A 55,447-nucleotide genomic window follows, 5' to 3' on the forward strand; every position below is an offset into this window, starting at 1 on the left:
CATTCGTGTGTCACGACTCGCCCGAATCAGCGCGCTTCACCGGTGGATCCAGGCTCAATGAAAGTGGTCCCGGGCGCGGCTTGTGACCTGGGTGGGGCCAGTTTCATTGAGACCACGGCTGTGCGGGCGTCTCAAAGTAGGTGGTCCCTGTGGAAGTCCGGCGGAGTCGAATCCCGCGCAGTCGCTGTTCGTAGCGGTGGCTTTCGGACCAGTCGGTCAGGGGGTGACGCTTCGGCGGGGAGAAGCCGTAGTGCTGCTCGGCGAGGGTGGCGAGGCGTCGGTGGATCTCAGTGTGGGCGGGGTGCGTTGCTCCCGAGGTTTGGGGCTGCCAGTGAGGCGAGGCGATGACGCCGGCGATGGTGATGATCTCGGGATAGCAGACCGCGTGTGCCAGCGGCTCATGCTGCGAGACCTCGACGGTGCCGGGGCGCAGGACGTGCGCCCGTTGCCATTGGTAGGGCCGGAGGAATCGCGGGGCGTTCAGGTAGTTCCAGATCTCGACGGCGACGCGGACGGCGTGGCTGGTGGCGTGCTCGCCGTAGCGGCGGAGCAGCCGGTGGTGTCGGCGTTGCGCCGCCCGGATCACGGGGAGCGCGCCGACGTCTATGAGGTCCGCGGTCGCGGCGTGGCGAGGGAGCCGGGGCCCAGTGATCCCAGCCAGAGGCTGTGCCGGACGCAGACCTGCTGGTGGGCGGGGGAGCAGAGGGTCACTGGACCGCCGCAGTGACGACGGGTGCAGCGAGGGCAGGCCCGAAGGGTGCGGCGGCGTTGGAGCTGATCGGAATCGAGGCGAAGTTCGGGGAGTGCTCGGACGAGTTTGTCGCTGCGCTGTCCGGTGACGCAGGCGAGATTGTCGCAGTTGAAGGTGCGTCTGACCGTGCCCGACACCGTCGTGCGGGTGGCTGCGACGGCGTCGGCGAGGGTATCGAGGCTGAGGTAGTTGACCGTGGCCAACCGCTGGAGGAAGGAGCCGAGGGTCTCGTTGTGGACCGGCGCCAGCGTGATCGGCAACCGCCGCAGCGGCCCGGGCCGCAGCGGGCCGCCCCCGCTGGTCTGGATCATGGCGCGTCTGTCTCAGGCAACGCCGGAACGCCGCGTGGAGCGCTTCTGCTTGGGTCCGGCGGCGGGGGTGGTCTCGGCGGCGTGGTCGAGCCGGATCGCCTCGAGATGCGCTTTGGTGATCTTCTCGGTGCCGTCGAGGATGGCGTCGATCGCGGCCCCGCGGACGAGGTGGGACAGACTGCCGATCATGCCGTGAGTGCGCTGGTAGAGGTATTCGCCGTGCCGGGCCAGTGTGCCGGGGCGGTGCTGGTGCAGCCGCAGCGCCTGTTCGAGCGTGGCGACCAGAGCGCGCCAGGTGTCGCGCTGCGCTGGGGTGCCGTAGGCGAACGGGCGCGTGGCGACGGTGGTGAAGCGGCTGGCGAGCTGTTGGCCCCGAATGCCGGTGAACAGGTTGGCGCGTTCGACGTTGATCCCGGCATAGACGAAGGTCGCCGGGATGCGTTCGGAGAAGTATTTGAGCTGGTCAGAGACCTCGGCGCCGGCGCGGGTGGCGAGGTTGAGGTTGTGGATCTCGTCGACCAGGACCAGCTCGCAGCCGACGTCGCAGAGCACCGCGCAGACGGCGTTGGTGACGTCAGCCAGATTGTGCCGGGTGGTGAGGGGCAGCCCGAGGAAGCGGGCGAACTCGACCGCGACCATCCGTGGGGTCGCTGCGGGCGGGACGGTGATGTAGGTGACCGGGATCCGCTGCCCAGGACCGGGGTGGCGCAGCGCGACCCCGAGTTCGTGCGCGCGGCCGAGCTGTGTGATCGCCGTGGTCTTCCCGGTGCCGGCACCCCCGGTGACGATCAGCCCGCGGCGGGCGGAGATCTGACGGCGGTTGAGCACCAGCAGCCGCCGGACGGTGGTGATCACCTCGCGGATGGTCGGGGTGTTCACCACGATCAGGTCGCTGTGATAGTCGAGGCGGCGGTCGTCGTAGGCCGCCCGAGCGGCCGCAGGCAGCGCCCTCCAGCCAGGATCCAGCTCGGGTGGGCTGCTGGTGTGGTTCGCCCAGCGCGCCCAGCCCTCCTTGGTGGTCAGCGGCTCATCCGCAGACACCGACCCCGTGGCGTGCCAGCTCGTCGCGGGAGGGGTCACGGCCATCGCCGGGCCTCGGCGTGCGCGTCGAACACCCCAAACGGGATCACGGTGGCCAGCTCCTCGTCCTTGACGTTGTCCTCGTGCCCGTCGGTGAGCTCGAGAGTCTGCTCGTCGTCAGGGTCGTCGTCGAGACCGTCGTCAGCTGTCTCCGCCAGCGGGACCGGCGGACGTGCTTCGGCTGCGGCGCGGGTCCGTGCCGCCACTCGTCGATCATCGGCGTCCGCTGGGGCCTCTGTGGGGCCTTGGCCGGCTCGGGTGAGTAGCTCGTCGAGGGTGCGGGCGATGGCGGTCTCGTCGACCCGTCCGATGGTGGGGTCAGCGGCGGCGCGCCGGCGGGCGTGGCGCCAGGTGAAGTCCGCGAACGGGGCGGACACCATCGGCAGGTGCGTCCAGACCGCCCGGATGAACTCACCCCGCTGCTTGTCATCCTCGGCTCGGCTGGCGTGCAGGTCGTGGTGGTTGCGTATCCAGACCTGGGACAGGTCGTAGGGGTCGTAGCGGATCTCCCACTTCCCGTTCTGGGCGTGGACTCCGGAGTGCTGGCGGCGCAGCGGGTTGAGGGCTTGGGCGTCGTAGGTGCGCCGCTCGATCCGGACGCCGTAGTCGTTGATCGTGCGCCAGGTCGCGGGCAGCAGCTCGATGTAATCGGTGCCGGTGAGCATCACCGGGACGTAACCGGCCGCGGCGACCAGCACCGCGAACATCTCGTTCGGCGAGAGCGGGCGGCCGGTGTCGGGGCCGGTGAGCTCGCTGTGCGGGCGGGTCTGCCAGCCCGCGATCACCCACTCCTCGAGCAGCTCCTGCAGCTGCGCCAGCGACCAGCACGCCTCGGCCTCGACGTCGCGGCCGCGGTGCGAGGCCGCGCGGCCGGTGTAGCCGGCGACGTGCTGACAAAACAGCGTGTTCACCGACTGCAGGGTGCGCTCGATGATCCCCTTGTCGGTCGGGGTGTCCGGTCGGGCCGGCTGCAGCGAGATCCCCAGCAGCTCACACGAGCGTCGGAACGTCGCCGACTCATAGATCGCGCCGCGGTCGACGGTGATCGACTCAGGGACGATGACCGGCTTGGCCGCGGCGTGTTCCATGCGGGCGTCGATGTCGGCCAGGCGCCGGTGCGGCAGCAGCGACCGCGACATCGCCATGGTCTCGGCCCAGCCGGGCCGCATCGGCTCCGGGACCAGCATCCGCGCCAGCAGCAGCGACGCATCCACCGCCTTGGTGCTGGTCGGGGTGAGGATGACCGCGCAGAGGGTGCGGGTGGCGACATCGACGGCCGCGGTCAGCTCGACCCGCCGCGCGTGGCCGTCGTCGAAGACCGCCATCACGTCCAGCGGGGTGGAATCGATCTGCACCTGCTGGCCCGGCCTGGCCGCCCAGGTCGCGGTGAACGGGCCCTCGGGCCGGTTCGCCGCCGACCGGCGGGTCGTGGCCGCCCCCAGAGTGTGTTTGCCCGCCGAGAGGCTGTTGACCAGCCGATAGAACGTCGTCCGGGACGGCATCGTCACCTCACCCGCCCCGTGCCGCTCGGCCAGGATCGCCTCCACCCGCCGATGCAGCCGCTCCGCGGTGCCAGTCGACCGCGACGTCTCCGCCCCCAGCGCTTCCCGCAGCGCGGCAATCACGCGTTCGTCGGTGCGGCCGTGCCGAGACACCGGTCGGCGGGTGCGACCGTCGACCAGCCCGCGCAGGCCCTGGGCCCGATAACGCTCCCGCATCCGTTTCACGGTCCTGCTGCTGATCGGGTCACCTGTGAGGCTCAGCTCGGCTGCTTTGGCGGCTTCACGTTGTCGGACGGTGCGCAGCTGCGGGTCAAACTCTGGGCGAGGCCGGGTGCCGGGTTCCGCGCCCGGTGGTAGGCCGGTCTCGACCTCCACCACATGGCGTTCCCATTCCCGCGCCCGCGCCGCGACCTCACTGGGCATGTCATCGAGCAGGAGGTCGGCGAGCGTCCGTGTCCCCGCGTTGGGAGCCGACCCGGCTGCGTCGAGGATCATGAACCCCTCGGAACCGACCAGGTGGGTTAGCAACACCACGCTGGGTGTCCCGTCCTCGGCGACCAACCGGACCCGTGGGCCGGTGAGGGCGACGACCTGGTGCTCGACCTCGTCGAACAACACGCGGTCCCCGACACTGAGCAGCCGCCTCACCCGCTCACCCCCGTCACCCGCGGCACCGCCACCAGTGAGGTCGACTCCAGCCGTGCCGTCATGTCCGTGGCCAGCCGACCTGACCACAGCAGATGGAACAGCGTCGGCAGCACCGCGATCGGGTCCCCGACGCGCGCCGCGCCCTCCACCAGCGGGCGAGCCGTGGCGAAGACGTCCAGCAGCGGCGCGACCAGCAGATCCCGGTAGCACCGTCGATGCCGGTAGCCGGCCAGCCACCGCAGGTTGGTCAGCCAGACCGGGTCATGCCCGGTGACCAGCCGGTACTGCCAGCCGACCTCGGCGCAGGCCCGCTCGGTCGCGGCGAACGCCTCGGCATCCCGTGGCCGCACCCGCGGCGCGGGGCGGCAGTCCACCACCACCCCGGTGCCCGCGGCGGTGCGGGCGAAGAAGTCCGGGGCATGCGAGCGCGCCCGGTCGGTGCCCGCCCAGGTCAGCCAGAACGGCTGCGCGGCGAACCCGACCACCTCGGGCTCGAAGTCCAACGCCATCGCCGTGTCGCGCTCGAGCCAGGACTCGAACACCACGTGCGCGTCGAGGGTGGCCGCGTAGTAGAAGCCCGGGTAGTTGCGCTGTCCCTGGTACGACGGGAACGACCGCACCGGCGCGACCCGCTCGAACGGCACCAACCCAGCAGCTTCATCCAGGGGCAGCCGGGCCTCACCATCCACGCCACGGAAGCCGACCTCGAAGCCGACCACCCGGCCGGTCCGTCCTCCGTGCAGCACCCGCACGTCGCTCCCCACCAACCCGCCCCGTCACCCATTCGAGTACGGGGCGATCTTGGCAGCCGGGGCCAGATCCACTGAGACCGGGGCCACTTACCGGAGACGCGGGGCCACTTACACAGCCCCGGGGCCACTTCCGCTGAGACCGGACAACTTTTTCGGTGCGCCCGGGCCATCGACCCCCCGTCCAACCCGGGAGAAGAGGTGTTCTCCCGGGTCGAGTAGCCTCTGAACTACAGACATGTAGTTCTCATAATCTAATTCGAACTACGTAATTCCAGGAGGAACCGGGTGGACGAAGTGGCGACGGCGCTGCGACCTGCGGAAACGGCTGCGGAGAGCGCCGGGGCGACCGCGGGGGAACCGCGCCGGTGCGCGTTCCGGCGGTGCCGGGAGCCGCTGCCGGTGCTCGCCGGGCGGGGCAACCGGCCGCGCTACTGCCAGGACGGCCGGACCTGGGGGACGAAGGGACTGAGCTGCAAGGACGCCGAGGCGGCGTTCGTGGCGGTCGAGTCCCTGCGGGAGGAGGGGGACACGGCCGGGGCCGTCACGGCGGTCGACGACCTCGGGGCCCGGCTCGCCGCCGCGGCCGGCCCCTTGGCTGCGGTGCTCGAGGGCGTCGCGGTGCTGCGCACGCAGCTCGACGACGAGGTCCGCGAGGCGCTGGCCGCCCGGGACGCGGCGCTGGCCAGGGCTGCGGAGGACCACGGCGCGCGGCTGGCGGCGGAGGAGCGCGCGGCACGGGCCGAGGCGGGAGCGGCCGACGCGACCGCGCGGGCCGCGGAGGCGGTGGAGCTGCGCGCCGAGGCCGACCGGGCACGCACGCGGGCGGAACAGGCGGCGGCCACGGCCGAGCGGGAGCAGGTGCGGGCGGAGGGCCGGTCCGTGGCGCTGGAGGACCGGGCCGTGCGGGCCGAGGAGCTGGCCGAGGCGGCCGCGGCACAGACCGCGCAGCTGCGCGACGAGCTCGCCGCACTCCGGGCCACGCTCACCGCCCGCGACGCCGAGCTCGAGGCCGAACGGCGTCGCGCCCGCGAGGCGGCGGAGGCCCACCGGACCGAGCTCGAGGCCGAACGGGGGCGGGCCCGAGAGGCATCCGAAGCGCACCGCGCAGAGCTCGACGCCGAGCGCCAGCGGGCCCGGGACGCCGCGGTCGCCCACCGCGCCGAGCGGGACACCGCGCTGGCCGGGCTACGCGAGGAGCACGCCGCCCAGGTGGAGACCCTCCGGGCCGACGCCTCGGAGGAGCAGCAGCGGCTGCGGGCGGAGCACACCGCCGCGGTGGACCGGCGGACCGCCGACCACGCACAGGAGGTCGCCGACCTGCACCGGCGACTCGGTGCGGCCGAGCACGAGCTGGGGCTGCTCCGCTGCGGTCGTGGTGACGACGCCGTCGCCGGCGGCCGAGGCAACGGTCCGGGTGCCGGCCGCTCGGGTACCGGCGGTGGGGATGCGAGTGCCGGCGGTGCAGGTGCCGGCGGTGCGGATGCGGGTGCCGGCGGCGCCGGTGCTGGCAGTGCGGGTGCCGGTGGTGCGGGTGCCGGTGGTGCGGATGCAGGTGCCGGTGGTGCGGCGTCGGGAGGCTGATGCGCGCCCCACGGTGGACGGCGTACCGCCTGGCGCTACGCCCCGCGGTGGACGGTGTGCCCCCGGCGGGGTTACCGCTCGAGCCCGCCGGTCCGCACTCCCGCCCGCAGCGCCTTCTTGTCGATCTTGCCGACGGCCGTCGTCGGCAGGGCGTCGACCAGGTGGACGGACTTCGGCGTCTGCACCGCGCCCTTGAGCGCCCGCACGTGCGCGGCGAGCTCCTCGGCGGTCACCGACGCGCCGGGCCGCAGCACGACCGCAGCGGTCACGGCCTCGCCCCACTTCTCGTCCGGCAGCCCGAACACCGCGGCCATCGCGACGGCGTCGTGGCTGGTCAGTGCGTCCTCCACCTCGCGCGGGAACACGTTGAAGCCACCACTGATGATCATGTCCTTGGTGCGGTCGACGATCGTGAGGTAGCCCCGGTCGTCGGAACGGGCGACGTCGCCGGTGTGCAGCCAGCCGTGTGCGAAGGCCTGCGCGGTGAGGTCGGGCTTGCGCCAGTACTCCTCCATCGTCCCGGGGCCCCGCACGCAGATCTCCCCGGGCTCGCCGGGCTCGACCGGGTTGCCCTCCGGGTCGAGGAGCCTGACGTCGACGGTGCTGATCGGCACCCCGCACGAGCCCTCGAGCGTCGGGTCGGCGTGCTCGGCCCGGCGCAGGACGCTGATCGGGTAGCACTCGGTCTGCCCGTAGAGCTGCGAGAACACCGGCCCGATCCGCTCCAGGCCCTCCCCGAGCCGCGTCGGCGACATGGGGGAGGCGCCGTAGAGCAGCAGCTCCAGCGAGCTCAGGTCGGTGCGGTCGAGGGCGGGGTGGTCGAGCAGCGCGTAGATCATCGTCGGGACGGCGAGGGTCATCGTGATCCGCTCGCGTTCGATCGTCTCCAGGACGCGGCCGGGGTCGAAGCCGTCCTGCAGGTGCACGGTCCCGCCGCGCTGCAGCACCGGGACGACCTTCGTGCCGGCGACGTGCGTGATCGGCGCGACGGCGAGGTACCGGGCGTCGAACGGGATCTCGAAGTCGGTGAGGGTGCCGACCGACATGATGTGCGTGACGGCGGGGTGGCGGCGCATCACGCCCTTGGGCCGGCCCGTGGTGCCGCCGGTGTAGTTGACCAGGGCGATGTCGCCGACACGCGCGACGTCGTGCGCGGTCGCGGCGCCGCCCGTCGTCGCCTCGGCGAGCAGGTCCGGGCCGAAGTCCGACGGGCCGAGGCCGAGCACCGGGACGTCGCCGGAGCCCGCGGCCAGCTCCGCGCCGCGGGCCCCGTGTCGGTGGGCGTCGACGAGGCACGCCGCCGCGCGGAGGTCGGCGAGCTGGTACAGCTGGTCCTCCACCGAGCCCAGCGGGTGCAGCCACGAGGTGGCCATGCCCGCGGCCTGCATCGCGATGCCCGCACACCAGGCCTCGGGACTGTTGCCGGCCAGCAGCCCGATCCGGTCGCCCCGGCGGAACCCGCGCTCGGCCAGCACCCGCTGGATCCGCCCGACGAGATCGGTGACGGCGGCGTAGGTGAGCGTCCCGGTGTCGGACGCGAACGCGACCCGGTCCGGGTACCGGCGCAACGCGCGGAGCACCAGCGTTCCGACGGTCGTGCCCGCCCACAGCGGCGGCGAGCCGGTGGGGGAAGCGGGGCTGCTGGTCTCCGTGCTCATGGGTGCTCCCTCGGTGCGATGCTGGACGTCTGGGGCCCTGCCAGTCCGCCGGTGGGCCTCGCGGGCGGTGATGACATCGACCTGCGACAGGGGTCTACGACGGGGCGGCGGCCCGGTCCGGTCTGTCGGCGGCCTCGTACTCGCGAGCCAGCCGATCGACGAGCTCGCCGGCGGTCGGGATCTCTCGGACCCCGGAGACGGAGTGACCGGCGCTCCAGACCTCGGTCCACCGGCGGGGGCCGAGACCGCCGTGGCCGTAGAGGGCGTCGGCGTCGGCCGGGGTGACGGTCTCGTCGAGCGCGGCCGGATCGAGGCCCGCGGCGCGGATGGCCGGGCCGAGCATGCTGCTGGGCAGACCGGTGAACGCCCTGGTGAGGACGACGTCGTCGAGCGTGCTGTCGACGCACATGCGCTTGTACTCGGGGGCCGCCATGCTCTCCTGCGTGGCGAGGAAGGCCGTGCCCAGGTAGCCGAGGTCGGCGCCGAGGGTGCGGGCGGCGGCGAGTGCGGTCCCGTCGCCGATACCGCCGGCGAGCACGACCGGGCCGTCGAAGAAGCCCCGCACGGCCCGCACGAACGCGAACGGGTTCATCCAGCCGGTCTGCCCGCCGGCGCCCGCGGTGAGCAGGACCAGCCCGTCCGCCCCGGCCGCGACGGCCCGTTCGGCGTGGCGCAGCGTGGCGACGTCGGCCAGCACGAGCGCGCCCACGTCGTGGAGGGGCCCGAGGATCGGTGCGGGCGACCCGACGCTCGCGATCACCAGCTCGACCCGGTGCCGCACGAGCACCGCCAGGTCCTCGGCGAGGCGCGGGGAACGCATGATCAGGTTCGGGGCCCAGGGCGCGGCGGCCGGTCCGGTCCGCGCGCCGATCTCGGCCAGCCAGCGGTCGAGCTCCTCGGCGCTGCGGGCGTTGGCGGTGGGGAACCCGCCCACGACGCCCGCCTCGCACGCGGCCACCACCAGGTCCGGGCCGGAGACCCGCAGCATCGGCGCGGCGATCACGGGCAGGCGCAGCCGGTCCGTGATCCGTGCGGGTAGCCCGGTCCGTTCCGGCACGCATCCTCCTGGTCCTCGACGACGGGTCCGCCCGCGATTATCGAGCGTTCGACGGGGCGAACCGAGGGGCCGACGGGGTGACGCGCATCCTCAGGCGCCCCAGGGGTCGTCGGCCGGATAGTCGGGTTCCGGCGGCTCCTCCGACGGCCACTCCTCCTCGGCCGGGTTCGCCGCCGGGGGAGCGGAGCCGGCAGAGGCAGCCGCGGGGCCCCCGTCGTCGCCCGCGACCGCCGCCAGTACGCCGGCCCCGTACTTCGCGAGCTTGTTCTCGCCCACCCCGCTGACCGTGCCGAGGGCTGTGGGGGAGGAGGGGGCGAGCGTGGCGATCGCGCGCAGCGTGGCGTCGTGGAAGATCACGTAGGCGGGGACGCCCTGTTCCTTGGCGGTGGCGGCACGCCAGGCCCGGAGCCGCTCGAACACCGGGGCCGCGCCGGCCGGGAGGTCCGCCGCGGGAGCCGTCGACCGGGAGGAACGCCGGGTCCGCGTGCGCTCGGGGTCCTTGCGCAGCATGACCTGGCGGTCGCCCTTGAGCACCGCGGAGCTGCCCTCCGTGAGCTGCAGTGTGTTGTAGGCCCCGCCCACCTCGACCAGCCCGCGCGCCAGCAGCTGCCGGACGACGCCGCGCCACTCCTGCTCGGACAGCTCGGTGCCGATGCCGAAGGTGGACAGCCGGTCGTGCCGGGACTGCTCGACCTTCGCCGTGCGCTTGCCGACGAGGATGTCGACGACCTGCCCGGCCCCGAAGCTCTGGTTCCGCTCCCGCTTGAGCCGCCACACCGTGGACAGCAGCTTCTGGGCCGGCACCGTGCCGTCCCACGACTCGGCCGGGGTGAGGCAGGTGTCGCAGTTGCCGCACGGCTCGGCCTTCTCCGAGAAGTAGGCCAGCAGCTGCACCCGCCGGCACTCGACGGTCTCGCACAGCGCGAGCATCGCGTCGAGGTGCTGGGCCAGCCGGCGCTTGTGCGCCTGGTCGCCCTCGGAGTCGTCGATCATCTTGCGCTGCTGGACGACGTCGGCCAGCCCGTAGGCGAGCCAGGCCGTGGAGGGCAGCCCGTCGCGGCCCGCGCGGCCGGTCTCCTGGTAGTAGCCCTCGACGGACTTGGGCAGGTCGAGATGGGCGACGAACCGGACGTCCGGCTTGTCGATGCCCATCCCGAACGCGATGGTCGCGCACATGACCAGGCCCTCCTCGCGGAGGAACCGGGCCTGGTGCTCGCGGCGGACCTCGGCGTCGAGCCCCGCGTGGTAGGGCAGCGCCGGGATGCCCTGTGCCGCAAGGAACTCCGCGGTCTGCTCCACCGACTTGCGGGACAGGCAGTAGACGATCCCGGAGTCGCCGGCGTGCTCGGTGCGGAGGAGATCGAGCAGCTGCCGGCGCGGTTCGGCCTTCGGCACGATCCGGTACTGGATGTTGGGCCGGTCGAAGCTCGCGACGACCTGCTTGGCCCCGGTGAGGTCGAGCCGTTCGGCGATCTCCGCGCGGGTGTGCTCGGTGGCCGTGGCGGTGAGCGCGATCCGCGGCACGGCGGGCCAGCGCCGGTGCAGCTCGGAGAGCATGAGGTAGTCCGGCCGGAAGTCGTGGCCCCACTGCGCCACGCAGTGCGCCTCGTCGATCGCGAACAGCGCGACCCCGCCCTGGCCCTCGAGCCGGTCCAGCAGGTCGACCGTCGAGCCGACGCGCAGCCGCTCGGGGGCGAGGTAGAGCAGGTCGAGCTCGCCGGCGAGCAGGGCCTGCTCGGTGTCGCGGCGCTCCTGCGGCCCCTGCGTGGAGTTGAGGAACCCGGCCCTGACGCCCAGGGTGCGCAAGGCGTCGACCTGGTCCTGCATGAGGGCGATCAACGGCGAGATCACCACGCCGGTGCCCGGCCGGACCAGCGCCGGGACCTGGTAGCAGAGCGACTTGCCGCCGCCGGTGGGCATCAGGACCAGCGCGTCGCCCCCCGCGCAGACGTGCTCGACGACCTCCTGCTGCGGCCCCCGGAACGCCTCGTAGCCGAAGACGCGGTGGAGCACCTCGAGCGCGGGGGCGGGGGGAGCGGTCACGGCGCGATCGTAAAGGCCGGCACCGACGGTCCGGGACCGGCACGCGACCCGGCCGCGACGACGAGCGGGAGCCGGCGCACCGTGCCAGAGTCGGGACATGAGCGATCCGCGCGGCGCCGACCTCCTCACCGGTGACTTCTTCGGCTACGGCTCCCTGCTCACCGACGACGAGCAGAAGATCATCGGGCGCGTCCGCGAGTTCTGCCGGACCGAGATCGCCCCGATCGCCCAGGACGCCTGGAGCCGGGCCGAGTTCCCGCAGGACATCGTCGCGAAGTTCGCGGACCTCGACATCGCCGCGCTGCCCTACGACGGGCTCGACGGCCCCGCCGCGCGCCGGCTGCTGATCGGGTTCGTCTCGCTCGAGCTGGCGCACACCGACGCCTCGCTGAACAGCTTCTTCGGCATCCACAACGGCCTGGCGATGGGCAGCATCGACCTCTGCGGCTCCGACGAGCAGCGCGAGCGCTGGCTCCCCGCGATGGCACGCATGGAGCAGATCGGTGCCTTCGGCCTCACCGAGCCGCACGGCGGGTCGGACGTCGCGCAGGGCCTGGAGACGACCGCCCGCCGGGAAGGCGACACCTGGGTCCTCAACGGCGAGAAGCGCTGGATCGGCAACGCCACCTTCGCCGATCTCGTCGTCGTCTGGGCCCGGGACGAGGCCGACGGCGCGGTGAAGGGCTTCGTCGTGCACCAGGAAAACCCGGGCATGGACGCGACGAAGATCGAGAACAAGATCGCCCTGCGCACCGTGCAGAACGCCGACATCGTGCTGACCGACTGCCGGGTCCCCGAGGAGGACCGGCTCCAGCGCGCGAACTCGTTCAAGGACACCAACGGCGTGCTGCGCCGCACGCGCGGCGGTGTGGCCTGGGGCGCCACCGGCACGATGATCGGCGCGTACGAGGCCGCGCTCGCCTACAGCAAGGAGCGCGAGCAGTTCGGCCGCCCGATCGCCGGGTTCCAGCTGGTGCAGGACTTGCTGGTGCGGATGCTGGGCAACATCACCGCGTCACTGGGCATGTGCGTGCGGCTCGCCGAGATGCAGGACGCCGGCGAGGCACGCGACGAACACGCCGCCCTGGCCAAGGAGTACACGACCACGGCGATGCGCGAGACCGTGGCGCTGGCGCGGCAGGTGGTGGGCGGCAACGGCGTGGTGCTCGACTACGGCGTGGCCAAGTTCTTCGCCGACGCCGAGGCCCTCTACTCCTTCGAGGGCACCCGCGAGATCAACACCCTCGTCGTCGGACGGGCGATCACGGGCCACTCCGCCTTCGTCCGCTGAGCGCGCACTATGGAGCCACAACGCGAATTTCGACAGCTCCGGAGCGCGTATGGAACGGAACCATAACGCGAATTCGGGCGGCTCCCGAACGCGTTATGGTTCCATAACGCGGCGTCAGCGGAGGCTCTCCTGCCAGGCCGCGTGGAGGTCGGCGAAGTCCCCGCCCGACTCCAGGAGCTCGGCGGGGGTGCCGTCCTGGACGATCCGGCCCCCGCCCATCACCAGCACCCGGTCGGCGATCGCGACGGTCGAGAGCCGGTGGGCGATGACAGTGCCGTGCGGTCCGCCAGGACCGTCTCGAGGGCCGCCTGCACCGCCCGCTCCGAAGGGATGTCGAGGCTGGAGGTGGCCTCGTCGAGCAGCACCACCCCCGGGTCGGCCAGCACCACCCGGGCCAGCGAGACCAGCTGCCGCTGCCCGGCCGAGAGCCGGCCGCCACGCTTGCGCACGTCCGTGTCGAGGCCCTCGGGCAGATCGTGCACGAAGTCCGCCCCGACGGCGTCGACCGCCGCGGCGATCTCCGTGCGCGAGGCGCCGGGCCGGCCCATGGCGACGTTGTCCGCCACCGAGCCGGAGAAGAGGAACGGCTCCTGCGTGACCATGACGAGCGCCCGCCGCAGGTCGGCGTCGGTCAGGTCGCGCAGGTCCACGCCGTCGAGCAGCACGGCGCCGGTCAGCGGGTCGTGGAACCGCGCGGCGAGCTTGGCCAGGGTGGTCTTTCCGGCCCCGGTCTCGCCCACCAGCGCGATCGTCTGCCCGGCCGGCACGGTCAGCGAGAACTCGGGCAGGACGATCCGCTCGGGCGCCCGCGGGTAGGCGAAGGTGACCCGGTCGAAGGTCAGCTCGCCCCGCACCGGGCGGGTAGCGCACGCGGGTGGGCCGGCTCCGGGACGCCGATCGGCGTCTCCAGCACCGACGCCAGCTTCTCCAGCGCCGCGGCCGCCGACTGGTAGGCGTTCATGAACTGGGCCAGCTGGTCGAGCGGGTCGTAGAAGCGCCGCAGGTAGAGCAGGAACGCGGTCAGCGCACCCAGCTCCAGCGCCCCCGAGGTGACCCGCAGCGCGCCGAGCAGCAGCACGAGCGCGAGGGTCAGGTTGCCGACGGCCCGCACGCAGGCCACGAACCAGGAGAGTGTGAGCAGGGCGTCGGCGTTGGCGTCCCGGTAGCGGTGGTTGAGCTGCGCCATGATCGACTGGTTGCGGGCCTCGCGGCGGTAGGCCTGCACCGCGCGGATGCCGTTCATGGACTCGACGAACTGGACGATCACCCGCGCCACCCAGATGCGGGTGAGCCGGTAGCTCGCCCGCGAGCGGCGCTGGAACCAGCGGGTCAGCAGGGCCAGCGGCACGAACCCGGCGAGCACCACGCCCGCGAGCACCGGGTCGATCAGCAGGAGCAGTACGGTGATCCCGGCCAGCGAGAGCAGCGCGCCGAGCAGGCCGTCGAGCCCCTGCTGCAGCAGGTCGTCGATCGACTCCAGGTCGCTCGTCAGGCGGGAGATCAGCCGGCCCGAGGTGTACGACTCGTGCCATTCGAGGGCGAGTCGCTGCACGTGCCGGAACACTCGCCGCCGCAGTTCCAGCAGCACGTCCTGGCCGAGCCGGCCAGAGAGCAGCAGGAACGCCGCCCGCAGCCCTGCCGAGGCCAGCCCGCACGCCGCGTACCCGGCGACGGACCAGGCCAGCGGGCCCGGGTGGCCGTCGAGCGCGGCGGGGACGCCGGTGTCCACGGCCAGCGCGACGAGCAACGGCCCGGTCAGCATCACCGCGTTCTCGACGACCAGGATCAGCAGGGCGAGCGCCACGGCGAGCCGATGGGGCCGCAGCAGGTCGGCGACCAGGCGGCGGGCGCTGCGGGCCAGCCGCAGCCCGGCGGCCCGGGTGATCTCCTCGCTCTCGTCGCCGACGCCGCGCCAGTCCAGGTCGACGTCCGTCGTCACGGTGCTCATGCCGCTCCCACCCGTTCCGCGTCGGGACTGCTCAGCAGGTCCCGGTAGACCGCGTTGGCGGCCAGCAGCTCGCGGTGCGTGCCGACCGCGGTCACCCGGCCGCCCTCCAGCAGCGCGACCCGGTCGGCCAGCTGCAGGGTCGACGGGCGATGGGCCACCACCAGCGCCGTCACCCCGCCGAGCACGCTGCGCAGCGCGGCCTCCACCTCGGCCTCGGTGTGCACGTCGAGGGCGGAGAGGGGGTCGTCGAGCACCAGGACCGGCGGCCGGCCGAGGACTGCGCGGGCCAGGGCGAGGCGCTGGCGCTGCCCGCCGGACAGGGACAGCCCCCGCTCGCCGATCCGCGTCGCCAGACCCCGGGGCAGCGCCTCGACGAACCCGGCGGCGCCCGCGACCCGCAGGGCCTCCCACACGTCGTCGTCGCTCGCGTCGGGCAGGCCGAGGGCCACGTTCTCGCGCACGCTCGCCGAGATCAGCACCGGGTCCTCGAAGGCGGTGGCGACTGCCGTGCGGAGGTCCGCGAGCCGCAGCCGCCGGACGTCGACGCCGTCGAGCAGCACCGCCCCGCCGGTCACGTCGGCCAGCCGGCCGACCAGCGAGGTCAGCACGGTCTTGCCCGAGCCGGTGGCGCCGACCAGGGCCATCGTCTCGCCGGGCTCGACGACGAGGTCGACGCCGCGCAGCACCTCGGCCTCGGCCCCCTCGTGCCGGAACCGGACGGCGCGGAACTCGACCCGGCCGCACACGGGGCCGAGGGCGACGGGGTCCGGCGGATCCACGATCGCCGGGGCGACGTCGCGGACCTCCCAGTACCGGCGGGTCGCGGCCGCGGCGTTCCCGGCCTCGGTGAGCAGCCACCCGAGCGAGGCGATCGGCCAGTACAGGTACGTCATGATCGTCACGGCGGCGACCAGCGTGCCGACGGTCAGCGCGCCCGTCGCCACACCCCACGCGCTGATCGCCAGGATGATCGCGATCGCGGCTTCGGGCAGCAGCACGAGCACGCACCACAGCGCGGCCTGCAGCCGCACCTTGCGCAGCTCCGTGCGGCGCAGGCCGCGGGCGCCGGCGACGAACCGCTCCGTGATCTGGCGGCCCCGGCCGAGCGCGCGCAGGACCCGGACGCCGAGCGCGGACTCCTCGACCACCGTCGCGAGGTCGCCGTCCTGGTCCTGCGCCAGCCGCGCGACCACGGAGTAGCGACGCTCGAGCCGCAGGGTCAGGGCCACCAGCGGCACCGCGACGACCAGTACCGCCACCCCGAGCAGCCAGGACAGCGCGCCGAGGATCGCGATGCCGACGAGCGCGGTGATCGTGTTGACCACGAGGAACACCCCGGCGAACGCCAGGAACCGGCGGATCGTGGAGAGGTCCTGCACCGCGCGCGACAGCAGCTGGCCGGAGGGCCAGCGGTCGTGGAAGGCGATCGGCAGCCGCTGCAGGTGGGCATAGAGGTCCGCGCCGGGTCCCTGTGTCGATCACCACCCGACCGTGCGACCTGCACCGCGGTCGAGGTCATGTGGCCCGGGTGTCGGCGGTCGCCCGGTGTAGTAGACCTGTGCGCAGGAGGGGTGACCCCAGCGGAAGGACCAGCGTGGACCTGAAGATCGGTTACAAGGCCTCGGCGGAGCAGTTCGGGCCCCGTGACCTGGTGGAGTACGCCGTGCGGGCCGAGGAGGTGGGCCTGGACAGCGTGTGGGTGTCGGACCACTTCCTGCCGTGGCGGCACGAGGGCGGCCACGCCCCGTCGGCGCTGACCTGGATGGCGGCGGTGGGTGAGCGCACCCGGCGGGTGCAGATCGGCACGAGCGTGACCACGCCGACGTTCCGCTACAACCCGGCGGTGATGGCGCAGACGTTCGCCACCATGGCGCTGCTCTACGACAACCGGATCATCCTCGGCGCGGGCACCGGCGAGGCGCTCAACGAGATCGCGGTGTCGGGTAGGGAGTGGCCGGAGTTCAAGGAGCGCTTCGCCCGGCTGCGCGAGGCCGTGCGGCTGATGCGCGCGCTGTGGACCGAGGACAACGTGAACTTCGAGGGCGACTACTACACGCTCGTCAACGCGAAGATCTACGACCGGCCCGAGAAGCCGGTGCCGGTCTACATCGCCGCCGGCGGCCCGGTGGTGGCGCGCTACGCGGGCCGGTCCGGCGAGGGCTTCATCTGCACCTCGGGCAAGGGCATGGACCTCTACACCGAGAAGCTGATCCCGGCGGTCAAGGAGGGCGCGGAGAAGGAGTCGCGGTCCTTCGACGACATCGACCGGACGATCGAGATCAAGCTCTCCTACGACCGCGACGCCGACGCCGCGCTGGAGAACACCCGCTTCTGGGCGCCGCTGTCGCTGACCGCCGAGCAGAAGCACACGGTGGACTCGGCGGAGGAGATGGAGCGCCTCGCCGACGAGCTGCCGATCGAGCAGGTCGCCAAGCGCTGGATCGTGGCGAGCGACCCGGACGAGGCGGTCGCGCAGATCAAGCCGTACCTCGACGCCGGGCTCAACCACCTCGTCGTCCACGGCCCGGGCCACGACCAGGAGCGGTTCCTCACCCAGTTCGCCGAGGACGTCGTCCCGAAGCTGCGCGCGCTCGCCTGAGGTCGGTGTCGGCCGCCTCACCCGGGACGATCGTTCCCTCCGGTCAGCGCTGACCGTTAGTCTGCCCCGTCGACGGGGACACGCCCCGGGTGAGGAGCGGTGGGATGAGCGGTGCGAGCGGGAGCCCGGTGGTGGCGCAGGACGGACGGGTGCTGCGCTGCCGGGTGACGGCCGGCAAGGCGGGCGCGCTCGACGGCCCGGCGATGGCCGAGGTCGCCGAGGCGCTGCGCGGGCTCGGCACCGCCGAGGAGGCGGCCGAGCGGGGCATCGGTGCCGTGCAGCTCGCCCACGACGGCGGCAACTTCTGCGCGGGCGGCGACGTGCGGTCGTTCGCGGCCGCGGAGGACCGCGGCGCGTTCGTCCGCGAGGTCGCCGACCTCTTCCACGAGATGCTCGAGGCGTACGTCCGCTGCGCCGTCCCGACCGTGGCCGGCGTGCAGGGCTGGGCCGCCGGCGCGGGGATGAGCCTGGTGCTCGCGACGGACGTGGTCGTCGTCGGCACCTCCACGCGGATCCGGCCCGCCTATCCGGCGATCGGGTTCTCGCCCGACGGCGGCATGAGCTGGACGCTGCCGCGGATCGTCGGGCTCGGCCGCGCCCGGCACATCCTGCTGACCGACCAGGCGCTCTCGGCCGAGGACATGCTGTCGCTGGGCGTCGCGTCCGTGCTGGTCGACGACACCGAACTGGCCGCCGAGGCCGAGGCCACCGCGTACCGCCTGGCCCAGGGCCCCACGGCCGCACTCGGCCGGATCAAGCGGCTCCTCGCCGGGACCTTCGACCACGACCTGCGGACCCACCTCGACGCGGAGGCCGCGTCGATCTCGGCCAGCGCCGCGGGGCCGGAGGGCGCCGAGGGCCTCACCGCGTTCGGGGAGAAGCGGGCGCCCCGCTTCCACGGCTGACCCCGGTCCGGCCACCCGGCGCGTGTCCCTGTTTGCCGGGAGCGTCCTCGGGGGATACCAGGCACGGCGACCGGACCCGGTGCGCCACACCGTCGATCTCCCCGGGGGCACTCCGCTCGTGAACGTGCACGGCCCGCAGCGCGGCGTCCCGGCCGCACCGACCGCTGCACCGACCGCACCGGCCGCAGCGGCGCCGGTCGGCCGGCGGCCGGTCCGCGCGGTACCGGACGAGCTGCGCATCGTCCGCACGGCCGTCGCCGACGAGCTGTCCGGCATCCGCAGCGCCGTCTCCCGGTGGGGCCGGTGCGCCGGTCTGTCCGCCGACGTCCTCGTCGACCTGCTGCTCGCGGTCGGGGAGGCCGCGGCGAACGCCGTCGACCACGCCTACCGCGGCAGGCCGCCCGGTCCGGTCGAGGTCGACGTGCAGCTGCGCCGGCGCCGCTCCGGCAGCGTGATCGCCGCGCGGATCTCCGACCAGGGCCGTTGGTGGCCGACCTCCGCCGACACCGGCCGGGACCGCGGCCGGGGACTGCCGATGATCCGGGCGCTCGCCGCGCGCCTCGACGTGATGGCCACCGGCCGGGGCACCGAGGTGTGCCTGGAGCTGGCGATCCCGGACTGACCCGGGCCGGCCCGGACCACCGGGACCCGAGAACGCCGGAACCCCGGCCGCGGGGCGACCGGGGTTCCGGAGCAGTCGGGACGGCGGGGCTCAGCGGCCGGGCACCGAACCGCCGGAGACCAGCCGGCGCGGGGCGCCGGGCGAGGCCGGACGCGCGGCCCGGAGTCCGGGCAGGACCACCGCGGAGCGCTGCACGGGGCGGCGGAACCCGCCCATCCCGGGCCGCATCGGCCAGGCGCCCGCGAACGGGAACAGGCCCTCGAGGCCGGCGCTCTCCGGGCCGAGACTGGTGCGCAGCAGCTCCTGGAACGCGTCGTACTGGGCGACCGCCTCGACGACGTCGCCCTTCGCCAGCAGCGCCTCGATGAGGGCCCGGCGCGCGCTCTCCCGGCTGGGGGCGGCGGCCACGGCGATCTCGGCGATCTCCACGGCGTCGGCGAACAGGCCGGCCGCGGTGAGCTTGAGGGAGACCTCCTCCAGCGCGGCGAGCCGGAGCTGGCGGAAGCGTTCACGCTCGACGGCGATCCACGGGGAGGTCCAGGCAGGCAGGATGTCCTCGGCGAGCAGGTCGACCGCGGGACGCTCGGTGAGGCGGCCGCCGCCGGAGAAGGCGCGGACCAGGAGCATCGCGTCGGACAGGTCGACCTCGACCTCGTCGGCCAGGGCCACGGGGGCGTTCTCGTCGGTCGGGTCCCCGACGAGCAGGCCCGGTACGTCGATGCCGCTCACCGCCTCGGCGAGCAACCGGTGCGCGGACTCGGCGGGCACACCCGGCCAGAGGTCGGCGGCGAGGCCGGCGCGCGGCTGCGGCCGGCGGTGCACGGCCAGGTACGCGACGACGCGGCGGGAGTCCACGCTCAGCGGCACTGTGGTGCCGTCCGAGGTGAGACCGAAGGAACCGAGCACCGTGATGCGGTGGCCCGGACACTCGGAGAGGGATCGGCGGTGACCGTCAGACATGGTTATCCCGACTGTGGTGGTACTCGACTGGTGACCCGTGGGCACGCCTCGTGGGCTCCGTGCCGCCGAACAGTGTTCTCCCGACGACCCGGATTGCCAAGAGGTTGTTTCGTCACAGTGACGATCTGTACGTACACAATTGACAAACCGCAGGTACAGCCGTAGAGGTGACGCCCCGGAGCGATCTTAACGCAGCCCCCGGAACCGGGTGCGGCGGCCCCCGACGCACCCGATCAGGGGGTCGCGTGCAGGCGGACGTGGGTCCCGGCCGGATCCTGCCAGACGTGCAGCAGGTCGCAGAGCTGGCGCGCGATCCACACCCCGCGCCCGCGGGGTTCCGCCGGGTGCGGCGCGGTGAGGCCGGGCAGGGGTTCGTCGAGGTCGCCGGTGTCGTGCACCTCGCAGACCAGTCCGCCCGCGGTGGCCCACAGCTGGATCTCCGCCTGCGGCGCCCCGTGCTCGACGGCGTTCGTGGCGATCTCGTTCACGGCGAGCACCAGGTCCTCGGACCGCACCGCGTCGAAGCCGAGCGCCGGCGCGAGCCGCGCGACCAGCCGGCGGACCTCGTGCAGCTGCCAGGAGTTGTACCGGTAGGTGACGTCCGGCGGGCCCAGGACCAGCGGCGCCGCCCGCTCGCGGCCGCGCAGGACCTCCAGCGGGCAGCGGTGCTCCGGGTTCTCCGTCAGCGTGCCGCCGGCGAGCACGTACGGGTGGTTGACGCGGGCGCCCTCGAGCACCTCCAGGTGCAGCGGCCACACGGGGTAGAGGCAGACGAGCTCCACGGGCAGGTCCGCCAGCGAGACGTTGAGCGCGGCGTCGAGCTCGGTCCAGTAGCCGCCGTCGACGCCGTCGTGCGCCGGGTCGTGCCCGCACAGCATCGTGACGCCGGCGTCGCTCTGCACGAGCGAGCGCAGCTCGCGTGCCCAGGTGGCGCCCGTGGTCTGCCCGGAACCACCGGACGCCCCGTACGGCGAGGTCAGCGCGACGACGCCGGCGTGCCCCACCGCGTCGAACACCGCCTTCTCGACGAGGGGAGGGACCGCCACGGCCAGCTGCTCGCCCCGGCGCACCGTGGCCCGGGCGAAGGCGACGGCGCGGGCGAGCTGGTCCGCGGGCCCGTCGTGGAACTCCACGACGTGCCGCAACCGGGTGTGCGCGGGGACACGGGACTCGACCTTCATCCGGCTGCCCCCTCGGCGGCCGGCTCGCGGTGGGGATCGTCGTCGGTGACCCCGGCCCAGGGGCGCTCGCGCACCGCGTCCGGTCCTGCCTCGTCCGGCCCTGTCGTCCCCGGCCTTCTCACCTCCGGCTCGGCGTCGGCCGGGCCCGCCTCGGCGAGGCGCCGCTCGCGGGGGCCGTGCGGCTCGTCCGCCACCTCGGGCAGCCGGCCCGGGGGCTGCCGGGCCTCGCGGACCACGAGCTGTGTCGCGAAGGGTGCCCCGCAGCGGTCGAGCACCCGCTGGACGGCGGGCCGGACGTCGCCGAGCACCAGGCGGTGGCTGCTCGGGAACTCCTCGGCCGCGTGCACCAGGGCGACCGCCCCGGCGACGTCGAGGAATCGCAGCGATGCCAGGTTGAGCTCGATGTCCGTGGGCGCGTCGGCCGACCGCAGCGCCCGGTCGAGCGTGTCGGTGATCAGCTTGTGGATCACCGGGCGGTTGCTGTGGTCGGCCTCGCCGGCCAGGCGCACCGCCGTGACGCCGGTGTGGGTGATCCGCAGCAGCCCGTCGTCGTAGGCGGCCGGGGCGCTGAGCTCCTCGCGGTGCGCCGCGCGCATCCGTTCGATCTGGTCCTGGCTGTAGTGCCCGTGGTCGTAGAGGCACAGCGCGGTGAACCGGCGCTCGCGGACGACGTCGTCGAGCGCGGCGTCGTAGGCCGTCATCGGGATGCCCGCGGGGGCGTCGGCGCCGTAGCTCAGCTGCCCGGTCATCCGGAAGCCCGACCAGCCCTGGGCGACCGAACCGTCCACATAGGAATGGAGCAGCGCGCGGACGTCGGCGACGGGGGAGCGGAAGGCGCCGCGCGTGACGTCGGCGGGCACGACCTGCAGCTGGCCGCTGCGGAGCGTGGCGGCGACCGGCATCCGGTCCTCGGTCAGCCGCTCCAGTACCTGCTCGGAGGTGCCGTCGTCGAAGTAGACGACCTTCTCGTTGCGGCGCAGCCCGCCGGAGAGGAACCGAGCGGTGAGCTCCCAGAGCTGCTCGTCGCTGACCGGCACGGCGCAGGCGTGGTCGCCGGACGCCAGATCCTCTGCCGCTCGCACGCTCATGTCTCTCGCTCGCCGCTGCTCGTGACCAGATCGCCACCGTACGGGCGCGACCGGGGGTCACCCGTCACACGGAAGGGGGTACCCGCGCCGAACCGACACGACACCGCGACGAACGGCGGGTCCGGTGGTCAAGATCAGGGGACGAGCGGCGGGACCTGGGCGGCGACCAGGTGCGGACCGGGCTCGGCGGCGGCCCGGCGCAGCGCGTCGGCCAGCTCCTCGGCCGTCGAGGCCCGCACCGCGGGCACCCCCATCCCGGTGGCGAGGGCGACGAAGTCCAGCCGCGGCGAGCCGAGGTCGAGCAGCGACCGGGCAGGCGAGTCCGCGGGCAGCGACGCGCCGACGCCGAGGAGCTCGCCGCGCAGGATCGCGTAGGCACCGTTGTCGTAGACGATCGTGGTGATGTCCAGGTTCTCCCGCGCGTGGGTCCAGAGCGCGGAGATCGTGTACATGGCACTGCCGTCGGCCTGCAGGCACCAGACGGGCCGGTCGGGGCACGCGACCGCCGCGCCCGTCGCCGCCGGCAGGCCGAACCCGATGGCCCCGCCGGTCAGGGTGAGCCAGTCGTGCCGTGCCGACCCGGCCGTGGCCTGCGGCAGGCTCGCCCCGGAGGTGACCGACTCGTCGACCACGATCGCGCCCTCGGGCAGCAGCGCCCCCACGACCTGGGCCGCGGACTGCACCGTCAGGGGGCCGGTCGGGAGCGCGGGCGGGGCCGCGTCGGCGCGGGGCACCTCGGTGACGTCGCCGGCGACCAGGTCCGCCAGTGCCTCCAGCGCGACGGTCCCGGCCGCCCCGACCTCGGTGACGCGGTGGACGGTGGCGCCCTGCGGCACCAGATCGCCCAGCTTGCCCGGGTAGCCGAAGAAGGTGACGGGGGAGCGGGCGCCGACGAGCACGAGGTGCGCGGTGCCCTCGAGCTGCTTCCGTGCGACGTCGCCGGGGTAGGCGAGCCGGGAGATCGACGGTACGCCCGCGCCGCGCTCCATGCGGGTGGGGAAGCACTCGGCGAGCACCCGGGCCCCGGTGGCGACCGCGATCCGGTGCGCCGCGACCAGCCCGCGTTCCCGCAGACCGGTGCCGCCGACCAGCAGGGTGCAGGGCTCGCCGGACCAGAGCGCCTTGGCCGCGGACTCCAGGCCGTCGGCGTCGAGGGCGCCGCGGCCGGCGGCGGCCGGTGGCGCGACGGTGCCCGGCTCGAGCCCCTCGGCCGAGGTCCAGGCGGCGTCGGCGGGCACGAGCAGGGTCGACACGGCGGGCGGCGGACCGCAGGCCGCGGCGACGGCGTCGGCGGTGTCCCGGCCCAGGTCCGCGGTCGACAGGCTGCGGTGCACCCGCGCCGAGACCGTGCCGGCCAGCGCGTCGACGTCCGACTCCAGCGGGGCGTCGAGCGGCTTGTGGTCCAGCGCGTGGTCGCCGACGACGTTGACCACCGGCGTGCCGGCCCGCCGCGCGTTGTGCAGGTTCGCGGTGCCGTTGGCGAGGCCCGGCCCGAGGTGCAGCAGCGTGGCCGCCGGCTTGTCCGCCATCCGGGCGTACCCGTCGGCGGCCCCGGTGGCGACGCCCTCGAACAGCGTCAGCACCGCTCGCATCCGCGGCTCGGCGTCGAGCGCCGCGACCAGGTGCATCTCGGACGTGCCGGGGTTGGCGAAGCAGACGTCGACGCCGGCGTCGACGAGGGTGCGCAGCAGCACCTGCGCGCCGGTGCTCCGCCCGGCCTGCTCGGGTCCTGTCTCGGGTCCTGCCATGCCGCGACGCTACCCGGCCCCGCGATCAGGCCGTGGTGACGGCGACCTCGGTGTGCGGGTTGCCCTTGATCGTCTGCAGCACCACGCAGTAGCGCTCGGTGAGCTTGACGAGGCTCGCGACCTGGTCCTCGTCGGCGGTCGTGTCGAGGGCGAAGGACAGCCGGACGTCGCGGAACCCGACCGGGGCCTCCTTGTCGACGCCGAGCGTGCCGCGGAAGTCCAGGTCGCCCTCGGCGCGCACGGTGCCGGAGACCTCCAGGCCCATCGACGTCGCCACCGCCCGCAGGGTGACCCCGGCGCAGGCGACCAGCGCCTCGAGGAGCATGTCGCCGGAGCAGAGCTGGGTGCCGTCGCCGCCGGTGGCGGGGTGCAGACCGGCCTCGGCCAGGGCGGTCGCGGTCCGTACCCGGCAGGCGACGCCGGTGCCGTCGAGCTCGCCGTCGGCGTGGAGGGTGACCACGGCGGACTCCGGGTCCTCCTTGTACTGCTTCTTCAGCGGGGCCTGCACGTCTCGCAGCCGGGTGGCGTCCATGGGGCCATCGTCGCCCGCGGGAGCGCCGATCTCCACCGGTACCCTCCCCGTCGTGACAGGGGTGATCCGGCAGGAGCGGGTGCTCACCGTCCCCAACCTGCTCAGCGTGCTGCGTCTCGCCGGGGTCCCGCTGTTCCTGTGGCTGCTGCTCGGCCCGCGGGCGGACGGGTGGGCCATTCTCGTGCTCGCCGTCGGCGGCATCACGGACTGGGCCGACGGGAAGCTCGCCCGGCTGCTGGACCAGTACTCGCGCCTCGGCGAGCTCCTCGACCCCGCCGTCGACCGGCTGTACATCCTCTCGGCGCTGGTCGCTCTGGGTGTACGGCAGATCGTGCCGTGGTGGGTCGTGATCGTGCTCGTGGCCCGCGACCTCGTGCTCGGGCTGTGCGTGTCGGTGCTGCGCCGCAACGGCTACGGGCCGTTCCCGGTCGTCTACATCGGCAAGGCCGCCACGTTCCTGCTGCTCTACGCCTTCCCGATCCTGCTGCTGGGCACCCGGACGGGGTTCTGGGGCGAGCTCGCCCGGCCGTTCGGGTACGCCTTCGCGGCCTGGGGCGTGGCCGTCTACCTGTGGTCGGGCCTGCTGTACTTCGCGCAGTTCGTCCTAGCGATGCGCGCGGGGCCGGTCCGCTCCGAGGGATCACGACCCGAGGGCTAGGCTGCGCTGCGTGACTGCCGAGCAGACCGCCACGCCGGACGACCTGCGGTACACGGAGGCCCACGAGTGGGTCCGGGTCCTCGACGGGAACCGGGTCCGCGTCGGCGTCACCGACCACGCGCAGGAGCAGCTCGGCGACGTCGTGTTCGTGCAGCTCCCGGCGGTGGGGGACCGCTTCGCCCAGGGCGACGCGCTCGGCGAGGTCGAGTCGACCAAGTCCGTCTCGGACATCTTCGCCCCGCTCGCGGGCGAGGTCACGGCCGTCAACCAGGCGCTGGAGGACAGCCCCGAACTGATCAACTCGTCGGCCTACGACGAGGGCTGGATCGTCGAGCTGGAGCTCGGCGAGGACGCCGCGGGCGCCGTCGCGGGACTGCTCGACGCCGCCGCCTACCGGCAGCTCGTCGACGGCGCCTAGCGTCGTCCCCCGGCCCCGCGCACGGCCCCGGCACGATAGGTTCGGCAGGTCGTGCCGCGGCGGCCCGCACGACAGCAAGCCCCTGCGGCGCCCCAGCGGCGCCGCCGGGACCGCACCACGCAGGAGGAGACCCCGAGGTGACCACGAACGACGGGCCCGGCGTTCCGCCGGAGCGTTCCCCGGAGACCACGTCGGTCTTCCGGGCGGACTTCCTGGCCGACGTCGAGCCGCCCGCCAAGGAGCAGCCGGTCTCGGGTGTCGACGCCCTGCCTCCCGGCTCGGCCCTGCTGGTCGTGCGCCGCGGGCCGAACGCCGGGTCGCGCTTCCTGCTGGACCGGCCGACCACGAGCGCGGGCCGGCACCCGGACAGCGACATCTTCCTCGACGACGTCACGGTCTCCCGTCGGCACGCGGAGTTCCGCCGCGACTCGGGCGAGTTCGTCGTCGTCGACGTCGGCAGCCTCAACGGGACCTACGTCAACCGGGAGCCCGTCGACACGGCGGTCCTGGCCAACGGCGACGAGGTCCAGATCGGCAAGTTCCGGCTCGTCTTCCTCACCGGGCCCGAGCCCGGGGCGGAGGGCTGACCGGCCGCGGAGGCGTTGCGGGGCGGAAAAGTCACCGCCGACGCCCGTCCGGAGGCGCGCGAAGCACGGGTCGCGCGTGTAGCGTCGAGCATGTCGGACCCCAGGGTGAGGAGGCGGGCGCATGAGCGAGATGCGCGTCGTGGGAGTCAGGGTCGAACTGCCCGCCAACCAGCCCATCCTCCTGTTGCGGGAGACGCAGGGCGACCGCTACCTGCCGATCTGGATCGGCTCGGTGGAAGCCACCGCGATCGCGCTGGAGCAGCAGGGGGTCAAGCCCGCCCGGCCGCTGACCCACGACCTCTTGAAGGACGTGATCGGCGCGCTCGGGCGGCGGCTGGAGCAGGTGCGGATCACCGATCTTCAGGAGGGCACGTTCTACGCCGAGCTGATCTTCGACGGCGGGATCACCGTGTCCGCGCGGCCGAGCGACTCGGTGGCGCTCGCGCTCCGCATCGGGGTGCCGATCCACGCCGACGAGAGCGTGCTCTCCGAGGCCGGGCTGGTCATCCCGGACGAGCAGGAGGACGAGGTCGAGAAGTTCCGCGAGTTCCTCGACTCCGTCTCCCCGGAGGACTTCCGGGGCGCCCAGCCGGGCTGAGGATCCGGCCGGGCGCGGGTTGATCGCCGACACGCCCGGGTGAGCAGGTCGGACGGCGGCGTGGCGCGTTGACCGTCGGCGCCCGCGCGCTTACCGTCGGCTTGGTCAACAGGTGAGTGGGTCGCCGGGACAGGAGGTCCCGGCCGGCGGAGGGAGTGCCGTGGACGGGTCGTCGTCCGACGGGCCCGAGCAGGGTGAGCTCTTCCCGGACCCGCTGGTCGGGGAAGGCCTCGACGGCCTGCCGGACCAGCTCGTCGGGTTCCGTGGCCCCACCGCCTGCCAGGTCGTCGGGATCACGTACCGGCAGCTGGACTACTGGGCCCGCACCGGGCTCGTCGTCCCGTCGATCCGCGGGGCCGCGGGCTCCGGGTCGCAGCGGCTGTACTCGTTCAAGGACGTCCTGGTCCTCAAGGTCGTCAAGCGCCTGCTCGACGCCGGGGTGTCCCTGCAGAACATCCGGGTCGCGGTCGAGCACCTGCGCCGGCGCGGGATAAGAGATCTGGCCCAGATCACCCTCTTCTCCGACGGCACCACGGTCTACGAGTGCACCTCGCCCGAGGAGGTCGTCGACCTGCTGCAGGGCGGCCAGGGCGTGTTCGGGATCGCCGTCTCCGGCGCGATGCGCGAGATCAGCGGTTCGATCAAGGACTTCCCGGTCGAGCGCGCGGACGGCGGTTCGGTCGACGAGGCCCCGGAGGACGAGCTCTCCCGCCGCCGCGCCCGTCGCGCCATCAGCTGAGGCCCCGGGCGCGGCTCACTGAGCAGGTCGGCGCGTCAGGTCCAGAGGAACGTGACCCACACCCAGGCGTTGCCGGTGAGCTCGAGGTCGTCCCAGAACGTGCCGTCGGCCAGGTCGATGCCGGCCGGATTGGTGACCGGGTGGCCCTTCTCGTTCTTGCCCCCGTTGTAGCCGTTCTGGAACGCGGCCTGTGCCTCCGGGGTGCCCTGCGGGAGGTTCGTCCAGCTCTGCCGCACGGAAGGCGGGTTCCAGTAGTCGTCCGTGGTGTTCCACGGACCGACGTCCCAGACCGGAGCGATGACCGAGCGGCCGTTGTCCGCGTCGATCTTGACACTCTTCGTGGTGCCGCCCTTGGGGGAGAGGCCTCGACGGGACGGCAGCGCCACGAAGTGGTCGTGCGCCGTGATGATGTGCCCGTTGGCGGTCTGCCCGCCGACGAGGCCCTCGCGGGTGGCGAAGACCCGTAACCTCAGCGGAGTGGCCGACCGGGGTTCCTGCGCACCGGGCAGGCCCGCCGAACGACGACGCCGGGTGCCGATCAGGACGAGCGCGGCGAACGCCGCCACGGCGAGCACCGCACCGATGACCGGTCGGCCGAGCAGCACGTTCCTGCCGCGGCCGGCCCGTGGGTCGGTGGCCAGTGGGTCCGCGGCGCTCGCGCCGCCGTCGGGGTTCTCGCTCATGCTGCACGCCTCCTGGTTCAGGTCTCCGACCAGGAGAGCACGCCGAGGTCCTGCCGACGGGCCGAGTACGTACAACTACGCAGCGCGAAGCGGGCTGCTCAGGCGGCGGGGCGGAAGGGGTCGTGGTCGGCGAGGAGCTTCTCCAGCCTCGCCTGGTCCACCCGGTTGACGACGGTGAGGCGCTCCTGCTTGTCGCGGACCGTCTTGGCGAGGGTGAAGGCCGAGGTCGTCACGTAGAGGACCGCGACGGCGAGGAACGCCCGCACCCAGGGGTCGGCGGGCAGGTAGAGGACGCCGACCGTCACGGCGGCGAGCGAGACGACGAATGACGCCACCGCCTGGAGGTGGAAGGCCGCGGTGGTCGGCGGGACGGGGGCGGGACTGCGGTCCTGGCTGCTCATGCGGCGAGTCTGGCGGCGATCTCGGCGTGGTTCCTCGGTGGAACCACGGGATCCGGGGCTAGGCTGGGCGGGTAGTCGCCGAACCCGCGCGGGAGAGACCCGGTCGCACGTGGACCGGGCGCCGAAGGAGCAACTCCTCCCCGGAACCTCTCAGGCACCCGAGACCGCGCGGGCGAGACGCCTCTGGAAAGCGACGCCGGCGCGGCGACCACCGGGCCGGCGTCCGCCGACGGGGAAAGCCCGGCTTCGCCCGGGTGAATCTCTCAGGCACCCGGGTACCCGGGTGGGGACAGAGGGGGAGGGCAGCACGACCGGCATGCCGTCCTGCCCACCGCCCGAAAGGTCGTCCTCGTGACCGACGCGCCGCCCGCACCGTCGAGCACCACCACCGGCTCCGCCGTCCCGCCGCAGCGGGGTCCCTCGCTGGCCGAGCTCGAGGCGGGGGTGCCCTTCGCCGACCGGCACGTCGGGCCCCGGCCGGCCGAGCTCGACCGCATGCTCGCCGCGATCGGCGTCGGCTCACTGGAGGAGCTGGCCGACCGGGCGCTCCCGCCGAGCATCCGGGACACCGGCGCGGTGCCGACGAGCATCCCGGCGCCCGCGTCCGAGACCGCGATGCTGGCCGAGCTGCACGGGCTGGCCGACCGCAACACCGTGACCGTGCCGATGATCGGGCTGGGCTACGCGGGCACGGTCACCCCGCCGGTGATCCGCCGGCACGTGCTGGAGAACCCGGCCTGGTACACGGCCTACACGCCCTACCAGCCGGAGATCAGCCAGGGCCGGCTGGAGGCGCTGCTGGCCTTCCAGACCATGGTCGCCGACCTCACCGGGCTGCCCGTGGCCGGGGCGTCACTGCTCGACGAGGCCACCGCGGCCGCCGAGGCGATGACGCTGCTGCGGCGTGCCGGCAAGGCGAAGAGCCCCCGCTTCGTGGTCGACGCCGACACCCTGCCGCAGACGATCGACGTGCTGCGGACCCGTGCCGAGCCGCTCGGCATCGAGCTCGTGGTCGCCGACCTGTCCGCGGGCCTTCCCGAGGGCGAGCTGTTCGGTGTCCTGCTCTCCTACCCGGGCGCCTCCGGACGCGTCGCCGACCCCCGGGCGCTGATCGACGAGGTGCACGCGCGTGGCGGCCTGGTCGCCGTGGCCGCGGACCTGCTCGGGCTCACCCTGCTCACCGCGCCCGGTGAGCTCGGGGCCGACGCCGCGGTGGGCACCACTCAGCGCTTCGGCGTGCCGCTCGGGTTCGGCGGCCCGCACGCCGGCTACCTGTCGGTGCGTCAGCAGTTCGCCCGCCAGCTGCCGGGCCGGCTGGTCGGGGTGTCCCGGGACGTCGACGGCAACCCCGCCCTGCGGCTGGCGCTGCAGACCCGTGAGCAGCACATCCGGCGGGAGAAGGCCACGTCGAACATCTGCACGGCGCAGGTGCTGCTCGCCGTCGTCGCCGCCTGCTACGCGATCTACCACGGCCCCGACGGGCTGACCCGGATCGCCCGGCGCACGCACCGGATGGCCGCGGTCCTCGCGGCCGGGCTGCGGGCGGGCGGGGTCGAGGTCCCGCACGACACGTTCTTCGACACCGTGGTGGCGCGGGTGCCGGGGCGGGCCGCGGAGATCGCCGACGCCCTGCACGCGGCCGGGGTCTCGGTGCGCCGGATCTCCGCCGACGAGCTGGGCCTGGCCTGCTCGGAGCTGACCACGACCGCGCACCTGAGGACGCTGTGGGAGGCCTTCGGCGTGCAGGCCGACGTCACCGGGCTCGACGCCGCGACCCCCGACGCCCTGCCCGCGGACCTGCGGCGGGAGTCGGAGTTCCTCACCCACCCGACCTTCCACGCGCACCGCTCGGAGACCGCGCTCATGCGTTGGCTCCGCCGCCTGGCCGACGCCGACCTCGCCCTCGACCGCACGATGATCCCGCTGGGCTCCTGCACGATGAAGCTCAACGCGACCGCGGAGATGGAGCCGATCACCTGGCCGGAGTTCGCGGAGCTGCACCCCTTCGCCCCCGCGCCGGACTCCGCGGGGACCCGGGAGATGATCGCGCAGCTCGAGCGCTGGCTCGCCGAGCTGACCGGGTACGCCGCGGTGTCGGTGCAGCCCAACGCGGGGAGCCAGGGCGAGCTCGCCGGGCTGCTGGCCATCGCCGCCTACCACCGGTCCCGCGGCGAGGCCGAGCGGAACGTCTGCCTGATCCCGTCGAGCGCGCACGGCACCAACGCGGCGTCGGCCGTCATGGCCGGGATGCGGGTGGTCGTGGTGGCCACCGACGCGGCGGGCAATGTCGATCTCGCCGACCTGCGTGCCAGGATCGCGGAGCACGGATCCGCGCTCGCCGCGCTGATGATCACCTACCCGTCGACCCACGGGGTGTACGAGGCCGAGATCCGCGACGTCTGCGCCGCGGTGCACGAGGCGGGCGGCCAGGTCTACGTCGACGGGGCCAACCTGAACGCGCTGCTCGGGCTGGCCAGGCCGGGCGCGTTCGGCGGCGACGTCAGCCACCTCAACCTGCACAAGACCTTCTGCATCCCGCACGGCGGCGGCGGTCCGGGCGTCGGGCCGGTGGCCGTGGCCGAGCACCTCGTGCCGTTCCTGCCCGGGCGCGGCTCCGGGGAGCACGCCGTCGGCCCGGTGTCGGGGGCGCCGTACGGCAGCCCCGGCGTGCTGCCGATCTCCTGGGCGTACATCCGGATGATGGGCGTCGAGGGCCTGCGGCGGGCCACGCTGACCGCGGTCGCGGCGGCGAGCTACGTGGCCGCCCGGCTCGGCGAGCACTACCCGGTGCTCTACGCGGGTCGCGACGGCGAGGTCGCGCACGAGTGCATCCTCGACCTGCGCGGGATCACCAAGGAGTCCGGCGTGACGGTCGACGACGTCGCGAAGCGGCTGGCCGACTACGGCCTGCACGCCCCGACCATGTCGTTCCCGGTCGCCGGCACGCTGATGGTCGAGCCGACCGAGAGCGAGGACCTCGCCGAGATCGACCGGTTCGTCGACGCCATGATCGGGATCCGGGACGAGATCCGGCGCGTGCAGGCGGGGGAGTGGCCCGTCGACGACAACCCGCTGCGCGGGGCGCCGCACACCGCGGCCTGCCTGGTGGACAAGTGGGACCACCCGTACCCGCGCGACCTCGCCGCCTACCCGACGGGCGCGACGCCGGGGGTGCACGACCGCAAGGTCTGGCCGCCGGTCCGGCGCATCGACCAGGCGCACGGGGACCGCAACCTGGTCTGCTCCTGCCCGCCGATCGAGGCCTACTCCTCCTGAGTCTGCTTCTGCGCCGGCTCCCTCCGGGCCGGCCGATCGGCACTCAGGCGGGCTGGACCGCGGGTTCGGTGAGGGCGGCGCAGAGGGCGAGCAGGCGGTCGCGGAGCGGGGCGGCCCGCTCCGCGAACCCCTGCTGCGCCCGCGCGTACTCGGCGCGGCCTCCGGGCGTCTCGATCGGGACCGGCGCATAGCCGCGGTCGGCGAGGTCGTAGGGGCTGGCCCGCATGTCGAGCTCGCGGACCTCGGCGGCCAGCGCGAAACAGTCGCCCAGCAGCTCCGCCGGCGTGGCCGGGAGCAGCTTGTACGCCCACTTGTAGAGGTCCATGGTCGCGTGCAGGCACCCCGGCTGCTCCAGCGCGACCTGGTCCTCGCGCCGCGGCTGCAACCGGTTGAGCGGGCGCGCCGCCGCGGTGAAGAAGCGGAACGCGTCGTGGTGGGTGCAGGTCACCGGCAGCGACTCGACGACGGCGTCGGTGCCGGCCGGGCCGAGCCGCAGCGGCACGCCACCGTGCCGCGGCCGGTCCGTGCGGTAGACCATCGCCCACTCGTGCAGCCCGAAGCAGCCGTAGCGGGCCGGCCGCGCGGCCGTGGCCGAGACCAGCCCGTGGACGAACCCGGCGGCGCGGCGCAGGCGCTCCGGCAGGCGTGCCGGATCGAGCACGACGCCCGCGCCGTCGGTCCGGTAGCCCGGCCGCTCGGCGAACTCGCCGATGTCGCCCAGCAGCCGCACCCCGGGGCCGGGCTGCCACTGCTCGAGCTGCGCGGGCCGCAGCGAGTAGTAGGTGAACAGGAAGTCCTGCACCGGATGCGGCTCCCGGCGGCGCCGGCGCTCGCGGTGCGGGAGCGTCCAGCGCTCCATCCGGGTGCGGTGGGCGGCCGCCCGGGCCCGCCACGCGGGCTCGTCCAGCTCCTCGGTCACCACGCCGGCCACCGTACGCGGCGATCGGCCGGACTCCTCAGCCGACGTCGCGCGTCCCCGGACCGTCGTCCTCCACCCCGAACACGATGATGCGCCGCGGGTGGATGCGGATCACGCCGGGTCTGACGCCCGGGAAGGCCGTGGCCGGGTGGACGTCCGGAAGGGCCTCGGCGCGGCCCCGGATCTCCAGCGACCGCGGCCAGCGGCTGCCCGGCCTGCCCCCGTCGTCGACCAGCAGGGCGACCCGGCCGTCCCGCTGCACGTTGCGCCACTTCTGCGTGGACGGGTTGTCGAGGCCCGGCACGTCGACGGTGCCGGCCTCGGCGTCGACAAGGAAGCCCACGGCCTTCACCTGTGGCGCCCCCAACCTCGACAGCGTCGCGAGACGGGCGGTCCGGGTGCCGGTGAGGAACTCGAGCTCGGCGTCGGTGAAGATGCTCATGCGGCGAGGCTGCGCCCTGAAGCCGGGTCGAGGTCAAGCCCCGCTGGTGTGCGTGGCGTCCCGGACCGTGCCGACGTAGTGCTCGATCAGGTCCTCCATCGCCACCATCCCGACCGTGGCCCCGAGCCGGTCGACGGCGCGGGCGAGGTGTGCGCGGGTGGTGCGCAGGGCGGCGACGGCCTCGTCGAGCCGGGCGTCGGCCGGCACCTCGGGCAGGCCACGGACCCGGGTGGGCGGGATGACGGCGTCGGGATCGTCGATCACGTCGAGCACGTCCTTGACGTGCAGGTACCCGGTGAAACGGCCGTCCGGGGCGCGCAGCGGGAACCGGGAGAACCCGGTCTGCTCCACGGCGCGCTGGACGTCGCCGACCCGCGGCCGGACGGGCAGGGAGACCAGCTCCTCGGCGGGCACCAGCACGTCGCCGACGGTGGTCTCGGCGGACCGCAGGGTGCGGGAGATCCGGGTGGACTCCTCGTCGTCGAGCAGGCCCTCGCGGCGCGAGTCCGCGATCATCGCCGACAGCTCGCCCGAGGTGAACGCCGTCTCCAGCTCGTCCTTGGGCTCGATCCGCAGCAGCCGCAGGCTCAGGTTCGCCAGGTGGTTGAACAGGTCGATGAAGGGCCGCATCACGGTCGTGAACACCAGGAACGGCGGCACGAGCAGGATCGCCGCGCGCTCCGGGCCCGCGATCGAGATGTTCTTCGGCACCATCTCGCCGAGCAGGATGTGCGCCACCGACACCAGCGCGAGCGAGAGCGCGAACGCGATGGGGTGCACCGCGGCCGCGGGCAGGCCCGCCCACTCCAGCGGTGCCTCGATGAAGTGCGCCACCGCGGGCTCGCCCAGGCGGCCGAGCAGCAGGGACGCGATCGTGATGCCCAGCTGCGAGGCGGCGAGCATGCGGGCGAGGTCGGAGCTGGCGCGCAGCACGGTCCGCGCGCCGGCGACGCCGCTGTCGGCCATCGCCTCCAACCGGTCCTTGCGCGCGCTGATCAGGGCGAACTCGGCCATCACGAAGAACGCGTTGGCCCCGAGGAGCAGGATCGCCGCGAGGACGGCGAGGACGTCGCTACCCATGGCCGATCGCCTCCGGGGCCAGCCGCGCGAGCCGCAGCTCGGCGACGCGGTTGCGGTCGCGGCGCATCACGGTGATCCGCCAGCCCTCGACGGTCACGTCGTCACCGACGTCCGGGATGCGGCCCAGCTTCTCCAGCACCAGCCCCGCCAGGGTCTCGTAGTCGCCCTCCGGCATCCGGAAGCCGGTGGCCTCGTCGACCTCGTCGGCGCGCATCAGCCCGGAGACCAGCCAGCTGTCCCGGCCGAGGGGGCGCACCCGGGCCTGCTCGGCGCGGTCGTGCTCGTCCCGGACGTCGCCGACGATCTCCTCGATCAGGTCCTCGAGGGTCACCAGTCCGGCCGTGCCGCCGTACTCGTCGACGACGACCGCGGTCTGCAGCCCGGACTCGCGCAGCCGGGAGAGCAGCTCGTCGCCGTCGAGGGAGGCGGGCACGATCTCCGCGGGCTGCACGAGGTCACGTACCGGCGTGCTCTCCCGGGCGCTCGGCTCGACGCCGAAGGCCTGCTTGACGTGCACCAGCCCGAGGACGGCGTCGGGATCGCCGTCGTGCACCGGGAAGCGGGAGTGGCCACTCCGGCGCGCGAGGACGACGAGGTCGGCGACCGAGTCCGCGGCGTCGAGCGTCTCGACGCGCACCCGCGGCGTCATCAGGTCCTCGGCGACCCGGTCGGTGAACCGCAGCGAGCGATCGAGCAGCGCCGCGGTGCCCTCGTCGATCGTGCCGTGCTCGGCGCTGGAGCGGACCAGCGAGCTGAGCTCGTGCGGCGACCGCGCCGACCGCAGCTCCTCGGCGGGCTCGACGCCCAGCCGGCGGACGATCGCGTTGGCCGAGCGGTTGAGCAGGTCGATCAGCCAGCGGAAGGCGTGGGCGAACCCGCTCTGCAGCCAGACGACGGCGCGTGCGGTCTCGAGCGGCTTCGCGATCGCGATGTTCTTGGGCACCAGCTCGCCGAACACCATCGACAGCGTCGTCGCGATGACCAGCGAGGCGATCGTGGCCGCGCCGGCCGACACCGCCTGGGACAGGCCGACGGCCTCGAGACCCGGCCGGATGAGCTCGGCGATCGCGGGCTCGGCGATGTAGCCGGTGGCCAGGGTGGTCACCGTGATGCCGAGCTGGCTGCCCGAGAGCTGGAACGACAGCGCGCGGTGCGCCCGCTGCACGGCCCGGGCGCGCCGGTCGCCGACGGTGGCGACGTGCGAGTCGACCTGGCTGCGTTCCAAGGCGGTCAGCGAGAACTCCGAGGCCACCGAGACCGCGGTGCCCAGGGTCAGGGCGACGACGGCGAGCAGGCCGAGGAGGGAGAGGAGGACGGTCACTCGGACCGCCGGGGCGGGGAGGGTCGATGCAGCCGGGCCGGGCCCGGCGCGCTACTGCCTGACGGTCCTGTGGACGCGGACGGCAACGGGACTCCTGTCGGACTCGGGTGCAGGCGCCCCGGACAGCGGTACCGGCGGCGCTCGGGCGAGTCTAGGGCGCGCGGCGCCGTCGCGCGCCCGATGGCGGCGGCACCCGCGACGGGTTCCGCCGGACGGACGCGGGAGGGGGTCCTCATCCCGTCCGGACGACGACCTCGCCCGCGCCGCGGACCTGCCGAAGCGTCGGGGCGGTCGAGCGCGGGGGTCGTCCCGGACATACCGCGCATCCTGCCGGAGCGTTCGATCGATCACCCCTCCGCGGCGGAGTGGTTCGCCCCACGTCGCCGGGTCGATCAGCCGCACGACGTCTAGGTTGGACCTCCATCGCACCCGAAGAACCCGACAGGACCGAGGTCCCGATGCCCGCGACGGTGCAGGCCACAGAGCAGACCGACCGCCGTGCCCCACGGCACGTGCTCCCGCCCGGCGTCCCGGGCACCTCCCTCGTCCATCGCGACGGGGGCTCCTCGCCGTTCGTCGACTTCGACCGCGCCTCGTGGGCGCGGCTGGGGGAGACGAGCCCGCTGCCGCTCACCGCGGCGGAGCTGGAGCGGGTGCGCTCCCTGGGCGACGCGGTCGACCTCGACGAGGTCCGCGAGGTCTACCTGCCGCTGTCCCGGCTGCTGAACCTGCACGTGCAGGAGGGCGGGCGGCTCTACCGCGCCTACCGGACCTTCCTGGGCGGCACGGCCGCGCGCACGCCGTTCGTGATCGGGATCGCGGGTTCGGTCTCGGCGGGCAAGTCCACGACCGCGCGCCTGCTGCGATTGCTGCTCGCCCGCTGGCCCCAGCACCCGCGGGTGGAGCTGGTGACCACGGACGGGTTCCTCTACCCGAACGCCGAGCTGGAGCGGCGCGGGCTCATGCAGCGCAAGGGCTTCCCGGAGTCGTACGACCGCAGGGCCCTGCTGCGCTTCGTCACCGAGGTCAAGGCGGGCCGGGCCGAGGTGACCGCGCCGGTCTACTCGCACCTGGTCTACGACATCGTCCCCGACGAGCGGCTGGTGGTCCGGCGCCCGGACATCCTGCTGATCGAGGGGCTCAACGTCCTGCAGCCGGCGTCGGGCAACACGGCCCTGACCGTCAGTGACTTCATCGACTTCTCGGTGTACGTCGACGCCGCGACCCCGGACCTGCGCCGGTGGTACGTCGACCGCTTCCTCAAGCTGCGCGAGACGGCGTTCCGCGACCCGGCCTCGTACTTCCGCCGCTACGCCGAGCTGGACCACGACGCGGCCATCGCGCACGCCGAGAACATCTGGGCGACGATCAACGGGCCGAACCTGGAGGAGAACATCCTCCCGACCCGCGGGCGGGCCAGCCTCGTCCTCACCAAGGGCCCCCGCCACGACGTCACGCGGATCCGGCTGCGGAAGGTGTGACGGCGCAGGCCAGGGGGACCGGCGACTGTCCGATCTGTCCGGCTGGCAGGATGGGCGGATGACCGCGGAGCACGTCCCGCCGCCCGATCACCCGGTCGAGACCGCCGAGCACGGCCCCGAGGATCCGGGGCTCACCGAGGAGGCCACCCGGCTGCGGCTGGCCGTCGGCCGGCTGCACCGGCGGATCCGGATCGACGGCGGGGACTCACTGCCCCCGCTGCAGCTCTCCGCGCTGGTGACGATCGCGATGCACGGCCCGCTGCGGCTCTCCGAGCTGGCCAGACGCGAGGCCGTCACGGCCCCGACCATGTCCCGTGTCCTCGGGGCGCTCGACGACCAGGGCCTCGTCGTCCGCGCCCCGGACCCGCAGGACGCCCGCGGGGTGCTGATCACGCTGTCCGACAGCGGCCGGGTCCGGCTGGACGAGATCCGCACCCACCGCACCGCACTCGTCGCTCGCCGGCTGCAGCGCCTCGACGCCGAGCAGCGCGCCGTGATCCGGGCGGCGCTGCCCGCCATCGAGGCCCTGCTCGAGGACGAGTAAGACCCGAGAAGCGGGCAGGGTCAGGCCCGCTCGCCGTCCACCAGGACCTCGACGCCGTCGCCCCAGAAGCTGAGCAGCCCGGCGACCCGGGCCGACTCCGGCAGCGGCGTCTCGTACTCCCAGGCCGCGTCGGCGATCTCGGTGCCGTCGGGCAGCACGGCGGTCCAGTAGCGGGCCTCGCCCTTGTAGGGGCACCGGCTCCGGGTGTCCGACGGGCGCAGCTCGACCTTCGCCGCGTCCTTCGGCAGATACCAGCGGTTGGGCAGGCCCGTCTCGGACAGCACCGCCGGCGCGTCGGACTCCGCGAGCACCGTGTCGCCGTGCCGGACCTGCACGTGGCGGCGGGTCGGCCGGACGTCGACGCGGGTGTACGGGTCGGTGAGGTGGGCGAAGACCTGCTCCTCCTCGTCGTACCAGGCGTCGAGGGCGTCCCAGTAGAAGGCGGCGTGGCCCTTCAGCCACGGGGCCTCGGGCTTCGGTTCGGGGTAGGACCAGACGGCGTTCTCCGCGGTCCGGTCGCCCACGACCAGCGAGTGGTAGCTCGCGTCGCCCTTGAACGGGCAGTGGGTCGAGTGCTCCGTGGGCACGAGGACGTCGGGGTCGACGTCCTCGAACGGCACGTAGAGCACCGGGAGCAGCGCGGTCTCGTGGACCAGCATCCCGCGGGTGGTGTCGACGACCGTGCGGCCGGCGAACTCGGCGCGGATGCGGCGCGGGAAGGGCTGGGCGAACAGCTTGTGGGCCGGGCCGTCGATCGCGTAGTTGACGGTGGTGGGCGCATCGGGGGCCAGGGGTCCCTCGCGTCGGGTGAGTCCCATGTCACGGCCAACCCGGCTCCCCGGCGCGGCATTCCGCTCTGCTGCGTTCCGCCCGGTCGAAATCCCGCCGGGCGCGGTGAGTGGTGCCGGAGCCCCACTCACCGCGCACGGCGTGTCAGCGCAGGTCGAGCTCCACGTCGTAGTCCCGCAGCCAGGCGTCGACGTCGAGGACCCGCTCGAGCTGGAACCGGGCGTGCATCCCGGAGCCGCCGTCCAGCGGGGCGTCGATCCGCGCGGCGACGGCCTTGCGGTCGATCAGCGGGGCGGCAGGGGAGTCGTCGCGGCGCAGCAGTGCCGCGGCGCGCTCCCGCAGCTCCTTCTCGTAGGCGTCGTCCTGCGTCGACGGGTAGGGGCTCTTCACCCGCTGCACCACCGACTCGGGCAGCAGGTGCGCGGTGGCGTGCCGCAGCAGGCTCTTCTCGCGGCCGTCGAAGGTCTTGTGCGCCCAGGGTGCCCCGAAGACGTACTCGACGAGGCGGTGGTCGCAGAACGGCACGCGCACCTCCAGGCCCACGGCCATGCTCATCCGGTCCTTGCGGTCGAGCAGGTTGGGCAGGAACCGCGTGAGGTAGAGGAAGCAGATCTCCCGCATCCGCCGCTCGTGCGGGTCGTCGGCAGCCGGGCCGGTCAGCTCCGGGACCTCCGCGAGCGCGGCCCGGTACTGCGCGTCCAGGTGGCCGGGCAGGTCGAGCCGCCCGCTCAGCCCGGGGTCGAGCAGGCCGGGGTCGCCCGGGTCGGCCCTCATCATCCGGCCGGCGAGCCACGGGAAGGTGTCGGCCGCGACCGTGTCCGCGTCGTGGAAGTCCCGGTACCCGCCGAACACCTCGTCCGCGGACTCGCCCGAGAGCGCCACCGTCGACCGCTCCCGGACCGCCCTGAACAGCAGGTACAGCGAGGTGTCCATGTCGCCGAGGCCCATCGGCAGGTCCCGGGCGTGCAGCGCGGCGCGCCGGACGTCGGGGTCCATGAGCTGCTCGGTCGACAGCCGGATGTCGGTGTGGTCCGTGCCGACGTGCGCGGCGACCTCCCGGACGTAGGGGGCGTCGGGCGTGCCGCGGACGTCGTCGGCGCGGAAGTTGTCCTCGTAGCCGGTGAAGTCCACCGCGAAGGACCGGATCCGGCCGTCGGTGTACTGCGCGGCGAGCGCGGTCAGCGCGCTGGAGTCGAGTCCGCCGGACAGCAGGGTGCACAGCGGGACGTCGGCGACGAGCTGGCGGCGGGCGGTGTCCTCGAGCAGCTCGGCGACCCGGCGGACGGTGGTCGGGACGTCGTCGGTGTGCCCGGTGTCCGCGAGCTGCCAGTACCGCTCCTCGCGCACGCCCTCGCGGGTGACGCGCACGACCGCGCCCGGCGGCACCTCGCACATCCCGGCGAACACCGCGTTCGACGGGTCGTGCACCCACGCCAGCAGCCGGCGCAGCCCGTCGAGCGTGACCCGCCGCTCCACCCGCGGGTCGGCGAGGATCGCCTTGGGCTCGGAGGCGAACAGCACGCCGTCGGCGGTGGGCAGGTAGTAGAGCGGCTTGATCCCGAGCCGGTCCCGGACCAGCACGAGCTCCTGCGCCGCCGGGTCCCACAGCGCGTAGGCGAACATGCCGTTCATCCGCCGGACGGCCTCGCGCGGGTCGCGCCGGCCCCACTCACGGTGGGCGTGCAGCACGACCTCGGTGTCGCTGTCCGTGCGGAACGTGTGCCCGGCCGCGGTGAGCTCCGCACGGAGCTCACGGAAGTTGTAGGTCTCGCCGCTGTACACGAGCACGGCCTCCGGCACGTCCGTCCCCGGCCGGGGCGGCAGGGCCATCGGCTGCCGCCCGCCCGGGACGTCGATCACCGCCAGCCTGCGGTGCCCGAGCGCCGCGTGGGCGTCGAGGTGGAGGCCCTCGTCGTCCGGCCCCCGGCAGGCCATGGTCGCCGTCATCGCGGCGAGGACCTCCCGCCGCTCGTCCTCGCGCCGGTCCTGCCGGAAGTCCACACCACCGCAGATACCACACATTTCGCGCGCCCCTCCTCGTCACGTCGTGTAACGCCTTCGTAACGTAGCCGTGATCGGATTGCACGGCGAAACATTGCAGGGCGCAATGCGGGTACGATCGATTCATGCCCGAACGACCGATTTCAGCGGAGGAGTGATCCCGTGACGTCGACCACTGGTGCGGTCGCGCCCGAGGTACCGGGACAGGACTCGCTGCACCGCCTCGAACACGAGATCACCGTGCTGATCCGCCGAACCATGGAACCCGTCTGGTCCGGCGGCTACGGCACCCACGACGCCGTGGACCGCTACACCTATCCGGTGCTCGCCGCGCTCGACGAGAACGGGGCGCAGTCGCTCACCGTCCTCACCGCGGGGCTCGGCGTGAGCAAGCCGACGGCGAGCCGGCAGGTCTCCCGGCTCTCCCGTGCGGGGCTCGTCGAGGTCCGGCCGGACGAGCGCGACTCCCGCTCCGTCGTCGTGTCGCTCACCGCCGAGGGCCTGGCCCAGCGCGAGCTCGTGCGCGCGGCCCGGCTGCGCCCGCTGCAGGCCGTGCTCGAGGCGTGGCCGCAGGAGGACCGGGAGTCGCTCGGCATGCTGCTCGAACGGTTCAACGAGGACCTCGACACGTACCGGGAGCAGGGCGGACGCTAAGCGGCACGGGGCGGCACGGGGCGGCACGGGGCGGCACGGGGCGGCACGGGGCGGCACGCCCGGCGGCCCGGGCGGTACCCCCGGACGGCGGCGGCGCGCAGCGGCGAACGGGCGACACGCTGTGCTCGGCACGGCCCGACGCGGGGGACCCGGGTGATGCCATAGTGGGGGTGCCGGCCACGTCCCGGTCGCGTCACGTATCGCGCCCGGCGTCCGGGCGCTCCGACAGGGGGAGGGGGAGCCGGTGGACACGCTCGTCGCGCTGGTCGGGCAGCTGGTGTCCGTGCTGCGCGAGACCGTGGCCCCGCAGGCCTGTCCGGGGGTCTGGGCCTGGGCGACGTCGGCGCTCGGCCTCGGCGTCGGGCTCCTGCCGGCCGCGGGCGCGCTGGTCGTGGCCCTGCTGCGGCGGCGCTTCGGCGCCGCGTACGGCGGCGGGCGCGGGGTGCTCCTCGCCGGCATCGGCCTGCTCACCGCCGGAGTGCTCCCACTGCTCGTCTTCGTGGCCGCGGGGCGGGTTTTCGCCGCCTCGGCCGGTCGCGGCGCCGTTCCCGGCCTGACCGCGGCCGCGGCGCGCTCGCTGCGCTCCACCGAGTGCTTCGTCGGCGCGCAGAGCACCTACCTCGGCTCCGGCACGGTCGGCGACGCGTTCACCCCGTCCGACCCCGTCCGGCTCGGCGTCGCCGTGCTGCTCCTGGGCATCGTGCCGCTGGTCACCGCGGTGTTCGTCGGGATCCAGGCCCGGCTGGCGCTGCGCCGCGGGCCCGCCTGGCCCGCCCGGTTCTTCTGGGGGCCCACCGTGGCACTGGCCGTGCTCACCGCGGGGGTGCCCGCGGGCGCGGCCGAACACCTCTGGGTCGGGGCCTGCCTGGGCGCCTTCGCGGGCATGCTGCTGATCAGTGCCGTGCCACCGCCCTCGCGGGAGACCGTCCGCCGGTCGCTGCAGCCCGCGGGGCCGGTGCGCGAGAAACGACCCACCGAGACCGGGGAACAGCGGCTCGCCCGGCTGAAGGAGCGGATGCAGCCGATCGTCCAGCTCCCCTCCCCGGAGGAGCGCGGGGCGGACCGCTCGGGGCAGCAGCAGCCGCGGCCGCAGTACGCCGACTTCGACAGCAGCCGGATGCCGGTCGCGCCCTCTCGGCCCGGGTCGCCGGGTGGCGTCCCTCAGCCGCGCGCCGGCGGCCCCGCGCCGCTCGCGGCCGCGCCGGGGGCGTTGCCACCCGTCCCCGGTCGCGGGCCGAACGGGTTCGGCCCGCCCGCCGGGCGTCCGACCGGACCGGGCGGCACGCTCGCGGCCCCCGGGCCGTTCCCCGGCCCGACCACCCCGATGGGGGCCGCTCCGATGGGCGCCGCTCCGATGGGCGGAGCCCCGCTGAACGGCAGGGCGCCCCGCTTCCGGGTGCTGCAGCGCATCGGCGCGGGCGGCTTCGGCCGGGTCTGGCTGGCGCACGACGCCAAGCTCGGCCGCACCGTCGCGCTCAAGTCGGCCCACGCTCCCGACGGCGAGACCGAGGAGCGGATCCGCCGCGAGGCCGCCGCGCTGGCCGCCGTCCGGCACCCGCTGTGCGTCCACATCCACGACCTGGTGCACGCCCAGTCCGATCCGGGACTCTCCCAGCTCGAGGGCCTGGTCATCGTGATGGAGTACGTCGAGGGCGTGCCGCTCTCGCGGCTGGTGCAGGAGCGCGGCCCGGTCGACGACGTGTCCGCCGCCCGGATCTGGACGGGCGTCGCCGGCGCGCTCGACGCCGCCCACCGGCGCGGGGTGCTGCATCGCGACCTCAAGCCGGGCAACGTCATCGTCGACGCGGCCGGGCACCCGCACCTCATCGACTTCGGCATCGCCCGCCGGACCGGGGACTCCACGCTGACCATGACCGGCTTCGTGCTGGGCACCCCGGACTACCTCGCCCCCGAGGTCGCGGCCGGGCAGAAGGCCACCACACGCTCGGACATCTGGCAGCTGGCTGCCACGGTCTCGTTCGCGCTCACCGGCTACCCGCCGCGGGGCGGGCACGCCGACGCGATCTCCGGGCTGCGGGCCGCGGCCGTCGGGGCGAAGCTCACGCACCTGCCCCGGCGCACCGCACACCTCTCCCTGCTCAAGCAGGCCCTGCGCACGGATCCGGACCGCAGGCCGGACCTGGCCACCACCCAGCGGTCGCTCGACGAGTGGCTGCGCCGGGCGGGCGTTCCGGTCGGTGGTCCGGTGGGGGCGGGTACCGCCGGGCCGTGACGGCCGCCCCGCCCACCCGGCCGGTCCGGGACCGGGTCGCCGGGGCTCGGCCGAGGCGGTGGTGTCGGCAGCCTCGCGTGCCGCCCGCCGTGCCGTGCTCCGGTCCGCCGGCTGATCCGTCGATCGGACGCACCCGAGAGGACCGTTCGGCGGGGAAAGATCGTTTCCGGACGCAACCCGGGCGCCGCGTCGGGCGTCTCCCGAACAGGAGCCGCCCCTCCCGGTCGGCTCCCACCGGACGGGGGGTCCGGTGTCGGGGAGGGGAGCACATGTCGATCACACCCATCGCGCGTCGGATCGCCGCGGCCGGGATCGCCGCCGCCGCGCTGCTGCTCGCCGGCTGTTCCGGCGGGACGGACGAGGTCAACGGCGGCACACCGGCCGCGAGCGGCACGGCGGCCCCACCGGCGACACCACCGTCGGAGGCCGTCGCCGCGCCGGCGAGCACCACCGCCGCGGCCGTCACGAGCCCGGCAGGCGGAGATCCGCTCAGCCCGCCCAACTGCGCCACCGCCGCCCTGCGGATCACGCTCGGCGGGGGCGACCCCGGAGCGGGTTCCGTCTACCGCCCGCTGGTGTTCACCAACACCGGCGGCACGACGTGTCAGCTGCGCGGCTTCCCGGGCGTCTCGTACGTGACCGGCGACGACGGCCACCAGGTCGGGCCCGCCGCCACGATGTCCGGCGAGCGGGGCGGGGAGGTGCGCCTCGGGCCCGAGGGCTCCGCGGCGGCACAGCTGCAGCTCGTCAACGTCCAGAACTTCGACCCCGCCGCCTGCATGCCGACGGCCGTGCGGGGCCTGCGTGTGTACCCGCCGGGCGAGACACAGTCCGCCTTCATACCGTTGGAGACGACCGGTTGTGCGGCCGGGCAGCTGCCGGGCAACCAGCTGAGCGTGCAGACGATGACGGCGCAGTAGGCCGGCGCGGCAGAGGGCACAGCAGGACGGCGCAGGAGGACGGTCGGCGGCCGTGCTGGGATGATCGCGTGAGCGAACTCCTGCTGCTGTCGAACTCCACGAACCACGGCGCCCCGACGCTCGCGCACGCTCCGCTCGCGGAGTTCTACGGGGACCGCGAGGTCCGGTTCGTGCCGTACGCCCTCGCCGACCACGCCGGGTACGCCGAGGCGATCGGTGCCGCCTTCGCGCGCGCGGGGCTGCGGCTGCGCAGCGTGCACACCGAGGAGGACCCGGCCGCGGCCCTGCGGACCGCCGAGGCGGTGTGGGTGGGTGGCGGCAACACGTTCCGGCTGCTGCGGGCCCTGCAGCGGCTCGACGGCCTCACCGCGATCCGCGAGGCGGTCGTCGAGGGCGCCCGGTACGGCGGCGCGAGCGCGGGCACGAACCTGGCCTGCCCGACGATCCGCACCACCAACGACATGCCGATCGTCGAGCCGGCCGGGTTCGCGGCGCTCGGGCTCGTCGGTTTCCAGGTCAACCCGCACTACCTCGACCCGGTCGCCGGGTCGGTGCACATGGGTGAGACCCGGGAGGAGCGGATCCGGGAGTTCCTCGAGGAGACGGACGAGCAGAACGCCGCCCCCGTCGTGGGGCTCCGGGAGGGCGGCTGGCTGCGGGTGTCCGACGAGGCGGTGACGCTGCACGGGTCGGCGCGGGTGTTCCGTCGCGGCGCGGAGCCGGAGGAGGCCCGGACGGGCCCGCTCAGCCCGTGACCCGCGCCGCCGCCCGAGCGGTGACCTGCGCGGTGGCGCGCCGACGGGGCAGCGACGGGTTCCCGCTCGCGCGCCGAGGGCGTGCGGACGCACGACGCCCGGTCCGCGCGGTCGGACCGGGCGTCGGGGCCGGGGGAGCGGCGGGTTGTCAGACCCAGCGGACGACGTCGGCGTGCTCGAGGCGCGGCAGGCGCGGGAACCAGGCGTCGGGACCCGGGTGGCCGAGGTTCACGACCAGGAGGACCTTCTCGCGGCCCCCGGGGTAGAACTCCTCGGTCACGGCGTCGTGGTCGAAGCCCGCCATCGGGCCGGCGGCCAGGCCGTGCGCGCGGGCGGCGAGCAGGAAGTAGCCGATCTGAAGCGTCGAGTTGAAGCGCGCCATGTCCTCGCGGCCCTCGCGGCCGGACGCCTCGAAGGTGTCCTTCATCTCGGCGCGGGCGGGGAAGGTCTGCGGCACGAACTCGTGGAAGTCCAGGTCCGCGGCCAGGATCGCCACCACCGGGGCCTTCTCGGACTTGGCGCGGTTGCCCTCGGCGAGCAGCGGGAGGAGCCGGTCCTTGCCGTCCTCGCTGCGCACGAAGGTCACGCGCAGGGGCTGGGTGTTGGCGGCGGTCGGGGGCCACTTCGCGAGCTCCCAGACGGCGCGGAGGGTCTCGTCCGAGACGGGCTCCGGGGAGAAGGTGTTGGCCGTCCGGGCCTCGGTGAAGAGCGCTGCGCGGCCCGCGTCGTCGAGGACGGGGAGGGTCACGGGGCTGTCAGTCACTGTCGTCACGAAATAGTAGAACGCTCAACTCTTCGGGGTGTTCCTGCCCGGCCAGGTGGTGTCGATCACGCGGACGGTCGCCGACGGCGGCGCTGGCGTCCCGGTCACGGGACGTCGGAGCCATGGCAGTTCTGCACTCCGGTGACGGGCTGGTCGTCTTCCCCGACTACCCCGGCGAGGGGGGACGTGAACGCGGCACCGGAGGCCGACATCGAGCGGCCGGTGCCCGACACCCGGCTGTCAGCCGACCGTTGGCGGACGGGAGATGTCAGGCTAGCCTGACACCGTGGACCCGTGGCGAGAGGCGAGGGAGGCGCTCGAGCGCCTCGCCCGCCGGCGGACCCGTGAGGGAGCGCTCGACGCCCTGTCCGACATCGGGTCGCTGCGCCGCCTGCTCGACCGGGCGGAGCTCGACGCGGTGCGGGACGCCCGGGTGGCGCGCCGCTCGTGGGCGGAGATCGCGACGCGGCTCGGCATCACCCGGCAGTCCGCCTGGGAGCGCTGGCGCGAGCTCGACGAGGAGGCTCCCGAGCCGCTGCGGCGGGCCGCGGACGAGGCGGCCCGGGATCTCGCCGCCGGTCCCGTGACCGTGCCCGACGTCGTCGGGATGAGCTGGGCCGCCGCCCGTTTGCGGCTGCAGGAGGAACGGCTCGACATCGTGAGCGCCGATCCCGACCTCCCGCCCTTCCTCGGCCCGGAGGCCGCGGACTTCCGGGTGGTCGACCAGAAGCCGGTCGCGGGTCAGCAGGTCGCGGCGTACACGTCGGTGACGGTGTGGCTCCGGAGGGGGCCGGGCTCGGCCGGGGTGACCGCGCCCCTGCGGCCCCCGCCGGACCCGCGGGCGCGCCGCGGTGCCGTCGACGAGACGACGGGCGAGAGCGTGCCCTGATCACAGGCGCGCCCGCGACATCCGGAGGACACTGGCGGGCGATGTCGTCCCCGTCCCCGCAGCCCGGTCGCGCCGAGCGGCTGCGCGCCGCCGCGGCCCGGGACGGCGATGCGTGCGTGTGGTGCGGGCGCCCCTGTATCGGCCTGGTCGCGCCGACGACCGACCATCTGGTGCCGAAGGTCAAGGGTGGCCCGTCGTGGGTGGAGAACGAGGTCGTCGCGTGCCGGCGCTGCAACGCCGCGCGCGGGCACCGCAGTCCCGCCGACTGGTTCGCGGAGTGCGAGCGGCGCGGCTGGGAGCCGAACCTCACCGCGGTGCTGGGCGCGCTGCGTGCACTCGATGCGGCGATCGCGGCGCGCGGCGGGCAGCGCCGGGCCCGGCCGTACCTCGCCGCACAGCTGCGGCGACTGACCCGCACCGAGGAGCAGCGCCGAGCGTCCTAGGAAACGAACCCGTCGCCGAACGCCCCGGGCGACCGGTCGGGCGGGGCGAGGTCGACCACCAGGCCGAGATGGTCGCTCGGTGGGACGCCGCCGGGCCCGCCCGTGAACGCGAGCTCGCAGCCGTCGACCCGGAGGGTGGGGCCGTGGGTCGTGTCCCGGACCAGGACGTAGTCGATGCGGCGCGGCCGGACCAGCGGCATGTCCCCGGCGGCCACCAGCGGGTTCGCGGGGGCGAAGGTGTGCCCGGGCTCGTCGGGGTGTGCGGTCTCCCAGGTGTCGTGGTAGCTCACGCTCACGCCCTCCAGTGACCGGCGGCCGGTGAGGAACCGGATGCTGGCGGCGTCGGGCGTCGCGTCGAGGTCCCCGAGGAGCACGGCGTGCGCCGGCCGGTCTGCCACGACCCGCTCCACCAGCCCGGCGGTCGCCACGGCCTGCAGCTCCCGTTCCCGCTCGAAGCCGAGCTGGAAGCAGGGCTTGTGGTGGGCGACGACGACCCGCCCGACCCCGGGCACGTCCAGCTCGGCGACCGCCGCGCCGCCCCACCGGAACTCCCGTGCGCGTGGGGTGACGTCGAGGTTGAGCCGGTGCACCCGCACGAAGGGCCACCGGCTCGCGAGGACGGCCGTGCTGCCGTCGTCGGCCTCGGCGGGGTGCAGGGCGAGATGGTGGCCCGGAACGAGGTCGGCGACCTCGGCGCGCACGACTTCCTGCAGCGCGACGACGTCGGGATCGAGCCGTTGCAGCTCCGCGCGGATCGCCTCGCGCCGCCGCGGCCCGTCGGCGTACTGCGGGGACAGGGCGTTGAGCGTGACGACCCGGATCCGGCTCACCGCCCGGCCGTGCCCGAGAGACCAGCTCGCCGGGCCCGCTTCTGCGCGTACATGGCCTCGTCGGCCGCCTTCCAGGCGCCGGGGAAGCCCGTGACGATGCTGTACGGGGCGTGTCCGAAGGACCCCGAGACCCCCGCCTCGGCCAGGGCCCGCTCCGCGCGCCCCACGAGCTCGGCCGCCTCGTCCGGGGTGGCGCCGACGGCGATGATCCCGAACTCGTCGCCGCCCAGCCGGGCCAGCACGTCGTCGCGCCTGACCGTGGCGGCCAGCGAGGCGCCGGCCCGGCGGATGTACTCGTCGCCGGCGTCGTGGCCCTGTAGATCGTTGACGGTCTTGAGGTTGTCCAGGTCGAGCACGACCACGGCGGCGGCGTCGCCGAACCGGCGGAACCGGTCCTCCTCCTGCTCCACGAACCGGTCCCGGCCCCGGCGGTTGAGCAGGCCTGTCAGGGCGTCCGTCTCGGCCTCGTGGCGGGCCCGCTCGAGCTCGCGGGACGCGGCCGTGGCGGACAGGTCCGCGTCGAGGACCGCCGACAGCAGGCCGGAGAGCAGGTCGAGCAGCGGCAGCTGGTCGCGCAGGGCCTCCGGCTGCGGTGAGGGGTCGTAGCCGCAGACGGTCCCGAACAACCAGCCGTCCCCGCTGACGATCGGGGTGCCGACGTAGGCGCTGACGTCGAGGGGCGCGGCGGCGGCCATCTCCGCGTACTGCGGCACCTCGCGCACGTCGGGGGCGATGCGCGGGGTGATGCCTTCGACCATCGTGTGGCACAGGGACTCGGTGAACGGCAGGCTCGTGCCGGGCGGGAGCTCGTAGGCGTTCCCCTCGGCCCTGAGCAGCACCTGGCGGTCGCCGATCACCCGGGTGACCGCCCAGCCCCCGAGCGGCACCGTCTGCTGCAGGTACTCCAGCACGCGCCGGCAGGCCACGTCGAAGCTGCGGGTCGGCAGCAGGGCGTCGGCCACCACCGGGGCCACCCGGGGTCCCGGTGTCGCGAGCGGGGGCCGGACACGACCCCTCTGGTTGAGCCGGACATCGGCGGGAATGTAGCCCGGACGAGCCGATCGGAAACGCCGGAAATCCCGATCGGGTGATCGATGCCGCCGCCGTCCGGCCCGACGCCCGCCCGGGCCCCGTGGTCCGGAGGTGGGCGGGTCTCGGGCGTGGTCGGTAGGGCGTGGTCAGCCCCCGGCTGGCACCTCGACGACGGCGATGTGGTTGCCGTCCGGGTCGCGCAGCATGAACAGCTTCGGCGCCCCGGGCGTGCTGTCGTCGGGCGCGGCGTCGAGGTCGACCCCGCCGATCGCGCTCAGGCGCGCGTGCTCCGCTGCGACGTCCGGCGTCTCGACGCCGATCGAGCCGCCGCCGGGCTGGTCGGCCATCGGCGGGTTGAGCGCCAGCCGGGCGGTGGAGCCGCGCGGGGCGACCTCCACCCAGCGGTACTCGCCATCGGGGCCGAATCGCGTGTCGCCGCGGACCTCGAAGTCGAGGACCGTGGTGTACCACTCGAGCGCGGCGTCCTGGTCGGCGACGGTGAACATGGCCACGCCGATGTTCGTGACGGTGGTGCGGGACCTGGTCTCGTTGCTCATGTCCCTACGACCGCCCGGCCCCGCGGAACTCATCGGCCCCCGACGGATTCCTCGCGCCCGATCGCGTCGAGCTCCGCCAGGGCGTCGGCCGGCAGCTCGAGCCCGGCCGCGGCGACGTTCTCGCGCAGGTGCGCCACCGCCGACGTCCCGGGGATGAGCAGCATGTTCGGCGACCGCTGCAGCAGCCACGCCAGCGCGACGGCCAACGGGGTGGCGCCCAGCCGCTCGGCCACGGCGTGCAGCTCGTCGGACTGCAGCGGGGAGAAGCCGCCGAGGGGGAAGTACGGCACGAACGCGATGCCCTGCTCCGCGGTGAGGTCGACGAGCGCGTCGTCGGCGCGGCGGGCGACGTTGTAGAGGTTCTGCACGCAGACCACCGCTGCGATCGTCCGTGCCTCGGCCAGCTGATCGGCGGAGACCGTGCTCAGCCCGAGGTGCCGGATCAGCCCCTGCTGCTGCAGCTCGGCCAGCGCCCCGAACTGCTCGGCGATCGACCCGGGCTCCGGCGCCTCGATCCCGCCCACCCGCAGGTTGACGACGTCGAGCTGGTCCAGGCCGAGCCGGCGCAGGTTGTCGTGGACCTGGTCGCGCAGCTCGGCGGGGGTGCGGGCGTGCGGCCAGCCGCCCTGCTCGTCGCGCCGGGCGCCGACCTTCGTGACGATGTGCAGGCCCTCGGGATAGGGCGACAACGCCTCGCGGATCAGCTCGTTCGTGACGTGCGGCCCGTAGAAGTCGGCGGTGTCGATGTGGGTGATACCGAGGTCGACGGCGGCGCGCAGCACGGCGATCGCCTCGTCCTGGTCCTTCGGCGGCCCGAAGACGCCGGGCCCGGCGAGCTGCATGGCGCCGTAGCCGACGCGGGTCAGGTCGAGGTCGCCGACCCGGTAGGTGCCGCCTGGCAGGGTGTGCACTGGCATGACGTCCTTCCCGCCCACCGGCCTCCGCGGCGGGCGACCTCCACCGTGTACCCGGGATCGGCCACGGGCGCGCGCCGCGCGGCTGACGGTCAGGCGCGGCGGTCCGCCGGTGCGAGGCGGCTCCCGGCCCGGCCGAGGGCCAGGAAGAGCTCCGTGGCCGTGTGCACCAGCTGGTCCCGGTCGACGGGGATCTCGCCGTCGATCCAGCGGGTCAGCAGCTCGCTGAACCCGCCGACCAGGAAGGCGGCGACGAGGCGGTGCTCGGCACCCGGGTCGGCGCCGGCCGCCTCCAGCGCGACGAGTCCGGCGATGTCCGACGACGACTCGCGCCGGCGCCGTTGCAGCCGCTCGTGGCCCCGCCCCTCGACGTAGAGCACGCGGGCCCGGCGCCGGTCGGAGTCGACGAACTCCGCGGTACTGGCGACGGTGGCCCGCACCCGGGCCACCGGGTCCTCGCCGGCCGCCGCCACGGCCGCGTCGACCGTCGTGTGCAGCTCGGCGACGACCCGGTCGAACACGGCGACTACCAGGGCTCCGATGTCGTCGAAGCTCTCGTAGAAGTACCGCGCGTTGAGCCGGGCGGTCGCGCAGACGCCGCGCACCGTGGTCGCGGCGAGCCCCTGGGTGCCCAGCAGCTCGAGGCCGGCATCGAGCAGCAGGGCACGCCGTTCGGCCACACGATCGGCCGCCGGCACGCCCGCCCAGCGCGGGGGTCTCGTTGTCTCGTCAAGTCTTGGCAACGCGCGTGACCATACCCTACGGTTCTGGTCACAACCGTTACCAGGAGGTGGCAGTGTGGCCACTCAGCGCCCCGTCGAGCTCGACGTAGGCGATGGCGTCGTCCTGCACGTCGTGGAGGACGGGCCACCCGACGGCCCGGTCGTCGTCCTGTCCCACGGGTTCCCGGAGCTCGCCTACTCCTGGCGGCACCAGATCCCGGCGCTCGCCGCAGCCGGGTACCGGGTCCTCGCGCCCGACCAGCGCGGCTACGGCCGCAGCTCCGGTCCGGAGGCGATCGCCGACTACGACATCGCGCACCTGACCGGGGACCTCGTGGCCCTCCTCGACCGGGCGGGGGCCGACAAGGCCGTGTTCGTGGGCCACGACTGGGGCTCGATGGTGGTGTGGCAGAGCGCCCTGCTGCACACCGAGCGTGTGGCCGGTGTCTGCGGGATGAGCGTGCCGTTCGCCCCGCGCCCTTCCGTGCCACCGACCACGTTGTGGCGCAAGGCCTTCGAAGGCCGGTTCTTCTACATCCTCTACTTCCAGGAGTCCGGCCCGGCGGACGCCGAGCTCGGCGCCGACGCGGGCCGGACGATGCGCAGGCTGCTGTGCGGCGTCCGCAGCGACCAGGGCGCCACGCCGTCGGACGACGACGGGCGCGGCTTCGTCGAGCGCTTCCCGGAGCCGGACCGTCTCCCGGACTGGCTGAGCCAGGTGGAGCTGGACTTCTACACCGCCGAGTTCACCCGGACCGGCTTCACCGGCGGCCTGAACTGGTACCGCAACTTCGACCGCAACTGGGAGCTCACGCCGCAGCTCGACGGCGCGAAGGTCGAGGTCCCGAGCTTCTTCGTCGGCGGCGCGCTCGATCCCGTGCTGGCGATGGCCCCGCCGGACCGGCAGGACGCGTGGCTCTCCGACCACCGCGGGACGGTCCTGGTCCCGGACGCCGGCCACTGGGTGCAGCAGGAGAAACCCGCCGAGGTCAACGCGGCACTACTGGAGTTCCTGGGCGGCATCGCCCGTGACGAGAAGGGGGGCTGGGCCTGATGCGGCCGTTGAACTTCGGGGTGTTCTACGCCCCGTTCCACCCGTACGGCCAGGACCCGACGCTGGCCTTCGAGTACGACCTGGAGCGCATCGAGGCGCTCGACCGGTTCGGCTACGACGAGGCCTGGGTCGGCGAACACCACTCCGGGGGCTACGAGCTCATCGGCAGCCCCGAGATCTTCATCGCGGCCGCCGCGCAGCGCACCCGGAACATCAGGCTGGGCACCGGCGTCGTCTCCATGCCCTACCACCACCCGTGGCTGCTGGCGGACCGGATCTGCCTGCTCGACCATCTCACCCGCGGCCGGCTGATCTTCGGCACCGGGCCGGGCGCCCTGCCCACGGACGCCTATGTGCTCGGCATCGACCCGGTCGACCAGCGCCGCCGGCACGAGGAGGCGCTGGAGGCGGTCCTGGCGCTGTTCGGCAGCGAGGAGCCGGTCACCCGCGAGACCGACTGGTTCACCATGCGCGAGGCACGCCTGCAGGTGCGGCCCTACCAGTGGCCGCACCCCGAGATCGCGGTGGCCGCCATGGTCTCGCCGTCGGGGCCGCGGCTGGCCGGGAAGTACGGCGCCTCGCTGCTCTCGCTGTCGATGTCGGCCGCCGCCGAGGGCTTCGCCGCGATCGGCAACGCCTGGGGCGTCGTCGAGGAGCAGGCGGCGAAGGCGGGCCGGCCCGAGCCGGACCGGTCGACCTGGCGGGTCCTGGGCCAGATGCACCTGGCGGAGACGCGCGAGCAGGCCGTCCAGGACTGCACCTACGGCCTGCGGGACTTCGCGAACTACTTCGGCGGTGGTGCCGGGTTCGTGCCGCTGTCCGACGGCGGCGACCCGGCCGACCTCTCCGACGCCGAGTTCGTCGAGCAGTACGCGGCGAGCGGGCGGGCGATGATCGGCACACCGGACGACGCGATCGCCTACGTCGAGAAGCTGCTCGACCAGTCCGGCGGGTTCGGCACGTTCCTCATGCTCGGGCACGACTGGGCCTCCCCGGCGGCGACGATCGAGTCGTACCGGCTCTTCGCCCGGCACGTCATCCCGCACTTCAAGGGCCGGCTCGCGGCGCCGAAGGCCTCGCACGACTGGGCGGTCGCCAAGCGCGAGCAGATCTTCGGCCGCGCCGGCGAGGCGGTGATCGGCGCGATCAAGAGCCACGCCGCCGAGGCCGGGGCGACGCGGGAGGGGGCCTGATGCGCGCGGCGGTGCTCAACGCGGGCCGGGTCCTGGTCCGCGACGACGTCGAGGAGCCCGTCCCGGGCCCCGGTCAGGTCCTGGTCGAGGTCGCGGCCTGCGGGATCTGCGGCTCCGACCTGCACTTCGCTCAGCACGGCGCCGAGATGCAGGCGCTCGGGCGGACGATGGAGGGCGTGCCCCGCAACGGCACGGAGCTCGACCTCGACCGCGACGTCTACCTGGGCCACGAGTTCTCCGCCCGGGTGCTCGAGGCCGGTCCGGACACCACGGCCCTACCCGCCGGGACCCTGGTCACCGCGTTCCCGGTCCTGCCGAGACCCGACGGCTCGGTCGACGCGATCGTCTACTCGAACACCGTCAAGGGCGGCTACGGCGAGCGGATGGTCCTCGCCGCGCCGCTCGTGCTGGAGGTGCCGAACGGCCTGCCCGCCCACCACGCCGCGCTCACCGAGCCGATGGCCGTGGGCCTGCACGCGGTCGTCCGGTCCGACATCCGGGCCGGCCAGCGCGCCGTGGTGGTCGGCTGCGGGCCCGTCGGGCTGGCGGTGATCGCGGCCCTGGCGGTCCGGGGCGTCGAGTCGATCGTGGCCACGGACTTCTCCTCGGCCCGGCGGAAGCTCGCCGCGACGATGGGTGCCACCGAGGTCGTCGACCCGCGGGAGGAGACGGTCTGGCACCGGGCGGGCGCTGCCACGCCGCTCGTCGTCTTCGAGGCCGTCGGGGTGCCGGGCGTGCTCGACGACATCCTGCGCTGCGCCCCGGCGCGGTCCCGGGTCGTGGTGGTGGGGGTCTGCATGGGCGCCGACACCGTCCACCCGTACTTCGGGATCTCGAAGGAGCTGTCGGTGGACTTCGTCCTCGGCTACACCCCGGAGGAGTTCGCCGCGTCGCTCCGGTCGATCGCCGAGGGCGAGATCGACGTCTCCCCGCTGGTCACGGGCCGGGTCGGCCTCGACCGGCTGGCCTGGGCGTTCGACGCGCTGGCCGATCCCGAGGAGCACTGCAAGATCGTCGTGGAGCCGTGAGATGACCGACTGGACCGCGGTGGCGGCGCAGCTGGCCGAGGAGTTCGCGCCCCGGGCCGCCGAGATCGACCGGGAGGGCCGCTTCCCGGTGGAGAACGTCGAGCGCATGAAGGAGGTCGGCTACCTCGCCTCGGTGGTGCCGACCGAGCTCGGCGGGGGAGGGGCGGACCTGGCCACGTTCGCCGCCTGCCAGAAGATCATCGCCGGGGCGTGCGGCTCCACCGCGCTCGCCACCAACATGCACCTCTTCGGCGTCGGCGCGGCGGCCGAGGGCTGGCACGGCGGTGAGCGCGGTGCGGAGCCGATCTTCGCGATGGTCACGGCGGGCACGGTCGTCGGCGGCAGCCTGACCGACGCCGCCACGGGCCTCAACGTGCGCACCTCGTCCACCCCGGCCCGCCCCGTGCCGGGCGGGTACCGGGTGACCGGCCGCAAGTCCTTCTGCTCGCTGGCCCCGGTGCTGAACTTCTTCTGGGGCACCGCGGCCGACACCGAGACCGGCCGCCTGCTGCTGTTCGGCCTGCCGCGGGACACGCCCGGGCTGTCTTTCGTCGACACCTGGGACACGATGGCCATGCGCGGCACCGGTTCCTGGGACGTCGTGTTCGACGACGTGTTCGTTCCCGACACCGCCGTGCAGCGCGGGACCGATCCCGCGGGGCCACCGGTGTGGGACGCCGCCCAGGAGCGGATCTTCGCCTGGTTCGCCGTGTCCGTCGCCTCGGTCTATCTCGGCATCGCCCGGGCGGCGGCCCGGTTCGCCTACGACTACGTCGGCGGCCGGACCGTCACCGGGGCCTCGCAGCCGATGGCCCGTCAGCCGGCGCAGGTGACCGGCGCGGCGGAGGTCGAGCTGGCCCTGCGCCCGGCGGAGGCCATGGTCTCGGACGGGCTGACCCGCCGCGCCGAGGGCGAGCTGCTGGCGCCCGCGGACATCCAGGCCCTCAAGCACACGGCGGTCACCGCCGCGGCCACCGCCGTGGACCGCTGCGTCCGGATGGTCGGCGGGCACGGGATCTTCCGCAGGCTGCCGCTCGAGCGGTACTACCGGGACGTGCGGGCCGGACAGTTCCACCCGCCGTCCACGGACGTCGCCCTCGAGACCATCGGCAAGGCGGCGCTGGGGATCGACCTGGCGGCGGAGCCGCGCTGGCCCGCCGACTGAGGACGGCCGTTCAGCCGCCGGGCCGTTCAGCCGCCGCCGATGCCGGCCCAGAAGGTGCACTGGTGCTCGTCGGCCGGATCGACCGTGCCGGGTCGTCCGCC

At 74.1% G+C, this 55,447-nt stretch carries 53 protein-coding genes, 1 pseudogene and 1 riboswitch; of the genes and pseudogenes, 23 read left to right on the forward strand and 31 right to left on the reverse strand.

The annotated features are described in order from the left end of the window. Positions 1-103 precede the first annotated feature (103 nt). The 5 genes from LWC33_RS10795 to LWC33_RS10815 form a co-directional block, all read right to left on the reverse strand. Complete coding sequence (locus LWC33_RS10795; protein WP_233304154.1) at positions 104-586, reverse strand: hypothetical protein; 483 nt, start codon at positions 584-586, stop codon at positions 104-106. A gap of 17 nt (positions 587-603) precedes the next feature. Beyond that, positions 604-1,062, reverse strand: a complete 459-nt coding sequence (locus LWC33_RS10800; protein WP_233304155.1) for a TniQ family protein — start codon at positions 1,060-1,062, stop codon at positions 604-606. A gap of 12 nt (positions 1,063-1,074) precedes the next feature. Then, entirely contained in the window at positions 1,075-2,103 is a 1,029-nt protein-coding gene (locus tag LWC33_RS10805) for a TniB family NTP-binding protein (protein WP_233304156.1), read from the reverse strand. A gap of 35 nt (positions 2,104-2,138) precedes the next feature. After that, complete coding sequence (locus tag LWC33_RS10810) at positions 2,139-3,860, reverse strand: TnsB C-terminal domain-containing protein (protein ID WP_233304157.1); 1,722 nt, start codon at positions 3,858-3,860, stop codon at positions 2,139-2,141. Positions 3,861-4,288: 428 nt separating this feature from the next. Then, positions 4,289-4,936 (reverse strand): TnsA-like heteromeric transposase endonuclease subunit, encoded by a 648-nt coding sequence (locus LWC33_RS10815; protein WP_233304269.1) that lies wholly within the window; start codon positions 4,934-4,936, stop codon positions 4,289-4,291. A 393-nt stretch (positions 4,937-5,329) separates the two neighbouring features. Between LWC33_RS10815 and LWC33_RS10820 the strand changes: the two genes are divergently transcribed. Further along, positions 5,330-6,625, forward strand: coding sequence for a hypothetical protein (locus LWC33_RS10820; RefSeq protein ID WP_233304158.1), 1,296 nt, complete (start codon positions 5,330-5,332; stop codon positions 6,623-6,625). 71 nt (positions 6,626-6,696) lie between these two features. Here the strand turns inward: LWC33_RS10820 and LWC33_RS10825 are convergent, their stop codons facing one another. From LWC33_RS10825 to recQ, 3 genes are all read right to left on the reverse strand, one after another. Beyond that, positions 6,697-8,283 carry an AMP-binding protein gene (locus LWC33_RS10825; RefSeq protein WP_233304159.1) on the reverse strand — a complete coding sequence of 529 codons (1,587 nt, stop codon included), beginning with the start codon at positions 8,281-8,283 and terminating at the stop codon, positions 6,697-6,699. A gap of 94 nt (positions 8,284-8,377) precedes the next feature. Then, a complete protein-coding gene (locus tag LWC33_RS10830) occupies positions 8,378-9,340 on the reverse strand; it encodes an NAD(P)H-dependent flavin oxidoreductase (RefSeq protein WP_233304160.1) in 963 nt (320 codons plus the stop codon). A gap of 90 nt (positions 9,341-9,430) precedes the next feature. Next, entirely contained in the window at positions 9,431-11,383 is a 1,953-nt protein-coding gene (gene recQ / locus LWC33_RS10835; protein ID WP_233304161.1) for a DNA helicase RecQ, read from the reverse strand. 97 nt (positions 11,384-11,480) lie between these two features. On the opposite strand from recQ, the gene LWC33_RS10840 reads away from it, so the two are divergent. After that, positions 11,481-12,674, forward strand: coding sequence for an acyl-CoA dehydrogenase family protein (locus LWC33_RS10840; RefSeq protein WP_233304162.1), 1,194 nt, complete (start codon positions 11,481-11,483; stop codon positions 12,672-12,674). A gap of 218 nt (positions 12,675-12,892) precedes the next feature. On the opposite strand, the gene LWC33_RS10845 is transcribed toward LWC33_RS10840, so the two are convergent. From LWC33_RS10845 to LWC33_RS35035, 4 genes and pseudogenes are all read right to left on the reverse strand, one after another. Beyond that, positions 12,893-13,528: an ATP-binding cassette domain-containing protein gene (locus tag LWC33_RS10845; protein WP_233304163.1), complete on the reverse strand. Its 636-nt coding sequence runs from the start codon at positions 13,526-13,528 to the stop codon at positions 12,893-12,895. Further along, positions 13,513-14,622, reverse strand: coding sequence for an ABC transporter ATP-binding protein (locus LWC33_RS10850; protein ID WP_233304164.1), 1,110 nt, complete (start codon positions 14,620-14,622; stop codon positions 13,513-13,515). The genes LWC33_RS10845 and LWC33_RS10850 overlap by 16 nt, the downstream gene beginning before the upstream one ends. Then, positions 14,619-15,515 (reverse strand): ABC transporter ATP-binding protein, encoded by an 897-nt coding sequence (locus LWC33_RS35030; RefSeq protein ID WP_255691595.1) that lies wholly within the window; start codon positions 15,513-15,515, stop codon positions 14,619-14,621. The genes LWC33_RS10850 and LWC33_RS35030 overlap by 4 nt, the downstream gene beginning before the upstream one ends. Then, positions 15,507-16,067, reverse strand: a pseudogene (locus LWC33_RS35035) (ABC transporter transmembrane domain-containing protein); the annotation flags it as partial. The gene LWC33_RS35030 and the pseudogene LWC33_RS35035, both read right to left, overlap by 9 nt. 149 nt (positions 16,068-16,216) lie before the next feature. Here LWC33_RS35035 and fgd point away from each other — a divergent pair. The 3 genes from fgd (at position 16,217) to LWC33_RS10870 (ending at position 18,748) form a co-directional block, all read left to right on the forward strand. Then, positions 16,217-17,221, forward strand: coding sequence for a glucose-6-phosphate dehydrogenase (coenzyme-F420) (gene fgd, locus LWC33_RS10860; protein WP_233304165.1), 1,005 nt, complete (start codon positions 16,217-16,219; stop codon positions 17,219-17,221). Positions 17,222-17,325: 104 nt separating this feature from the next. Continuing rightward, positions 17,326-18,126: an enoyl-CoA hydratase/isomerase family protein gene (locus tag LWC33_RS10865; RefSeq protein ID WP_233304166.1), complete on the forward strand. Its 801-nt coding sequence runs from the start codon at positions 17,326-17,328 to the stop codon at positions 18,124-18,126. Positions 18,127-18,244: 118 nt separating this feature from the next. Further along, a complete protein-coding gene (locus tag LWC33_RS10870) occupies positions 18,245-18,748 on the forward strand; it encodes an ATP-binding protein (protein WP_233304167.1) in 504 nt (167 codons plus the stop codon). Positions 18,749-18,838: 90 nt separating this feature from the next. On the opposite strand, the gene LWC33_RS10875 is transcribed toward LWC33_RS10870, so the two are convergent. The 5 genes from LWC33_RS10875 to LWC33_RS10895 all read right to left on the reverse strand — a co-directional run bounded on the left by LWC33_RS10875 (position 18,839) and on the right by LWC33_RS10895 (position 24,257). Further along, on the reverse strand, positions 18,839-19,654 hold the full coding sequence (locus tag LWC33_RS10875) for an AfsR/SARP family transcriptional regulator (RefSeq protein ID WP_233304168.1): 816 nt from the start codon (positions 19,652-19,654) through the stop codon (positions 18,839-18,841). 287 nt (positions 19,655-19,941) lie between these two features. Continuing rightward, positions 19,942-20,889 carry an ATP-binding protein gene (locus LWC33_RS10880; RefSeq protein WP_233304169.1) on the reverse strand — a complete coding sequence of 316 codons (948 nt, stop codon included), beginning with the start codon at positions 20,887-20,889 and terminating at the stop codon, positions 19,942-19,944. Then, positions 20,886-21,977: an MEDS domain-containing protein gene (locus tag LWC33_RS10885; protein ID WP_233304170.1), complete on the reverse strand. Its 1,092-nt coding sequence runs from the start codon at positions 21,975-21,977 to the stop codon at positions 20,886-20,888. The genes LWC33_RS10880 and LWC33_RS10885 overlap by 4 nt, the downstream gene beginning before the upstream one ends. 134 nt (positions 21,978-22,111) lie before the next feature. Then, a complete protein-coding gene (locus LWC33_RS10890; protein WP_233304171.1) occupies positions 22,112-23,725 on the reverse strand; it encodes an acetolactate synthase large subunit in 1,614 nt (537 codons plus the stop codon). Positions 23,726-23,750: 25 nt separating this feature from the next. Further along, a complete protein-coding gene (locus tag LWC33_RS10895) occupies positions 23,751-24,257 on the reverse strand; it encodes an OsmC family protein (RefSeq protein ID WP_233304172.1) in 507 nt (168 codons plus the stop codon). 52 nt (positions 24,258-24,309) lie between these two features. Between LWC33_RS10895 and clsA the strand changes: the two genes are divergently transcribed. From clsA to LWC33_RS10920, 5 genes are all read left to right on the forward strand, one after another. Beyond that, the gene (gene clsA, locus LWC33_RS10900) at positions 24,310-24,915 is read left to right on the forward strand and encodes a cardiolipin synthase ClsA (protein WP_233304173.1); all 606 of its coding nucleotides are present in this window, start codon (positions 24,310-24,312) and stop codon (positions 24,913-24,915) included. A 10-nt stretch (positions 24,916-24,925) separates the two neighbouring features. Beyond that, positions 24,926-25,333, forward strand: coding sequence for a glycine cleavage system protein GcvH (gcvH, locus tag LWC33_RS10905; protein ID WP_233304174.1), 408 nt, complete (start codon positions 24,926-24,928; stop codon positions 25,331-25,333). A gap of 137 nt (positions 25,334-25,470) precedes the next feature. Next, on the forward strand, positions 25,471-25,920 hold the full coding sequence (gene garA, locus LWC33_RS10910; protein ID WP_233304175.1) for a glycogen accumulation regulator GarA: 450 nt from the start codon (positions 25,471-25,473) through the stop codon (positions 25,918-25,920). Between the two features lie 121 nt (positions 25,921-26,041). Continuing rightward, on the forward strand, positions 26,042-26,518 hold the full coding sequence (locus LWC33_RS10915; protein WP_037038968.1) for a bifunctional nuclease family protein: 477 nt from the start codon (positions 26,042-26,044) through the stop codon (positions 26,516-26,518). Positions 26,519-26,678: 160 nt separating this feature from the next. Continuing rightward, positions 26,679-27,257: a MerR family transcriptional regulator gene (locus LWC33_RS10920; RefSeq protein ID WP_372462991.1), complete on the forward strand. Its 579-nt coding sequence runs from the start codon at positions 26,679-26,681 to the stop codon at positions 27,255-27,257. A gap of 35 nt (positions 27,258-27,292) precedes the next feature. Here the strand turns inward: LWC33_RS10920 and LWC33_RS10925 are convergent, their stop codons facing one another. Then, positions 27,293-27,940: a DUF8814 domain-containing protein gene (locus LWC33_RS10925; RefSeq protein WP_372476590.1), complete on the reverse strand. Its 648-nt coding sequence runs from the start codon at positions 27,938-27,940 to the stop codon at positions 27,293-27,295. A gap of 98 nt (positions 27,941-28,038) precedes the next feature. Next, the gene (locus tag LWC33_RS10930; protein ID WP_233304176.1) at positions 28,039-28,341 is read right to left on the reverse strand and encodes a YiaA/YiaB family inner membrane protein; all 303 of its coding nucleotides are present in this window, start codon (positions 28,339-28,341) and stop codon (positions 28,039-28,041) included. Positions 28,342-28,420: 79 nt separating this feature from the next. Continuing rightward, positions 28,421-28,518, forward strand: a riboswitch (glycine riboswitch). Positions 28,519-28,764: 246 nt separating this feature from the next. Here LWC33_RS10930 and gcvP point away from each other — a divergent pair. Then, a complete protein-coding gene (gcvP, locus tag LWC33_RS10935; RefSeq protein WP_233304271.1) occupies positions 28,765-31,617 on the forward strand; it encodes an aminomethyl-transferring glycine dehydrogenase in 2,853 nt (950 codons plus the stop codon). A gap of 43 nt (positions 31,618-31,660) precedes the next feature. Here the strand turns inward: gcvP and LWC33_RS10940 are convergent, their stop codons facing one another. Genes LWC33_RS10940 through LWC33_RS10955 form a run of 4 tightly spaced genes read right to left on the reverse strand, consistent with a single transcriptional unit; the run spans position 31,661 to position 35,379 of the window. Beyond that, the gene (locus LWC33_RS10940; RefSeq protein WP_233304177.1) at positions 31,661-32,548 is read right to left on the reverse strand and encodes a 3-methyladenine DNA glycosylase; all 888 of its coding nucleotides are present in this window, start codon (positions 32,546-32,548) and stop codon (positions 31,661-31,663) included. 25 nt (positions 32,549-32,573) lie between these two features. Next, positions 32,574-32,978 carry a PPOX class F420-dependent oxidoreductase gene (locus LWC33_RS10945; protein WP_233304178.1) on the reverse strand — a complete coding sequence of 135 codons (405 nt, stop codon included), beginning with the start codon at positions 32,976-32,978 and terminating at the stop codon, positions 32,574-32,576. A gap of 33 nt (positions 32,979-33,011) precedes the next feature. Continuing rightward, complete coding sequence (locus LWC33_RS10950; RefSeq protein ID WP_233304179.1) at positions 33,012-34,058, reverse strand: hemolysin family protein; 1,047 nt, start codon at positions 34,056-34,058, stop codon at positions 33,012-33,014. Beyond that, positions 34,051-35,379: a hemolysin family protein gene (locus LWC33_RS10955; RefSeq protein ID WP_233304180.1), complete on the reverse strand. Its 1,329-nt coding sequence runs from the start codon at positions 35,377-35,379 to the stop codon at positions 34,051-34,053. Before LWC33_RS10955 ends, LWC33_RS10950 begins: the two co-directional genes overlap by 8 nt. Before the next feature lie 458 nt (positions 35,380-35,837). Here LWC33_RS10955 and coaA point away from each other — a divergent pair, with 458 nt between their 5' ends. Beyond that, positions 35,838-36,860, forward strand: a complete 1,023-nt coding sequence (coaA, locus tag LWC33_RS10960) for a type I pantothenate kinase (protein WP_233304181.1) — start codon at positions 35,838-35,840, stop codon at positions 36,858-36,860. Positions 36,861-36,918: 58 nt separating this feature from the next. Then, positions 36,919-37,404: a MarR family winged helix-turn-helix transcriptional regulator gene (locus tag LWC33_RS10965; protein WP_233304182.1), complete on the forward strand. Its 486-nt coding sequence runs from the start codon at positions 36,919-36,921 to the stop codon at positions 37,402-37,404. Between the two features lie 20 nt (positions 37,405-37,424). Here the strand turns inward: LWC33_RS10965 and LWC33_RS10970 are convergent, their stop codons facing one another. Both LWC33_RS10970 and asnB read right to left on the reverse strand, forming a co-directional pair. Continuing rightward, positions 37,425-38,222: a DUF427 domain-containing protein gene (locus tag LWC33_RS10970; RefSeq protein ID WP_233304183.1), complete on the reverse strand. Its 798-nt coding sequence runs from the start codon at positions 38,220-38,222 to the stop codon at positions 37,425-37,427. A 115-nt stretch (positions 38,223-38,337) separates the two neighbouring features. Then, complete coding sequence (gene asnB / locus LWC33_RS10975; protein WP_233304184.1) at positions 38,338-40,215, reverse strand: asparagine synthase (glutamine-hydrolyzing); 1,878 nt, start codon at positions 40,213-40,215, stop codon at positions 38,338-38,340. Between the two features lie 141 nt (positions 40,216-40,356). Between asnB and LWC33_RS10980 the strand changes: the two genes are divergently transcribed. The 4 genes from LWC33_RS10980 (at position 40,357) to pepE (ending at position 44,756) form a co-directional block, all read left to right on the forward strand. Further along, positions 40,357-40,848 carry a MarR family winged helix-turn-helix transcriptional regulator gene (locus LWC33_RS10980; RefSeq protein WP_233304185.1) on the forward strand — a complete coding sequence of 164 codons (492 nt, stop codon included), beginning with the start codon at positions 40,357-40,359 and terminating at the stop codon, positions 40,846-40,848. 244 nt (positions 40,849-41,092) lie between these two features. After that, the gene (locus tag LWC33_RS10985) at positions 41,093-43,081 is read left to right on the forward strand and encodes a serine/threonine-protein kinase (RefSeq protein ID WP_233304186.1); all 1,989 of its coding nucleotides are present in this window, start codon (positions 41,093-41,095) and stop codon (positions 43,079-43,081) included. 269 nt (positions 43,082-43,350) lie between these two features. Then, positions 43,351-44,001, forward strand: a complete 651-nt coding sequence (locus LWC33_RS10990) for a DUF4232 domain-containing protein (RefSeq protein ID WP_233304187.1) — start codon at positions 43,351-43,353, stop codon at positions 43,999-44,001. A gap of 68 nt (positions 44,002-44,069) precedes the next feature. Further along, entirely contained in the window at positions 44,070-44,756 is a 687-nt protein-coding gene (gene pepE, locus LWC33_RS10995) for a dipeptidase PepE (RefSeq protein WP_233304188.1), read from the forward strand. Positions 44,757-44,904: 148 nt separating this feature from the next. On the opposite strand, the gene LWC33_RS11000 is transcribed toward pepE, so the two are convergent. Next, the gene (locus LWC33_RS11000; RefSeq protein WP_233304189.1) at positions 44,905-45,504 is read right to left on the reverse strand and encodes a malonic semialdehyde reductase; all 600 of its coding nucleotides are present in this window, start codon (positions 45,502-45,504) and stop codon (positions 44,905-44,907) included. Between the two features lie 301 nt (positions 45,505-45,805). On the opposite strand from LWC33_RS11000, the gene LWC33_RS35920 reads away from it, so the two are divergent. After that, the gene (locus LWC33_RS35920; protein WP_233304190.1) at positions 45,806-46,408 is read left to right on the forward strand and encodes a PASTA domain-containing protein; all 603 of its coding nucleotides are present in this window, start codon (positions 45,806-45,808) and stop codon (positions 46,406-46,408) included. Between the two features lie 41 nt (positions 46,409-46,449). Further along, entirely contained in the window at positions 46,450-46,851 is a 402-nt protein-coding gene (locus tag LWC33_RS11010; RefSeq protein WP_233304191.1) for an HNH endonuclease, read from the forward strand. Here the strand turns inward: LWC33_RS11010 and LWC33_RS11015 are convergent. From LWC33_RS11015 to LWC33_RS11035, 5 genes are all read right to left on the reverse strand, one after another. Beyond that, positions 46,848-47,681, reverse strand: coding sequence for an endonuclease/exonuclease/phosphatase family protein (locus tag LWC33_RS11015; protein ID WP_233304192.1), 834 nt, complete (start codon positions 47,679-47,681; stop codon positions 46,848-46,850). The two genes, LWC33_RS11010 and LWC33_RS11015, sit on opposite strands and share 4 nt — an antisense overlap. After that, on the reverse strand, positions 47,678-48,655 hold the full coding sequence (locus LWC33_RS11020; RefSeq protein ID WP_233304193.1) for a sensor domain-containing diguanylate cyclase: 978 nt from the start codon (positions 48,653-48,655) through the stop codon (positions 47,678-47,680). Before LWC33_RS11020 ends, LWC33_RS11015 begins: the two co-directional genes overlap by 4 nt. Before the next feature lie 204 nt (positions 48,656-48,859). Next, the gene (locus LWC33_RS11025) at positions 48,860-49,270 is read right to left on the reverse strand and encodes a VOC family protein (protein ID WP_233304194.1); all 411 of its coding nucleotides are present in this window, start codon (positions 49,268-49,270) and stop codon (positions 48,860-48,862) included. 29 nt (positions 49,271-49,299) lie between these two features. After that, on the reverse strand, positions 49,300-50,187 hold the full coding sequence (locus LWC33_RS11030; RefSeq protein ID WP_305080856.1) for an oxidoreductase: 888 nt from the start codon (positions 50,185-50,187) through the stop codon (positions 49,300-49,302). Positions 50,188-50,276: 89 nt separating this feature from the next. After that, positions 50,277-50,864, reverse strand: coding sequence for a TetR/AcrR family transcriptional regulator (locus tag LWC33_RS11035; RefSeq protein ID WP_233304195.1), 588 nt, complete (start codon positions 50,862-50,864; stop codon positions 50,277-50,279). Positions 50,865-50,982: 118 nt separating this feature from the next. On the opposite strand from LWC33_RS11035, the gene LWC33_RS11040 reads away from it, so the two are divergent. Genes LWC33_RS11040 through LWC33_RS11055 form a run of 4 tightly spaced genes read left to right on the forward strand, consistent with a single transcriptional unit; the run spans position 50,983 to position 55,346 of the window. Then, complete coding sequence (locus tag LWC33_RS11040; RefSeq protein ID WP_233304196.1) at positions 50,983-51,960, forward strand: alpha/beta fold hydrolase; 978 nt, start codon at positions 50,983-50,985, stop codon at positions 51,958-51,960. Further along, positions 51,960-53,153 (forward strand): LLM class flavin-dependent oxidoreductase, encoded by a 1,194-nt coding sequence (locus tag LWC33_RS11045; RefSeq protein WP_233304197.1) that lies wholly within the window; start codon positions 51,960-51,962, stop codon positions 53,151-53,153. Before LWC33_RS11040 ends, LWC33_RS11045 begins: the two co-directional genes overlap by 1 nt. Continuing rightward, positions 53,153-54,181, forward strand: a complete 1,029-nt coding sequence (locus LWC33_RS11050) for a zinc-binding dehydrogenase (protein ID WP_233304198.1) — start codon at positions 53,153-53,155, stop codon at positions 54,179-54,181. The genes LWC33_RS11045 and LWC33_RS11050 overlap by 1 nt, the downstream gene beginning before the upstream one ends. A 1-nt stretch (position 54,182) precedes the next feature. Then, on the forward strand, positions 54,183-55,346 hold the full coding sequence (locus LWC33_RS11055; RefSeq protein ID WP_233304199.1) for an acyl-CoA dehydrogenase family protein: 1,164 nt from the start codon (positions 54,183-54,185) through the stop codon (positions 55,344-55,346). Positions 55,347-55,447: the final 101 nt, after the last annotated feature.

The organism is Pseudonocardia terrae, assembly GCF_021343995.1.
GTDB classification, from domain to species: domain Bacteria; phylum Actinomycetota; class Actinomycetes; order Mycobacteriales; family Pseudonocardiaceae; genus Pseudonocardia; species Pseudonocardia terrae.

What these genes read in the sequence shown, in the direction of transcription:
- LWC33_RS11010 (WP_233304191.1), top strand. Translation starts at nt 46,450, where the DNA reads ATGTCGTCCCCGTCCCCGCAGCCCGGTCGCGCCGAGCGGCTGCGCGCC.
- LWC33_RS10880 (WP_233304169.1), bottom strand. Translation starts at nt 20,889, where the DNA reads ATGAAGGTCGAGTCCCGTGTCCCCGCGCACACCCGGTTGCGGCACGTC.
- LWC33_RS10825 (WP_233304159.1), bottom strand. Translation starts at nt 8,283, where the DNA reads ATGAGCACGGAGACCAGCAGCCCCGCTTCCCCCACCGGCTCGCCGCCG.
- LWC33_RS10885 (WP_233304170.1), bottom strand. Translation starts at nt 21,977, where the DNA reads ATGAGCGTGCGAGCGGCAGAGGATCTGGCGTCCGGCGACCACGCCTGC.
- coaA (WP_233304181.1), top strand. Translation starts at nt 35,838, where the DNA reads ATGCCCGCGACGGTGCAGGCCACAGAGCAGACCGACCGCCGTGCCCCA.
- LWC33_RS10850 (WP_233304164.1), bottom strand. Translation starts at nt 14,622, where the DNA reads ATGAGCACCGTGACGACGGACGTCGACCTGGACTGGCGCGGCGTCGGC.
- LWC33_RS11025 (WP_233304194.1), bottom strand. Translation starts at nt 49,270, where the DNA reads ATGAGCAACGAGACCAGGTCCCGCACCACCGTCACGAACATCGGCGTG.
- LWC33_RS10950 (WP_233304179.1), bottom strand. Translation starts at nt 34,058, where the DNA reads ATGGGTAGCGACGTCCTCGCCGTCCTCGCGGCGATCCTGCTCCTCGGG.
- LWC33_RS10890 (WP_233304171.1), bottom strand. Translation starts at nt 23,725, where the DNA reads ATGGCAGGACCCGAGACAGGACCCGAGCAGGCCGGGCGGAGCACCGGC.
- LWC33_RS10925 (WP_372476590.1), bottom strand. Translation starts at nt 27,940, where the DNA reads ATGAGCGAGAACCCCGACGGCGGCGCGAGCGCCGCGGACCCACTGGCC.
- LWC33_RS10915 (WP_037038968.1), top strand. Translation starts at nt 26,042, where the DNA reads ATGAGCGAGATGCGCGTCGTGGGAGTCAGGGTCGAACTGCCCGCCAAC.
- LWC33_RS11050 (WP_233304198.1), top strand. Translation starts at nt 53,153, where the DNA reads ATGCGCGCGGCGGTGCTCAACGCGGGCCGGGTCCTGGTCCGCGACGAC.
- asnB (WP_233304184.1), bottom strand. Translation starts at nt 40,215, where the DNA reads ATGTGTGGTATCTGCGGTGGTGTGGACTTCCGGCAGGACCGGCGCGAG.
- LWC33_RS10930 (WP_233304176.1), bottom strand. Translation starts at nt 28,341, where the DNA reads ATGAGCAGCCAGGACCGCAGTCCCGCCCCCGTCCCGCCGACCACCGCG.
- LWC33_RS10810 (WP_233304157.1), bottom strand. Translation starts at nt 3,860, where the DNA reads ATGCGGGAGCGTTATCGGGCCCAGGGCCTGCGCGGGCTGGTCGACGGT.
- LWC33_RS35030 (WP_255691595.1), bottom strand. Translation starts at nt 15,515, where the DNA reads ATGACGTACCTGTACTGGCCGATCGCCTCGCTCGGGTGGCTGCTCACC.
- LWC33_RS10965 (WP_233304182.1), top strand. Translation starts at nt 36,919, where the DNA reads ATGACCGCGGAGCACGTCCCGCCGCCCGATCACCCGGTCGAGACCGCC.
- LWC33_RS10840 (WP_233304162.1), top strand. Translation starts at nt 11,481, where the DNA reads ATGAGCGATCCGCGCGGCGCCGACCTCCTCACCGGTGACTTCTTCGGC.
- LWC33_RS10945 (WP_233304178.1), bottom strand. Translation starts at nt 32,978, where the DNA reads ATGAGCATCTTCACCGACGCCGAGCTCGAGTTCCTCACCGGCACCCGG.
- LWC33_RS10970 (WP_233304183.1), bottom strand. Translation starts at nt 38,222, where the DNA reads ATGGGACTCACCCGACGCGAGGGACCCCTGGCCCCCGATGCGCCCACC.
- LWC33_RS10990 (WP_233304187.1), top strand. Translation starts at nt 43,351, where the DNA reads ATGTCGATCACACCCATCGCGCGTCGGATCGCCGCGGCCGGGATCGCC.
- LWC33_RS10800 (WP_233304155.1), bottom strand. Translation starts at nt 1,062, where the DNA reads ATGATCCAGACCAGCGGGGGCGGCCCGCTGCGGCCCGGGCCGCTGCGG.
- LWC33_RS11045 (WP_233304197.1), top strand. Translation starts at nt 51,960, where the DNA reads ATGCGGCCGTTGAACTTCGGGGTGTTCTACGCCCCGTTCCACCCGTAC.
- LWC33_RS10865 (WP_233304166.1), top strand. Translation starts at nt 17,326, where the DNA reads ATGAGCGGTGCGAGCGGGAGCCCGGTGGTGGCGCAGGACGGACGGGTG.
- LWC33_RS11030 (WP_305080856.1), bottom strand. Translation starts at nt 50,187, where the DNA reads ATGCCAGTGCACACCCTGCCAGGCGGCACCTACCGGGTCGGCGACCTC.
- LWC33_RS10895 (WP_233304172.1), bottom strand. Translation starts at nt 24,257, where the DNA reads ATGGACGCCACCCGGCTGCGAGACGTGCAGGCCCCGCTGAAGAAGCAG.
- LWC33_RS11055 (WP_233304199.1), top strand. Translation starts at nt 54,183, where the DNA reads ATGACCGACTGGACCGCGGTGGCGGCGCAGCTGGCCGAGGAGTTCGCG.